This window comes from Pseudomonas sp. RA_105y_Pfl2_P56, from assembly GCF_963970845.1.
GTDB classification, from domain to species: Bacteria; Pseudomonadota; Gammaproteobacteria; order Pseudomonadales; family Pseudomonadaceae; genus Aquipseudomonas; species Aquipseudomonas baetica_A.
The window spans coordinates 1-55,899 of the sequence record NZ_CAXAPL010000003.1 but is presented as its reverse complement, the minus strand read 5'-3'; the positions used below and the strand labels follow the sequence as shown (position 1 = coordinate 55,899).

Annotated in this window: 51 protein-coding genes, 4 tRNA genes and 1 pseudogene (1 of these 56 only partly in view); 26 read left to right on the top strand and 30 right to left on the bottom strand. The window is 58.9% G+C overall.

Annotation, left to right across the window (positions count from 1 at the left end; all coding sequences use genetic code 11):
* From pgeF to AACY11_RS28295, 8 genes and pseudogenes are all read left to right on the top strand, one after another.
* A protein-coding gene (gene pgeF, locus AACY11_RS03155; RefSeq protein ID WP_339432777.1) for a peptidoglycan editing factor PgeF crosses the window boundary here: on the top strand, positions 1–650 show its 3' portion. Its footprint begins 73 nt before the window's first position; 650 of the gene's 723 nt are visible here — the last part of the coding sequence; the start codon falls outside the window, past its left edge; the stop codon is at positions 648–650.
* A gap of 130 nt (positions 651–780) precedes the next feature.
* Positions 781–3,345, top strand: a complete 2,565-nt coding sequence (gene clpB, locus AACY11_RS03150) for an ATP-dependent chaperone ClpB (RefSeq protein ID WP_339432778.1) — start codon at positions 781–783, stop codon at positions 3,343–3,345.
* Positions 3,346–3,641: 296 nt separating this feature from the next.
* A tRNA-Asn gene (locus AACY11_RS03145) sits at positions 3,642–3,717 on the top strand.
* Positions 3,718–3,726: 9 nt separating this feature from the next.
* Positions 3,727–3,803 (top strand) — tRNA-Pro (locus AACY11_RS03140).
* 5 nt (positions 3,804–3,808) lie between these two features.
* Positions 3,809–3,884: transfer RNA gene (locus tag AACY11_RS03135), tRNA-Lys, on the top strand.
* Positions 3,885–3,982: 98 nt separating this feature from the next.
* Positions 3,983–4,059 (top strand) — tRNA-Pro (locus tag AACY11_RS03130).
* A 162-nt stretch (positions 4,060–4,221) separates the two neighbouring features.
* A pseudogene (locus AACY11_RS28300) lies at positions 4,222–4,992 on the top strand (MCP four helix bundle domain-containing protein); the annotation flags it as partial.
* Positions 4,984–5,847: a methyl-accepting chemotaxis protein gene (locus AACY11_RS28295; RefSeq protein ID WP_445261972.1), complete on the top strand. Its 864-nt coding sequence runs from the start codon at positions 4,984–4,986 to the stop codon at positions 5,845–5,847. The pseudogene AACY11_RS28300 and the gene AACY11_RS28295, both read left to right, overlap by 9 nt.
* Positions 5,848–6,013: 166 nt before the next feature.
* Here AACY11_RS28295 and AACY11_RS03120 read toward each other — a convergent pair whose 3' ends face one another.
* The 4 genes from AACY11_RS03120 to AACY11_RS03105 all read right to left on the bottom strand — a co-directional run bounded on the left by AACY11_RS03120 (position 6,014) and on the right by AACY11_RS03105 (position 8,751).
* Entirely contained in the window at positions 6,014–7,312 is a 1,299-nt protein-coding gene (locus AACY11_RS03120; protein ID WP_339493850.1) for an NAD(P)/FAD-dependent oxidoreductase, read from the bottom strand.
* A 63-nt stretch (positions 7,313–7,375) separates the two neighbouring features.
* On the bottom strand, positions 7,376–7,549 hold the full coding sequence (locus tag AACY11_RS03115) for a DUF3094 domain-containing protein (RefSeq protein ID WP_007909875.1): 174 nt from the start codon (positions 7,547–7,549) through the stop codon (positions 7,376–7,378).
* Positions 7,550–7,600: 51 nt separating this feature from the next.
* On the bottom strand, positions 7,601–8,128 hold the full coding sequence (locus AACY11_RS03110) for an MOSC domain-containing protein (RefSeq protein ID WP_339493849.1): 528 nt from the start codon (positions 8,126–8,128) through the stop codon (positions 7,601–7,603).
* On the bottom strand, positions 8,125–8,751 hold the full coding sequence (locus AACY11_RS03105; RefSeq protein ID WP_003228301.1) for a DUF1780 domain-containing protein: 627 nt from the start codon (positions 8,749–8,751) through the stop codon (positions 8,125–8,127). Before AACY11_RS03105 ends, AACY11_RS03110 begins: the two co-directional genes overlap by 4 nt.
* Positions 8,752–8,881: 130 nt before the next feature.
* On the opposite strand from AACY11_RS03105, the gene AACY11_RS03100 reads away from it, so the two are divergent.
* The 3 genes from AACY11_RS03100 (at position 8,882) to AACY11_RS03090 (ending at position 10,316) form a co-directional block, all read left to right on the top strand.
* Positions 8,882–9,349, top strand: a complete 468-nt coding sequence (locus AACY11_RS03100; protein WP_339493848.1) for an FAD/FMN-containing dehydrogenase — start codon at positions 8,882–8,884, stop codon at positions 9,347–9,349.
* Positions 9,346–10,035 carry an energy-coupling factor ABC transporter permease gene (locus AACY11_RS03095; protein WP_339493847.1) on the top strand — a complete coding sequence of 230 codons (690 nt, stop codon included), beginning with the start codon at positions 9,346–9,348 and terminating at the stop codon, positions 10,033–10,035. Before AACY11_RS03100 ends, AACY11_RS03095 begins: the two co-directional genes overlap by 4 nt.
* A gap of 65 nt (positions 10,036–10,100) precedes the next feature.
* Positions 10,101–10,316: a hypothetical protein gene (locus AACY11_RS03090; protein WP_339432783.1), complete on the top strand. Its 216-nt coding sequence runs from the start codon at positions 10,101–10,103 to the stop codon at positions 10,314–10,316.
* A gap of 6 nt (positions 10,317–10,322) precedes the next feature.
* Here the strand turns inward: AACY11_RS03090 and yacG are convergent, their stop codons facing one another.
* From yacG to pilB, 5 genes are read right to left on the bottom strand one after another with little or no spacing between them, the layout of a single operon-like run.
* Positions 10,323–10,523 carry a DNA gyrase inhibitor YacG gene (yacG, locus tag AACY11_RS03085; RefSeq protein ID WP_221733559.1) on the bottom strand — a complete coding sequence of 67 codons (201 nt, stop codon included), beginning with the start codon at positions 10,521–10,523 and terminating at the stop codon, positions 10,323–10,325.
* Positions 10,520–11,143 (bottom strand): dephospho-CoA kinase, encoded by a 624-nt coding sequence (coaE, locus tag AACY11_RS03080; RefSeq protein ID WP_339493846.1) that lies wholly within the window; start codon positions 11,141–11,143, stop codon positions 10,520–10,522. Before coaE ends, yacG begins: the two co-directional genes overlap by 4 nt.
* A complete protein-coding gene (locus AACY11_RS03075) occupies positions 11,140–12,012 on the bottom strand; it encodes a prepilin peptidase (RefSeq protein ID WP_339466283.1) in 873 nt (290 codons plus the stop codon). Before AACY11_RS03075 ends, coaE begins: the two co-directional genes overlap by 4 nt.
* 1 nt (position 12,013) lies before the next feature.
* Positions 12,014–13,231, bottom strand: coding sequence for a type II secretion system F family protein (locus tag AACY11_RS03070; RefSeq protein WP_339432786.1), 1,218 nt, complete (start codon positions 13,229–13,231; stop codon positions 12,014–12,016).
* 2 nt (positions 13,232–13,233) lie between these two features.
* Positions 13,234–14,934 (bottom strand): type IV-A pilus assembly ATPase PilB, encoded by a 1,701-nt coding sequence (gene pilB, locus AACY11_RS03065; RefSeq protein ID WP_339432787.1) that lies wholly within the window; start codon positions 14,932–14,934, stop codon positions 13,234–13,236.
* Between the two features lie 226 nt (positions 14,935–15,160).
* On the opposite strand from pilB, the gene AACY11_RS03060 reads away from it, so the two are divergent.
* A complete protein-coding gene (locus AACY11_RS03060) occupies positions 15,161–15,601 on the top strand; it encodes a pilin (protein ID WP_339432788.1) in 441 nt (146 codons plus the stop codon).
* A gap of 297 nt (positions 15,602–15,898) precedes the next feature.
* Positions 15,899–16,255 carry a BON domain-containing protein gene (locus AACY11_RS03055; RefSeq protein ID WP_339493845.1) on the top strand — a complete coding sequence of 119 codons (357 nt, stop codon included), beginning with the start codon at positions 15,899–15,901 and terminating at the stop codon, positions 16,253–16,255.
* A 180-nt stretch (positions 16,256–16,435) separates the two neighbouring features.
* Here AACY11_RS03055 and AACY11_RS03050 read toward each other — a convergent pair whose 3' ends face one another.
* The 15 genes from AACY11_RS03050 to dksA all read right to left on the bottom strand — a co-directional run bounded on the left by AACY11_RS03050 (position 16,436) and on the right by dksA (position 36,820).
* Positions 16,436–16,732 (bottom strand): DUF2845 domain-containing protein, encoded by a 297-nt coding sequence (locus tag AACY11_RS03050; protein ID WP_339466290.1) that lies wholly within the window; start codon positions 16,730–16,732, stop codon positions 16,436–16,438.
* The gene (locus AACY11_RS03045) at positions 16,732–19,683 is read right to left on the bottom strand and encodes a DUF748 domain-containing protein (protein WP_339493844.1); all 2,952 of its coding nucleotides are present in this window, start codon (positions 19,681–19,683) and stop codon (positions 16,732–16,734) included. The genes AACY11_RS03050 and AACY11_RS03045 overlap by 1 nt, the downstream gene beginning before the upstream one ends.
* 94 nt (positions 19,684–19,777) lie before the next feature.
* Entirely contained in the window at positions 19,778–20,794 is a 1,017-nt protein-coding gene (locus AACY11_RS03040) for a class I SAM-dependent rRNA methyltransferase (RefSeq protein WP_339466287.1), read from the bottom strand.
* 103 nt (positions 20,795–20,897) lie between these two features.
* A complete protein-coding gene (locus AACY11_RS03035) occupies positions 20,898–21,767 on the bottom strand; it encodes an oxygenase MpaB family protein (RefSeq protein WP_339432792.1) in 870 nt (289 codons plus the stop codon).
* Between the two features lie 51 nt (positions 21,768–21,818).
* Complete coding sequence (gene acs, locus AACY11_RS03030; protein WP_339466288.1) at positions 21,819–23,756, bottom strand: acetate--CoA ligase; 1,938 nt, start codon at positions 23,754–23,756, stop codon at positions 21,819–21,821.
* A gap of 153 nt (positions 23,757–23,909) precedes the next feature.
* Positions 23,910–25,574 (bottom strand): glucose-6-phosphate isomerase, encoded by a 1,665-nt coding sequence (gene pgi, locus AACY11_RS03025; protein WP_339432794.1) that lies wholly within the window; start codon positions 25,572–25,574, stop codon positions 23,910–23,912.
* A gap of 365 nt (positions 25,575–25,939) precedes the next feature.
* Positions 25,940–26,800, bottom strand: coding sequence for a pantoate--beta-alanine ligase (gene panC / locus AACY11_RS03020; protein WP_339493842.1), 861 nt, complete (start codon positions 26,798–26,800; stop codon positions 25,940–25,942).
* The gene (gene panB, locus AACY11_RS03015) at positions 26,797–27,597 is read right to left on the bottom strand and encodes a 3-methyl-2-oxobutanoate hydroxymethyltransferase (protein ID WP_339432796.1); all 801 of its coding nucleotides are present in this window, start codon (positions 27,595–27,597) and stop codon (positions 26,797–26,799) included. The genes panC and panB overlap by 4 nt, the downstream gene beginning before the upstream one ends.
* A gap of 396 nt (positions 27,598–27,993) precedes the next feature.
* Complete coding sequence (gene folK / locus AACY11_RS03010; protein WP_339432797.1) at positions 27,994–28,479, bottom strand: 2-amino-4-hydroxy-6-hydroxymethyldihydropteridine diphosphokinase; 486 nt, start codon at positions 28,477–28,479, stop codon at positions 27,994–27,996.
* 2 nt (positions 28,480–28,481) lie between these two features.
* The gene (locus AACY11_RS03005) at positions 28,482–29,882 is read right to left on the bottom strand and encodes a polynucleotide adenylyltransferase PcnB (protein ID WP_339432798.1); all 1,401 of its coding nucleotides are present in this window, start codon (positions 29,880–29,882) and stop codon (positions 28,482–28,484) included.
* Positions 29,883–30,615: 733 nt separating this feature from the next.
* Entirely contained in the window at positions 30,616–32,052 is a 1,437-nt protein-coding gene (locus tag AACY11_RS03000) for a sigma-54-dependent transcriptional regulator (RefSeq protein ID WP_339493840.1), read from the bottom strand.
* A 22-nt stretch (positions 32,053–32,074) separates the two neighbouring features.
* The gene (locus AACY11_RS02995) at positions 32,075–35,029 is read right to left on the bottom strand and encodes a sensor histidine kinase (RefSeq protein WP_339432800.1); all 2,955 of its coding nucleotides are present in this window, start codon (positions 35,027–35,029) and stop codon (positions 32,075–32,077) included.
* Positions 35,013–35,189: a hypothetical protein gene (locus tag AACY11_RS02990; RefSeq protein ID WP_003176118.1), complete on the bottom strand. Its 177-nt coding sequence runs from the start codon at positions 35,187–35,189 to the stop codon at positions 35,013–35,015. The genes AACY11_RS02995 and AACY11_RS02990 overlap by 17 nt, the downstream gene beginning before the upstream one ends.
* 77 nt (positions 35,190–35,266) lie before the next feature.
* Positions 35,267–36,163 carry a tRNA glutamyl-Q(34) synthetase GluQRS gene (gluQRS, locus tag AACY11_RS02985; protein WP_339493839.1) on the bottom strand — a complete coding sequence of 299 codons (897 nt, stop codon included), beginning with the start codon at positions 36,161–36,163 and terminating at the stop codon, positions 35,267–35,269.
* A 213-nt stretch (positions 36,164–36,376) separates the two neighbouring features.
* Complete coding sequence (gene dksA, locus AACY11_RS02980) at positions 36,377–36,820, bottom strand: RNA polymerase-binding protein DksA (protein WP_003228250.1); 444 nt, start codon at positions 36,818–36,820, stop codon at positions 36,377–36,379.
* Positions 36,821–37,154: 334 nt separating this feature from the next.
* Here dksA and AACY11_RS02975 point away from each other — a divergent pair, with 334 nt between their 5' ends.
* Both AACY11_RS02975 and sfsA read left to right on the top strand, forming a co-directional pair.
* Positions 37,155–38,327 (top strand): pyridoxal phosphate-dependent aminotransferase, encoded by a 1,173-nt coding sequence (locus AACY11_RS02975; RefSeq protein ID WP_339493838.1) that lies wholly within the window; start codon positions 37,155–37,157, stop codon positions 38,325–38,327.
* Positions 38,327–39,040: a DNA/RNA nuclease SfsA gene (gene sfsA / locus AACY11_RS02970; protein WP_339466639.1), complete on the top strand. Its 714-nt coding sequence runs from the start codon at positions 38,327–38,329 to the stop codon at positions 39,038–39,040. The genes AACY11_RS02975 and sfsA overlap by 1 nt, the downstream gene beginning before the upstream one ends.
* Here sfsA and AACY11_RS02965 read toward each other — a convergent pair.
* Positions 39,037–39,354: a Rieske (2Fe-2S) protein gene (locus AACY11_RS02965; RefSeq protein WP_339432804.1), complete on the bottom strand. Its 318-nt coding sequence runs from the start codon at positions 39,352–39,354 to the stop codon at positions 39,037–39,039. The two genes, sfsA and AACY11_RS02965, sit on opposite strands and share 4 nt — an antisense overlap.
* Positions 39,355–39,636: 282 nt before the next feature.
* Between AACY11_RS02965 and AACY11_RS02960 the strand changes: the two genes are divergently transcribed.
* Both AACY11_RS02960 and AACY11_RS02955 read left to right on the top strand, forming a co-directional pair.
* Positions 39,637–40,620, top strand: a complete 984-nt coding sequence (locus AACY11_RS02960; RefSeq protein ID WP_339493926.1) for a FecCD family ABC transporter permease — start codon at positions 39,637–39,639, stop codon at positions 40,618–40,620.
* On the top strand, positions 40,620–41,387 hold the full coding sequence (locus AACY11_RS02955) for a heme ABC transporter ATP-binding protein (RefSeq protein ID WP_339493837.1): 768 nt from the start codon (positions 40,620–40,622) through the stop codon (positions 41,385–41,387). Before AACY11_RS02960 ends, AACY11_RS02955 begins: the two co-directional genes overlap by 1 nt.
* A 332-nt stretch (positions 41,388–41,719) precedes the next feature.
* Here AACY11_RS02955 and AACY11_RS02950 read toward each other — a convergent pair whose 3' ends face one another.
* From AACY11_RS02950 to AACY11_RS02935, 4 genes are all read right to left on the bottom strand, one after another.
* On the bottom strand, positions 41,720–42,514 hold the full coding sequence (locus tag AACY11_RS02950) for a Crp/Fnr family transcriptional regulator (protein ID WP_339466642.1): 795 nt from the start codon (positions 42,512–42,514) through the stop codon (positions 41,720–41,722).
* A gap of 16 nt (positions 42,515–42,530) precedes the next feature.
* Positions 42,531–42,803 (bottom strand): TfoX/Sxy family protein, encoded by a 273-nt coding sequence (locus tag AACY11_RS02945; RefSeq protein ID WP_003228231.1) that lies wholly within the window; start codon positions 42,801–42,803, stop codon positions 42,531–42,533.
* A 286-nt stretch (positions 42,804–43,089) separates the two neighbouring features.
* On the bottom strand, positions 43,090–43,434 hold the full coding sequence (locus AACY11_RS02940) for a pentapeptide repeat-containing protein (protein WP_221733586.1): 345 nt from the start codon (positions 43,432–43,434) through the stop codon (positions 43,090–43,092).
* A 91-nt stretch (positions 43,435–43,525) separates the two neighbouring features.
* Positions 43,526–45,082 carry a bifunctional aminoglycoside phosphotransferase/ATP-binding protein gene (locus AACY11_RS02935; RefSeq protein WP_339466644.1) on the bottom strand — a complete coding sequence of 519 codons (1,557 nt, stop codon included), beginning with the start codon at positions 45,080–45,082 and terminating at the stop codon, positions 43,526–43,528.
* Between the two features lie 118 nt (positions 45,083–45,200).
* Here AACY11_RS02935 and mrcB point away from each other — a divergent pair, with 118 nt between their 5' ends.
* From mrcB to AACY11_RS02920, 3 genes are read left to right on the top strand one after another with little or no spacing between them, the layout of a single operon-like run.
* Entirely contained in the window at positions 45,201–47,525 is a 2,325-nt protein-coding gene (gene mrcB, locus AACY11_RS02930; RefSeq protein ID WP_339466645.1) for a penicillin-binding protein 1B, read from the top strand.
* A 16-nt stretch (positions 47,526–47,541) separates the two neighbouring features.
* Complete coding sequence (locus tag AACY11_RS02925) at positions 47,542–48,291, top strand: hypothetical protein (protein ID WP_339466646.1); 750 nt, start codon at positions 47,542–47,544, stop codon at positions 48,289–48,291.
* Complete coding sequence (locus AACY11_RS02920; protein ID WP_221733590.1) at positions 48,291–48,626, top strand: YqcC family protein; 336 nt, start codon at positions 48,291–48,293, stop codon at positions 48,624–48,626. Before AACY11_RS02925 ends, AACY11_RS02920 begins: the two co-directional genes overlap by 1 nt.
* Positions 48,627–48,644: 18 nt before the next feature.
* On the opposite strand, the gene AACY11_RS02915 is transcribed toward AACY11_RS02920, so the two are convergent.
* Positions 48,645–49,061: a DUF4124 domain-containing protein gene (locus tag AACY11_RS02915; RefSeq protein WP_339493836.1), complete on the bottom strand. Its 417-nt coding sequence runs from the start codon at positions 49,059–49,061 to the stop codon at positions 48,645–48,647.
* A gap of 399 nt (positions 49,062–49,460) precedes the next feature.
* On the opposite strand from AACY11_RS02915, the gene AACY11_RS02910 reads away from it, so the two are divergent.
* The 6 genes from AACY11_RS02910 (at position 49,461) to msrQ (ending at position 55,447) form a co-directional block, all read left to right on the top strand.
* Positions 49,461–51,185, top strand: coding sequence for an acetolactate synthase 3 large subunit (locus AACY11_RS02910; RefSeq protein WP_339432811.1), 1,725 nt, complete (start codon positions 49,461–49,463; stop codon positions 51,183–51,185).
* A gap of 2 nt (positions 51,186–51,187) precedes the next feature.
* Positions 51,188–51,679, top strand: a complete 492-nt coding sequence (gene ilvN / locus AACY11_RS02905) for an acetolactate synthase small subunit (RefSeq protein WP_003205610.1) — start codon at positions 51,188–51,190, stop codon at positions 51,677–51,679.
* 48 nt (positions 51,680–51,727) lie between these two features.
* Complete coding sequence (ilvC, locus tag AACY11_RS02900; protein ID WP_277759308.1) at positions 51,728–52,744, top strand: ketol-acid reductoisomerase; 1,017 nt, start codon at positions 51,728–51,730, stop codon at positions 52,742–52,744.
* Between the two features lie 145 nt (positions 52,745–52,889).
* The gene (gene pssA / locus AACY11_RS02895) at positions 52,890–53,747 is read left to right on the top strand and encodes a CDP-diacylglycerol--serine O-phosphatidyltransferase (RefSeq protein ID WP_339432813.1); all 858 of its coding nucleotides are present in this window, start codon (positions 52,890–52,892) and stop codon (positions 53,745–53,747) included.
* A 63-nt stretch (positions 53,748–53,810) separates the two neighbouring features.
* Complete coding sequence (gene msrP / locus AACY11_RS02890) at positions 53,811–54,824, top strand: protein-methionine-sulfoxide reductase catalytic subunit MsrP (RefSeq protein ID WP_339432814.1); 1,014 nt, start codon at positions 53,811–53,813, stop codon at positions 54,822–54,824.
* Positions 54,824–55,447, top strand: coding sequence for a protein-methionine-sulfoxide reductase heme-binding subunit MsrQ (gene msrQ, locus AACY11_RS02885; RefSeq protein ID WP_339493834.1), 624 nt, complete (start codon positions 54,824–54,826; stop codon positions 55,445–55,447). The genes msrP and msrQ overlap by 1 nt, the downstream gene beginning before the upstream one ends.
* The last annotated feature ends 452 nt before the right edge of the window (positions 55,448–55,899 follow it).

Below are 55,899 nucleotides of genomic sequence, written 5' to 3'. Positions count from 1 at the left end.
TCAGCGAGGCACCGTTCGACAGCCTCAATCTGGGCGATCATGTTGATGATCGCCCGGAGGCTGTTGCCGAAAATCGTCGGCGTCTGACTGATCACTTCTCTATAAAGCCTGCCTGGTTGCAGCAAGTTCACGGCATTTGCGTGGCGCATGCTGATCCGGGCGTGGTTGCAACGGCTGATGCCAGTTGGTCGGCAACCCCCGGTATTGCCTGCACGGCAATGACGGCCGATTGTTTGCCGGCGCTTTTCTGTGATCGCGCCGGCACCCGCGTTGCAGCGGCCCATGCCGGTTGGCGTGGTCTGGCGGCCGGTGTGCTCGAAGCCACGCTGGATACGCTCGATGTCCCGGCACAAGAGGTGCTGGTCTGGCTCGGTCCGGCCATCGGCCCGCAAGCGTTTGAAGTTGGCCCGGAAGTGCGGGAGGTCTTTATCGATCAACTGCCCGAAGCGGCGACAGCCTTTGTCCCGAGCCACAATGCGGGCAAGTTCATGGCTGACATCTATAAGCTGGCCCGCCTGCGTCTTGCAGTTCGTGGTGTCACTGCGGTTTACGGCGGCGATTTCTGCACCGTGACCGATCCGCGTTTCTTTTCTTACCGCCGTGCGTCGCGCACGGGTCGCTTTGCCTCCCTGGTTTGGCTCACCCGCTAGACTTGCCTGACCTGCATCAACTCTCCGCCGCTTGAATCTCGCAGAATCGACCGCATCTACAGTGGTATCTGGCAGGTTTCTTCATTCAGGATGGTTTTCAGGTCCGGCCTGCTCAAAAGGAAGGTGACCCATGCGTATAGACCGTTTAACCAGCAAATTACAGTTGGCCTTGTCCGACGCCCAATCGTTGGCTGTCGGCCATGATCATCCGGCTATTGAGCCGGCGCACTTGATGCAAGCCATGCTTGAGCAGCAGGGCGGTTCGATCAAACCTCTGCTGATGCAGGTGGGCTTTGACATCAATAGCTTGCGTAAAGAGCTGACCAAAGAGCTCGACCAATTACCGAAAATCCAGAACCCCACCGGCGACGTCAACATGTCGCAGGACCTGGCGCGTCTGCTCAACCAGGCTGACCGTCTGGCTCAGCAGAAGGGCGACCAGTTCATCTCCAGCGAGCTGGTGCTGCTCGCCTCGATGGATGAGAACAGCAAACTCGGCAAGTTGTTGCTTGGCCAAGGCGTGAGCAAGAAAGCGCTGGAGAACGCGATCAACAACCTGCGCGGTGGCGACGCGGTCAACGACGCCAACCATGAAGAGTCGCGTCAAGCGCTGGATAAATACACTGTCGACCTGACCAAACGTGCCGAAGAAGGCAAGCTCGATCCGGTGATCGGTCGTGACGATGAAATTCGTCGCACCATTCAGGTTCTGCAACGCCGTACCAAGAACAACCCGGTGCTGATCGGTGAACCCGGTGTGGGTAAAACCGCGATTGCCGAGGGCCTGGCCCAGCGCATCATCAACGGCGAAGTGCCGGACGGCCTCAAGGGCAAGCGTCTGCTCTCGCTGGATATGGGCGCATTGATTGCCGGTGCCAAGTACCGCGGTGAGTTCGAAGAGCGCCTGAAATCGCTGCTTAACGAGCTGTCGAAGCAGGAAGGGCAGATCATTCTGTTCATCGACGAACTGCACACCATGGTCGGCGCCGGTAAAGGCGAAGGCTCAATGGATGCTGGCAACATGCTCAAGCCAGCGCTGGCTCGCGGCGAGTTGCACTGCGTCGGCGCGACCACGCTCAACGAGTACCGCCAATATATAGAGAAGGACGCAGCCCTCGAACGGCGCTTCCAGAAAGTATTGGTGGATGAGCCAAGCGAAGAAGACACCATCGCGATCCTGCGTGGCCTCAAGGAGCGTTACGAGGTTCACCACAAGGTCGCGATCACTGACGGTGCAATCATCGCAGCGGCCAAGCTGAGCCATCGCTACATCACTGATCGGCAACTGCCGGACAAGGCCATCGACCTGATCGACGAGGCCGCCAGCCGCATCCGTATGGAGATCGATTCCAAGCCGGAAGTGCTGGATCGTCTGGAGCGCCGCCTGATTCAGTTGAAGGTGGAATCGCAGGCACTGAAGAAAGAAAGCGACGAAGCCGCGATGAAACGCCTGGAAAAACTTCAGGAGGAAATTGTCCGTCTCGAGCGTGAGTATTCGGATCTGGAAGAAATCTGGAACTCGGAAAAAGCCGAGGTACAGGGTTCTGCACAGATTCAGCAGAAGATCGAACAGTCCCGTCAGGAGTTGGAAGCGGCGCGCCGTAAAGGCGACCTGAACCGCATGGCCGAGTTGCAGTACGGGGTGATCCCGGATCTGGAGCGCAGCCTGCAAATGGTCGATCAGCACGGCAAGAGCGAAAACCAGTTGCTGCGCAGCAAGGTGACTGAGGAAGAAATCGCTGAAGTCGTGTCGAAGTGGACCGGCATTCCCGTGTCGAAAATGCTCGAAGGCGAGCGCGACAAGCTGATGAAGATGGAAAGCCTGTTGCACCAGCGTGTGATCGGCCAGGACGAAGCGGTCGTGGCGGTGGCCAATGCCGTTCGGCGTTCCCGCGCCGGGTTGTCGGATCCGAATCGCCCGAGTGGCTCGTTCATGTTCCTCGGCCCGACCGGTGTCGGTAAAACCGAGCTGTGCAAGGCGCTGGCTGAATTCCTCTTTGATACCGAAGAGGCGATGGTGCGGATCGACATGTCCGAGTTCATGGAGAAACATTCCGTGGCACGATTGATCGGTGCGCCACCGGGATACGTCGGTTACGAAGAGGGCGGTTATCTGACCGAAGCGGTACGGCGCAAGCCTTACTCGGTGATCCTGTTGGACGAAGTCGAGAAAGCGCACCCGGATGTGTTCAACATCCTCCTGCAAGTGCTTGAGGATGGTCGCCTGACCGACAGCCACGGTCGTACGGTGGACTTCCGTAATACCGTGATCGTCATGACGTCGAACCTGGGGTCAGTGCAGATCCAGGAGCTGGTGGGTGATCGTGAGGCGCAACGTGCGGCGGTGATGGATGCGCTGACCAGTCACTTCCGTCCGGAGTTCATCAACCGGGTTGACGAAGTGGTGATCTTCGAGCCTTTGGCGCGGGATCAGATCGCGGGCATTACCGAGATTCAGTTGGGCCGTCTGCGCAGTCGTCTGGCCGAGCGCGAATTGAAGCTGGAGCTGAGTCCGCAAGCGATGGATAAGCTGATTGCCGTCGGTTACGACCCGGTCTACGGCGCGCGACCTTTGAAACGGGCGATCCAGCGTTGGATCGAAAACCCGCTGGCACAATTGATCCTCTCGGGGCATTTCATGCCGGGGGACACGGCAACCGGTACCGTTGCGGACGACGAAATCGTTTTCAACTGAGCCGCAGCGTCAATGAAATAAGGAAGGCCTCGCTTTGCGAGGCCTTTTTTTCGCCAGGCTGTTGAACTCAAAGGAAAAGGCTTGTAAAGTGCGCCCCGCAGTCAGTCACCCACAAGGTTTCAGCTCACTGAGCAGAAATCTGAAATAAGTTGCAAATCATTAACTTGAAAGCGATTTAGGGGGTTGACAGAGGTGATCTAGGTTGTAGAATAGCGCGCCTCAGACACACGAACGCAGCGATGCGAACAAGGGTCTAAGAGCTGTAAGTTTCACCGTTGTAAATTGAAATATGTAGTTCCGTGATAGCTCAGTCGGTAGAGCAAATGACTGTTAATCATTGGGTCCCAGGTTCGAGTCCTGGTCACGGAGCCAATTTCAAACCGGGGTATAGCGCAGTCCGGTAGCGCGCCTGCTTTGGGAGCAGGATGTCAGGAGTTCGAATCCCCTTACCCCGACCATTTTTGGGTCGTTAGCTCAGTTGGTAGAGCAGTTGGCTTTTAACCAATTGGTCGTAGGTTCGAATCCCACACGACCCACCATTTTTGAAACCAGTTAGCGCTGGGATCGAATCTTAAGATCAGAGGCCAAAAGCGCTGATCGAAGAAGGCGATCTTTGAAAGGATCGCCTTTTTTTTACCGGGGTATAGCGCAGTCCGGTAGCGCGCCTGCTTTGGGAGCAGGATGTCAGGAGTTCGAATCCCCTTACCCCGACCATATTAAAAATCCTCGTATCGAAAGATACGGGGATTTTTTTTGCCTTCACGAAAGACAAATCCCTTCAAGTCATCGTACAACTTGCCGATAGCTCGCTAACAAGAGGGGCTGCCATTGCTTTGCCCCTTGATTCTGACCACTACAAGAATAAGGGCGCTCGTCATGTTGCTTCGTCAGTTGAATATTGCTCCTCGAGCAGCATTGGGCTTTGCCCTGATCGCGGTACTGGTGGCATTGCTTGGGGTGTTTGCGCTCGGACAGATGTCGAGTATTCGCGACAGTGAGGTTGCGGTAGAAAATCAGTGGTTGCCGAGTATTCGTGGCGGGGACGAAATTCGCGAGCTGATGTTGCGTATTCGCACCATTTCTTTGCGCATGGCGCTGGATCAGGATCCGAAGAACATCGCCACTTACCGCGGCCAGATGGACATCCGTGACAAAGAGTTGAGCGAGAAAATCGCCGCCTACGACAAACTGGTCACCACCCCTGAAGGCCAGCAGATCTATGAGCAGTTCAAAAAGACCTTCGCGGCTTACCGTAACGGCATTGCACAATCCTTCACCTTTGCAGAACAGGGCAAGCGGGACGAGTTGACCAAGCTGCTGCTGGTCGATATGAAAACCGTGGTCGACGGCTCCGGCAAACAACTCAATGACCTGGCGGATCTGTTCGCCAAACAAGTTGCCGTCGAAAGCCAGAACTCTGCAGCGCACTATGAAGCGTCGCGAATGATCGTTAGCGTGTTCATCGCTCTGGCGGCACTGGCGACCGTTGCGTTGGCGATGTTGCTCACCCGCAGCATCGTGCGCCCGCTAAGTAGCGCCGTCAGCGCCGCGGAGAGTGTGGCGCAAGGGGACCTGACCCGCCCCATCGAGACCCACGGCAACGACGAAGTCAGCCGCTTGCTCAAAGCGTTGGCGACCATGCAGCAGAACCTGCGCGAAACCCTGCAAGGGATCAGCGGTTCGGCCACGCAGTTAGCGACCGCTGCCGACGAGCTCAGTGCGGTGACGCTCGACAGCACACAAGGCCTGCAACAGCAAAACAACGAAATTGAGCAGGCAGCGACGGCTGTGAATGAGATGACCACGGCCGTGGAAGAGGTTGCACGCAACGCGGTGTCGACGTCTGACGCCACCCGGCAATCCAGTGAATCGGCGCATCTGGGGCAAGAGCGGGTCAGTGAAACTGCCAGTGCCATCAATGCGCTGGTCGGCGATGTGCAACACACGGGGGATCTGGTGCTGTCATTGGCCAACCAATCGCAGGACATTGGCAAAGTGCTGGACGTGATCCGGGCGATTGCTGAGCAGACCAACCTGCTGGCGCTCAATGCGGCCATTGAGGCGGCACGGGCAGGCGAGAGCGGTAGAGGTTTTGCTGTCGTCGCCGATGAGGTGCGAGCGCTGGCTTATCGTACGCAGCAATCGACCCAAGAGATCGAGCAGATGGTGCAAGGCATGCGCAACGGTTCGAGCCTGGCGCTCGATTCGATGCAGGCCAGTGCCGCGAGAGCCACGACCACGCTGACATTGGCTGAGCGTGCGGGTGAGGCGCTACAAACCATCACGTCTTCGGTGCATGAGATCCATGAGCGCAACCTGGTGATTGCCAGTGCCGCCGAAGAACAGGCTCAGGTGGCGCGGGAGGTGGATCGCAACCTGGTGAATATTCGCGACCTTTCTGTACGTTCCGCTGCCGGAGCCGACCAGACCAGCGCTGCCAGTCATGAGTTGTCGCAACTGGCCAATGCCTTGCAGGGCATGGTGCGGCGATTCCAGTTGTAAGTTGGCCGGCGCAAAGAACGGTGGTGAGCTCAGTCAGGCACCTCATCTTTCGCTCAACACGAACCCCGTGGGAGCGTGCTTGCTCGCGAAAGCGGTCTATTAGCCAGCACATTGGCCGACTGATCCACTGCCTTCGCGAGCATGCCCGCTCCCACAGGTTTTTACATCAATGCAGTTTCAGGCGAGGCTCGGTCCCGCGGCCAATCTTGCTGCCCAGCATCAGCATCGCCGTGCGAAACGGCCCGTACAGCGCCATCTGGTGCATGCGATACAGCGACACGTAAAACATCCGCGCCAGCCAGCCTTCGAGCATCACGCTGCCGGTCAGATTGCCCATCAAGTTACCCACAGCCGAAAAACGCGACAGCGAGATCAGCGAGCCGTAGTCGGTGTATTTGTACTCCGGCAGGGTCTTGCCTTCGATGCGCAGTTTCAGCGATTTGGCCAGCAGCGACGCTTGTTGGTGCGCGGCTTGCGCGCGTGGCGGTACGTTGCGGTCGGAGCCCGGTTGCGGGCACGCGGCGCAGTCACCGAAGGCGAAGATGTTCTCGTCGCGGGTGGTCTGCAGGGTTGGCAGCACCTGCAGTTGATTGATGCGATTGGTTTCCAGGCCGTCGATGTCCTTGAGGAAGCCCGGTGCACGAATGCCGGCTGCCCAGACTTTCAGGCTGGCGTTGATCACGTTGCCGTCGGCGGTGATCAGGCTGTCCGCCGTCACTTCGCTGACTGCGGCGTTGGTCATCACATTGACCCCGAGTTTCTCCAGGGTCTTGTGCACTGGCCCGCTGATGCGTTCCGGCAGGGCCGGCAACACCCGTGGCCCAGCCTCGATCAGGGTGATGTGCATGTTTTCCGGTTTGATCCGGTCCAGCCCGTAGGCTGCCAGTTCATGGGCGGCGTTGTGCAGTTCTGCCGCCAGTTCGACGCCCGTGGCGCCAGCGCCGACGATCGCCACGCTGATCTGCTCGACCACATCGGTTTGCCCGGCATGCGCACGCAAATAGTGGTTGAGCAGTTGCTGGTGGAAACGCTCGGCTTGTTTGCGGGTGTCGAGGAACAGGCAGTGCTGCGCTGCGCCCTCAGTGCCGAAATCGTTGGTGGTGCTGCCGACGCTGATCACCAGCGTGTCGTACTGCACTTCGCGCGCCGGTACGAGTTCGATGCCGTTTTCGTCGTAGGTCGCGGCCAGCTGGATTTTCTTCTGTGTGCGATCAAGCCCGCTCATGCGGCCCAACTGGAACTCGAAGTGGTTCCATTTGGCTTGGGCGACATAGTTGAGTTCGTCTTCGGAAGAGTTCAGCGATCCGGCGGCCACTTCGTGCAACAGCGGTTTCCAGATGTGCGTCAGGTTCGCGTCGACCAGCATCACACTGGCCGTGCCGCGCTTGCCCAGCGTCTTACCCAGACGGGTAGCCAACTCCAGACCGCCGGCGCCGCCGCCGACAATAACAATACGATGGGACATGGGGATAACTCGCAAGGTTTTTAAAGGAAATCGGTGCGGTTACCCGAGCGAGCGCGATGCAGCTCATAGCGTCAGGTAACTGATAAATCGGCTCAGCAGGCCCAGACCAATGGTCACTGCCAATACCAGCACCAGGAGCATCCACGGCCGGAAAGGCCGGCGCTCGACTCGGTGTTGGGACAGTTGCAGGTACTCTTCGACATGTTTCTGGTCTTCGGGGTTCAGGCGGCTGGTCATAATGGCCTCGTCAGATAGACGTTGCTGAATGTGCAGAAGCTACAGCGGTTTTCAACCGGGGTTGAACGCAGCATAGCCGCTGTCCGGAACAGGTTCGACGGACACGCCATCGTCGAGGCGAATGATTCCGCTTTGTAACACTCGTGCGGTGATACCGCCATGCCCGCGCACCGCTTGAAAGGTGCCCGGGCCGAGGTTGGTCTGCAGGCGCGCGCAGGGCTGGCACCAGCCAGTGGTTTCGAAAATCGCCTGACCCATGCGAAAACGCCGACCCTTGAGGCTGAACAGGTTGATCCCGCTGATAACGAGATTGCGCCGAAGATCTTCAGGCTTGACCGGTTGCTCCGCCGGGCGGCCCATCAAGGCACTGATCACCGCCAGGTGCTCCCACTGGATCAACGTCACCTGCCGCGCGTTGCGGATGCCGGGGCGAGCGTGATCGCCAGTCAGTCCGGCCTCCAGTCGCGCTTCCACGACATCGAGTTCGATCATCGGCTCACGGGATTCCGGTCGCACGCCGATCCAGCGCACACGGCCGGTTTGCGGTACGTCGGCGATCAATTGTTGAAGTGGCGTCACAGGCTGATTCCTACGTCGAAAACGATGCTACGGCCCAGGTTGCTGCGCAGAAAATCCGGAGCATCGGGGTGCGCGAACAGCACGCGGGCGAATGTCGGGCCGACGAGGGACAACGAGCGCCAGCCTTGGCGCAAATATTCGGTGGGGGGCGGAAAGTGGCTGTTGAGGTCCAGAACCTCACGCTTGAGGCTGGCGAAAGCGATGATGTCCAGTTCGCCCAGATCCATGCCGCGCTCCTTGTAGTTGTGGGCTTTCTTGCGCAAGGTCGGCGCCAGTCTGAGCAGAAATTCATTGGCTGGAATTCGTCGCGGCTTGGCCTCCCGGCGCACCAGTTGGCTGAGGGAGAACGCACTGCGCCGACGCTGCAATTCATCGCGCCATTCATCGTTGAGTCGCCGGCCTTCATCCAGAACGAAGAACACCTCGAAATTGGCATCACGAAACAGCACGTCCGGTGGTTCGCCGGCCGGGGCGAACTCGTCGGCGCGGTAGGGAATGTTGAGGCCTTGCAGCAGGCGCTGGCAAACCCAACGCTCACGCTCCCATTTGCGGGCATTGGACAGGAACGCGTTGGCTTGCTCGGCCGCGATGGTCAGCAGGCGTAAATAATCTGAGTCATCCATAGGCCCAAGCTTAGCGTTCAAATGCGACAAGCAGAAAGCCTTGCGTGGCAAAGTGCGTCAGTGGGCAGTCTGGATGGGCGGTGTAGACTGACGGAAATCGTCCATTGAACGTAAACCGAGGGGATTGAACGTGAAATCACGCTGGTTACTGTTGTTCGCTCTTGTTCCGCTGTTGGCTCATGCGCTCGATACCGGCGAGCAACTCGCCCCCTGGACGTTGCTGGATCAGAACGATCAGGCATACACGCTCGACAACACAACCACGACGCTGCTGGTGGCCCGGGACATGGAGGGCGCCAAACTGATCAAGGAGGCGTTGAAGGATCAGCCCAAGGGCTATCTGGAGGCGCGTCACGCGGTATTCGTTGCCGACATCCAGCGTATGCCGACGCTGATTGCCAGGATGTTCGCTGTGCCCGCCATGCGTGACTACAGCTATCGGGTCATGCTCGATCGCGAGGGTCGGGTTGCGTCACGCTATCCCGGCGCAGAGGGTCAGGTGTTGTGGCTGCAACTCAAGGATCGCCGATTGCTTGAACAGCATGAATATGCCAACGCCGCCGGACTGCGCGAGGCACTGGAGAACGCGCGGCCATGATCGGCGCCGAGGTGCTGTCCACTGGAAGCCTGGTACTGGGCTGGCTGATTTATTTGCCGGTGCTGCTCTGGGCGATCTTTCGCGCACCTTGGGTCGAATTGTTCAGCGATCGCCGCCGTCAGCATTTGCTGTTCGGCACCGTGTTCGCGCTGTTTCTGTTGTGGCTGGTGCGCAGGGATTTTGACACGGGAGTGTCTTATCACTTCATCGGCATGACGGCAGTGACGTTGCTGTTGGACTGGCCGCTGGCGGTTGTCGGCGGGCTAGTGGCGCAAGCCGGCCTGGTGCTGCTCGGACGTCAGGACCTCGCAGCGCTTGGGGTCAACGGCGCATTGTTCATAGTGCTGCCCGTGCTGGTCACTGAGTGCGTGGCGATCCTCGTCGAGCGTGCGCAGCCGCGTAATCCATTTGTTTACATCTTCTGTTCCGGGTTTCTGGCGGCTGCGTTGTCGGCGTTGATGTGCCTGCTGTTCAGTCTGACGTTGCTCTGGTATGACGGCCTCTTTGCCATGCCAGAGTGGCTGGAGGACTTCATTGGCTACGTGTGGCTGATCATCTTTCCCGAAGCATTCATCAACGGCATGGTCATCAGTGCGCTGGTGGTGTTCTGCCCGGAATGGCTGGAGACATTCAACCGCACCCGCTACCTTTCGGCGCCGTGGAAGGACGACGATCCCAAATCTTGATCCATATCAAACCCGCCACACGCGGGAAATTTCATGCTCGTGCAAATCCCTTCAGGAGCAGCAGCATGAGTGTTTACGAGTGGGCAAGACAGGAGACCCGGCAGAGTCTGGAGATGGCGCAGGAGGTGGGGTTCGATCCGGGTTTGAGCCTGCGCGCCTTGCTCAGCGCAGTGGTGCAACAGAGCAAGACCGTGCGCAACGCCGAAGACCTGGCCGACGAGTTGCGCTTTTTGGCGCAGAACCTCGACGACGATCAGGACTACGGTTTCATGCGGCCCTGAGCGGGATCAGTGACGCGGGTCGAAGTCGCCGGAAAACAGTTCATCTTCGGCATCCGGGGCGACCGGAATCTTGTGTTCTTCGGATGCCCAGGCGCCGAGGTCGATCAGTTTGCAGCGATCGGAACAGAACGGCCGAAACGTGTTCTCAGGCGTGAATTCAACGGGCGCGCCGCAAGTTGGGCATTCTACGGTTGGGATCTGGCTCATGATTGGCCTCCACTTAAAGTCAGGTAAAAGTCATGCAGACGCTCGACCTCGCTGTGCAGCCAGACGAGGTCGCGGTCGTTGACCACCACGTCGTCGGCACGGCTCACGCGGTCTTCGCGGCTCGACTGGGCCTTGAGGATCGCCTGGACCTGCTGTTCGCTGGTCTGGTCACGCTGCAAGGTGCGTTCGATTTGCAGTTGTTGCGGGGCGTCGATCACCAGAATGCGCTGAGTCATCGCGTATTGCCCGGATTCGATCAACAACGGCGAAACCAGAATCGCGTAGGGCGATTTTGCCAGCGCTAGATGATGGGCGATTTCCTCGGCGATCAACGGATGGAGCAGGGATTCGAGCCAGCGGCGTTCTTCGGGGACTTCGAAGATCAGCTTGCGCAGGGCGGCGCGATCCAGCGTTCCATCAGCCTGCAGCACGCCTGCCCCGAAGTGCTCGGCGATCTTGGCCAGCGCCGGGCGCCCCGGTTCAACCACCCAGCGCGCTGCGTGATCGGCGTCGACCACATGGATGCCGAGGTCGATGAAGTGCTGCGCCGCGGCGCTTTTACCGCTGCCGATGCCACCGGTCAGGCCGAGAATCCAGGGTTTTTCCACAGGGGTATTCATTTCAAACCGACAAACTGCCAATAGAAGTCGGTTATTTGACCACCCCAGAGCAAGGCAATCCAGCCGGCAATTGCCAGATAGGGGCCGAAGGGGATCGGCGTCGAGGTTTTCTGCTGACGCAGACGCAGCAAAATCACGCCGATGATTGCGCCCACCAGCGATGACAGCAGAATTGTCAGCGGCAGAATCTGCCAGCCCCCCCACGCTCCGAGCAACGCCAACAGCTTGAAATCACCGTGACCGATACCGTCCTTGCCGGTGATCAGCTTGAACAGCCAGAACACCGACCACAGCGCCATATACCCGGCCACCGCGCCCCACAGTGCGTCGTGCAACGGCACGAACAGCCCGAAGCTGTTGACGATCAACCCAAGCCACAGCAGCGGAAGTACCAGCACATCGGGCAGCAATTGGTGCTCGGTGTCGATCAGACTCATCGCCAGCAAGCCCCAGGTCAGAAAGATCAACAGGCACGCCGGCCAGCCAAAACCCAGATGCCAGGCGATGAACGCCGAGAGCAGGCCGCAGGCCAGTTCGGTCAGCGGATAGCGTTTGCTGATCGGCGCGGCGCACGCAGAACAGCGTCCGCGCAGCCACAGATAGCTGAGCAGCGGAATGTTCTCCCACGGGCGAATTCGATGAGCGCAATGCGGGCACTCGGAGTGAGGCAGCATGAGGTTGTAGGCCGGCCGTGACGTTTCGCCGGGCAGGCCAAGTACATCCTGAGCCTGCTGGCGCCAATCACGCTCGAGCATTTTCGGCAGGCGCCAGATCAGCACATTGAGGAAGCTGCCGACCACCAGCCCGAGCAGCAGCGCAGTGAAAACAAAGGCCGGCGGATACAGGGCAAACAGTTCGTCGATAGGCATGTCAGATCGCTGAGCCGAGTTGGAAAATTGGCAAGTACATGGCCACCACCAGACCGCCGACGATTACCCCGAGCACCACCATGATGAACGGCTCCATGAGGCTGGTGAGGTTGTCGACCATGTTGTCCACTTCGTCCTCGTAAAACCCCGCGACCTTGGCGAGCATGTCGTCCAGTGCGCCGGACTCTTCGCCGATCGCCGTCATCTGCACCGCCATGCTTGGAAAGACGCCCGTGGCGCGCATCGAAAAATTCAGCTGCATGCCGGTAGAAACATCCTGGCGGATCCGCAGCACCGCACGCTTGAACACCACGTTGCCGGTGGCACCTGCCACCGATTCGAGGGCTTCCACCAGCGGCACACCGGCAGCGAATGTGGTTGACAGGGTTCGGGCGAAACGCGCAACGGCGGATTTGTACATCATCGTGCCGACCAAGGGCAGCTTCAGCAGCCAGGTGTCTCGACGGTCACGCAAACCCTGGGATTTTTTCAGCGCATGGCGGGTGCCGAACACCGCCGCCACCAGTGCGCCGAGTACCGCCCACCACCATTGCTGCATGAATTCCGAGAGGCTGATCACCATCAGGGTGAAGGCCGGCAGTTCGGCGCCGAAGCCTGCGAACACCGACTGAAATTGCGGTACCACCTTCACCAGCAGGATCCCGGTCACGACCCCAGCTACCAGCACCACGGCAGTCGGATAGGTCATGGCCTTCTTGATCTTGGCTTTCAGGCTTTCGCTTTTTTCTTTATAGGTCGCGACGCGTTCGAGCAAGGTGTCGAGGGCGCCGGACTGCTCGCCGGCGTCTACCAGGTTGCAATACAACTCGTCAAAATATTGCGGCTTTTTGCGCAGGGCGTTGGCGAAACTGTTGCCCGCAGCGACTTCCTGTTTCACGTCGTCGACCAGTTTGCGCATGGCCGGGTTTTCAAAGCCCTCGCCGATGATGTCGAACGACTGCAGCAGAGGGACGCCGGCCTTCATCATGGTTGCCATTTGCCGGGTGAACAGGGCGATGTCCCGGGCCTTGATGCGGTTGCCGAAACTCAGCAGGACAGCTGATTTCTTGCGCACCTTACCGGGGTTGATACCTTGCTTGCGCAATTGCGCCTTGATCAGCGCGGGATTCTGTCCACTCAATTCGCCAGTGATCTTGCTGCCTTTCCTGTCCGTGCCTTCCCAGGCGTAGACGCTGATTTTCGCTGCCTTGCCCGCCATGTTCAGTCCTTGGTGACCCGGTTGATTTCTTCAAGGCTGGTGATGCCTTGCATGGCCTTGTGCAAGCCTGAGGTGCGCAGGTCGTCGAAGCCGTCACGGCGCATCTGGCTGTCGATTTCCAGCGAGTTGCCTTCGGCCATGATCAGCCGTTGCAGTTCCGGTGTGTTTTTCACCACTTCATAAATCCCCACACGCCCCTTGTAACCGCCGTTGCAATGATCGCAACCGACCGGCTCGTAGATCGTGAAACTGCCAATGCGTTCCTCGGGGAAGCCTTCCTTGATCAGCGTTTCGCGCGGGATCTCGATGGGTTTCTTGCAGTGGCTGCACAACTTGCGCGCCAGCCGTTGCGCGATGATCAGGCTGACCGAGGTGGCGATGTTGAAACCGGGGATGCCCATGTTGTGCAGGCGGGTCAGGGTTTCGGCTGCGCTGTTGGTGTGCAGCGTGGACAACACGAGGTGGCCGGTTTGCGCTGCCTTGATCGCGATTTCGGCGGTTTCCAGATCGCGGATCTCGCCGACCATGATCACGTCCGGGTCCTGGCGCAGAAACGAACGCAATGCCTGAGCAAAGTCGAGCCCTTGTTTGGGGTTGACGTTGACCTGATTGATGCCTTCCATGTTGATCTCCACCGGGTCTTCGGCGGTGGAAATATTGATGTCGACGGTGTTGAGGATGTTCAGGCCGGTATACAGCGATACGGTTTTACCCGAGCCGGTAGGGCCGGTGACCAGAATCATCCCTTGCGGCTGTTTGAGCGCGGCCATGTACAGGTCTTTTTGCGCTGGCTCATAGCCCAGGGCATCGATCCCGATCTGCGCGCTGGACGGGTCGAGAATCCGGATCACCACTTTTTCGCCCCACAGAGTGGGCAGGGTGTTGACCCGGAAATCGATCGATTTGCTTTTCGACAGGCGCATTTTGATTCGCCCGTCCTGGGGTTTGCGACGCTCCGAGATATCGAGGCTGGCCATGACTTTCAGGCGTGCGGCGATGCGCCCGGCCAGTTGAATGGGTGGTTTGGCCACTTCGCGCAGAATGCCGTCGGTGCGTACCCGTACCCGATAGGTTTTCTCGTAGGGCTCGAAGTGCAAGTCGGAAGAGCCGCTCTTGATCGCATCGAGCAGCATTTTGTGGACGAAACGCACCACTGGCGCATCGTCGACATCGAGTCCGCCGATGGCGTCCTGATTGCTGTCGTCGATGGCTTCGACATCGAGACCGTCGAGATCGACATCGGCCATGTCTTCAAGGCCTGAGGTGTGGGTGTCGAAGAATTTTTCGATGGCGTCGGTGAGCTTGTCGTCCTCCACCAGAATGGCTTCGGTGCTCAGGCCGGTGCTGAACTGGATGTCATTGATCGCTTGATGATTGCTCGGGTCGCAAATGCCCACGAACAGTTTGTTGCCGCGACGCCACAAGGGCAGGGCGTGGTGCTGGCGCACCAGTTTTTCACTGACCAGATCTTTGGGCTGGGTTTCCAAGTCCAGGCAATTGAGATCAAGGAACGCCATGCCGAAGTGCTCCGAGGCGATCTCGGCCACCTGAGCGCTTTTCAGCAGTTTGTTCTGTACCAGATAAGTGACCAGCGACAGCCTGTCGCGCTGGGCCTGTTGCCAGGCTTGCTGGGCGCTTTTTTCCGTCAGCAGTTCGGCCTGCACCAATTGCTTGGCCAGACCGCTCAGAGCGATGTCATTCATGGGGATTCCGCGCACTTGCCGTTCATGACTTATAGCCTAGTCAAGTGACAGCGCCAAACACGGCCCATGCAGGTGACAAAAAGTGTCAGATAGTGCGGTTACAGGTTGTAGGAAACCGCGCCGCCCGCTGCTCGCGCCCAGTCAGCAGGGCTTTATGGCGATTGGCATGGGCTATGCTCGGTCCTTCTCAGATCATGAGATTTCGACTCATGCATGGAGCGTGTCTATGAAAAAACAACAAGGTTTTACGCTGATCGAACTGCTGATCGTGGTGGCGATCATCGGGATTCTGGCGACCATCGCGTTGCCGCAGTATTCGAAATATCAGGCACGGTCGAAAGTGACGGCGGGGTTGGCGGAAATCAGTGCTCTGAAAGTCCCTTTTGAAGACACCATCAATCAAGGTACTGATCCGTCACTGACGAACGTCGCCGGCAGTGCCACGGCCACCACCTCCAACTGCACGCTGGCCGCTTCGGGTACAGCGTCCACAGGCGCTGGCACCATCACCTGTACTTTGGTGAACGCGCCAGGGCCCGTGTTGGGTAAAACCATCACATTGACCCGCACTGGCGCTGCAACGGGCAGTACCTCTGGCACTTGGAGTTGTGCGTCCACGGTCAATCCCGACTACGCGCCTAAAGGTTGCCCGGGCAGCGGTGCCTGAGGCGTTCAACGGCGTCACGGAATGCCCCGCACAGCGGGGCATTTTTCATGGCGCGGCGCTTTATAAAAGCCTCAATAATTTCAGCATCTTAGGAACTTTTCCAAAAGCCGCAACTTGCATGTGCATATTGCGCAAGTCATGCAATTTGCATGAATCCGAAAATTTGCCTTAATTGTAAGCTATTGATTCATATCGTTTTTATTGCTTCATGAAAGTTGGCACAGCGTTCGCAATATCTCCAGTAACCCTGCTGACAAGACATCCAGCAGACTTTCCAGAAAAACAGGAGTTACTCGTATGAAGAAGTTCGCTATCACTGCCGCTGCTGCTACCGCGCTGACCCTGACCATGTCCTGCGGTGCATTCGCACAATCCACCCAGGCTACTCAGGCACCCATGACGCTGGCTGCCGGTGAAATGACCAAGGCTAAAGAAGTTACTTCCGATACCTGGATCACTACCAAAGTGAAAAGCGATCTGGTGACCGAAAAAGGCATCCCAGGCACCGACATCAAAGTTGAAACCAACAAAGGCGTCGTTTCCCTGTCCTCCACTGTTGCAGTGACCGATGCTCAAAAAGAAATGGCTGTGAGCATCACCAAGAAAATCACAGGCGTCAAAGCGGTGTCCGCTGACGGCCTGAAAGCCGAGTAAGGCAAAGGCTTCTCGCCTGGACCGGGAGAAGGCGCGACAGACGGGCCGAGCCATACGTCTGTCGCCACTTTAGAGTTCATGCGACTGGTCACATGGATGTGACCATTACAGGCCCCGACACTTGTGTCGGGGCCTGTTCTATTTCGCGGTGCCACAAAAAACAACTGCGGGGGGCTGGGGTTAATGCCCGCGTTCGCTGTTGATCTGGCGCAGGCGGTTGCCCTCAAAGTGCAGGTATTGGTACATGCCGTTGTTCGGGCCGTAAGTCCATTCCTCGACCTGAAACTCTTCGCGGCGATTGGCGCTGCGCTTGTAGCCCAACAGGTCACGATTGACCGGCTCACCGCACTTGTGAAGTACTTCGCTTGCGCGGTCACCGATGCTGACCAGTTGGCTGCCGCAGCGCAGCGTATCGGACGCCCAAGTGTTTCCGGCAATGAGTGTCAGGGCCATCGCGGCCAGCCATTGTCGCTTCATCATTCGGCATCCAGGTGCATTTGCGTGACCACTCGACCGTCGCTTTGTGCCTCGCCAAGGTTGGCGTCGATGAAGTACACGCGGTCGTCCGCCAACTGGCCCTTGTCCACCAGATAATCCTTGATGCTGCTGGCGCGATCCTGGCCCAACTGGCGCAGCAACACATCGCTGCCGCTCCAGAACTTGATCACGCCTTCGCGCATTTTCGCGGTGCGCTCTTCCTTGCCCAGATCCTTCCATTGAGCCGGTGGCTGGGTTTTCAGGCGGGTGCGGTAGATGCCTTCAAGCAGCGGGCCTTTCTCGCCATCGGGGACGTTGATCAAGGACGCTTGGGCCGGGACTTTGTCGCCACGACGCTGGAGCATCTTGTAGTAGTTGTACTGGTATTCACGCTCCAGACGCTGTTCGGCAAGCAATGGGCCGTCGCTGCTTTTCGCGGCGGTGCCTTCGATTTCCAGGCGCAGGGCCGGACGCTCCTTCAGCGCTTGTGACAGCTTGATCAGCGCCGCTTCAGCGTCCTTGTTCAGTTCGCTGGAGCCGGGGGCAAAGGACACGGTGCCGAGGTCTTGCGAACCACCGCCGCTGACCAGCCCGCCGATCAGTTTGAACGGCGCAGCGGCGGCTTTGACGATCAGGTTGCGCAGGGTCTGCCAGACAATCGGCATCACGCTGAACTGCGGGTTGTTCAAGTCGCCCGTTACCGGCAATTCAATGGAGATCTTGCCGTCGACGTCCTTGAGCAAGGCAATCGCCAGTTTCAGCGGCAGGCTCACGGCGTCGGGACTGTCGACTTTCTCGCCTAGCTGCAACTGTTCGACCACCACTTTGTTCTCGGCTTTCAACTGGCCTTTGGTGATCAGGTAATGCAGGTCGAGATTGAGGCGGCCCTTGCGGATGCGGTAACCGGCGAACTTGCCGGAGTAGGGCGTCAGCGTGGTCAGTTCAACCCGTTGGAAACGGGTGGCGATGTCGAGGCTGGCCATCGGGTCGAATGGGTTGACCGCGCCCTTGATGGTCACTGGCGCATAGCGGTCGACCTTGCCCTTGATGTCGACGCTGGCTGGTTTCGCCTCGCGACTGTCGATGGTGCCGATCTGGCCGTTGAGTTGCTGGACGGCGGTGGCGAAGTTCGGGGTCAGGCTGAAGTCGGCGAAGTTGGCCGAGCCGTCATTGATGGCGATGGCGCCGATGTGAATGCCCAGCGGTTTGTCTTTGCTGACCGGTTTGGCTGCTGCGGTTTTGGCGCCACTGTCGGCAGGCTGCGGGATCAGCAAGTCATCGATGTTGGTGGTGCGGTCATCGTTGATCATGAACCGCACATACGGTTGGAACAGATTGACCTTGTCGATCGACAGGCTGTCGCCGTGCTGATAGTTCAGGCCCTCGACGACCACTTGCTGCCACTTGAGGAAATCGCGGGTTTTCAGGGTGTCCAGGGTGTGCAGTTGATCGATCTGGGCGCGCCCCGTGACGCTGAGTGCCAAAGGCTCGGTGCTCTTGAGGTTGACCTTCAAGTCACTGCCGAGCATGCCGCTACGCAGTTCCAGGCGAATGAACGGGTTGATGTAGGACTGCGCGACACGCAGGTCGATGTCCCGGGTTTTCACGTTGAGCTGGGCAGTGACCGGGGCGAGGTTGACCACGCCGTCGGCCATGATCTTGCCTTGCTTGCCCAGTCCGGTGTCGAGTTTGACCTTGAAAGGCGAGCCGTTGAGGCTGTCGAAATCCTGCAGGTCCGCGTTCAGCGGGCCGACGTCCAGCGCCACCGGTGGATTGGCCGAGCGGTCGGCCAGATGCACTTGGTAGTTGCGCAATTGCACGTCTTTGAGCAGCACTTGCCACGGCTTGCTCGGTGCGCTGGGTTCGGGTTTCGGCGAGTCGGCGGCGGCCGGGGTAGCCTTGGGTTCGGCGGCAGCTTGGGCGGCAGGTTTCGACGGTTGACTGGCAAACAGTTTCTGCCAGTCCAGTTGGCCGTCGGCTTCAAGGGCGGCCCAGGTTTCGAGTTTCTGGCTGCGGATCTTGCCGACCACCACCTGCTGTTTGGCCAGATCGACCGTGGTTTCGCTGACATCGAGGCGTTCGAGTTTCGCCAGCGGGCGTCCGTCCGGCGCTTTGATCGCGAATGGCGCAATGCTCACCGCGACATTGTTGAGCAGCAATTCGGTTTCTTTCGACAGATTGAGTTTGTAGTCGGTACTGAGGCTGACCACGCCGTTTTCCAATACCAACGGCACCGCGTCCCGCACATAGGGCCAGAAGGATTTCATCTGGCCATCGGTGACTTTCAATGTGCCTTGGGAGGTGAATGGAATCAGGCTGAGGTTGCCTTTCCAGTCGATTTGCCCACCGGCCGGGCCAGCGGCCACCAGTGTCATGTCGGCGTTGTCTTCGGGCAGGGTGCTGAGGTTTTTCAGTTCGAAGTCGAGTTTGTCGTAGAGAAATTCGATGGGCTCGCTGGGCCGCGCGTCTTCAAAGTGGACATAGCCGTCGGCCAGCTTGATTCGTTCTATGCGCAGTGGAAACGGCTTGGCATCTGGATCTGCCGGAGTCGGTTCGCTGGCGGGAATGTTGAATAACCCAAGCAGATTGAGCGTGCCGTCCTTGGCGAAGAGGATTTCGGTCTTGGGCTTGTCGAGTTCGATGTCGGACAGGTGCAGCGCTTTTGTCCACAGGCTGTCGAGTTGCAGGTTGGCATACAGGCGCTCGAAGCCGACCTGTTCCTTGCCCGGTTCGCCGATGCCCAACCCCCACAGGGTGACCTCAAGGCTGAACGGATTGAGTTCGATGCGCTGAATATGCGCAGGCACCGTCGCGTAGTTGGCCAGTTGCTGATTGGCCACGCGCAGGGCGATGCCCGGCAAAATCAGAAACCCCAGCAGGCTGTAGAGGGCCAGGGCGGTCAACAAGGCGCCAATCGCGCGAATCAATCCTTTGTGCATGTGCGGCTTCATCTGTCTGAATCGGAGTGCCTTGGAGTATGGCACGCGATTCTGGTTCCGAAGTGCTCACGCCTTGCAGTAAGTGTCTGAAAGTTGTGAGTGAGGCTCAGAATTGCAGGATCAGCGTTTTCAATGGCGGCTGTTGATCCTGCGACGGAAAGTCCCGGCCCGGGGTCATTGCGCTCCATTCACGCACCGGGCGCCCGGCCTTTTCGGCGCAGCGCAAAACCTGTTCGCGCCAGTCGTCCATGCTGACTTTTGCCAGGTTGTTGCAGCAGATCAGCACGCCGTTGTCGGCGGTGGTCAGCAGGGCCGGTTTGAGCAGGCTTTGGTAGTCGCGCAGCAGGTCGACGGTGCCGAACGCGCTCTTGGCCCAGGCCGGTGGATCGAGCAGCACCAGATCGTATTGGCGCTGTTCGAGGCGCTGATAGCTGGGCAGTTTCTGCCCTCGGCGCTGACTGATCGGCAGGCCGGCGAGTTGACGGATCGCCGGGAAGTAATCGGACTGGATGAATTGCATCGTCGGCAATGTCGGGTTGAGCAGGCCGTTTTCGCGACCGACCGCCAGATTGCCTTCGGCGAAGTCCAGATTGCACACCTCACTCGCGCCACCGGCAGCGGCACTGAGGCCAACGCCACAGGTGTAGGCAAACAGGTTGAGGACGGATTTGCCTTTGGCGTGATCCTTGACCCAGCCACGGGTGTTGCGCAGGTCGAGGAACAGCAGCGGATCCTGCCCGGCGTGACGTCCGCGGACGCGATAGTTCAGGCCCCATTCATGACCGACCAGATCGATCAGCGCGGCGTCGTCAGCGCGGTAGACAGGGTCTTGGCGGTCGATACGCGAGTTGCCACGGGAGCGGTCGTTGTAGACCAGCAGCGTCTCAAGGCCCAGGGTTTGATTGACCATGGCGTGCAGTTGCAGCAGATCGTCACGCTCCAGCGTCTGGTGGAAGCTTTGCACCAGCAATTGCGGGCCGTAGCGGTCGATGGTCAGGCCGCCGGCGCCTTCCTGGCTGCCGTGGAACAGCCGATAGCAATCGGTGCCCTGGCTGTGCAACTCAGCGAGCAGGTCCTGGCGTTGATCGAGGGCGGCGCGCAGCGCCTGATTCAAGGAAGACATGCGGGCGCCTTGCTGGAGGGAATTGGGGCGCGGGAGTTTAGCAGTTACTGGGGGGGAAGCTACGAGCTACGAGCTATGAGCTTGCAGCTTATCGCTCTGAGCGTCAGCTGAGCCCCATCCGTCGTTTGGCCCGCTGCACCGAACCATTGCGCATCGCCCAGCGCAGCATCGGCGCGCTGCGCTTGACGCTGGCGCGGATCAGTTGCCGTTGCAGCGGATTCTGCCGGACATTGAGCATGTCGCTGGCCCAGTCCGGCAGCAGGTCGATACCGGCCTTCATCATCAGATCGCCAAACGGGCGGGCCAGAGCGCTCGGCGCTGGCGCGTCGAGCAGCAGGCGCAGGACTTCACGGCTGCGTTCATCACACAACAACTGCGGGCGCATGCGTTGCAGGTAGTGCGCCACAGCTTCTCGCGATTTCGGCACATCCCGGGCGCCAAGGCGCTCAGCAATCACCGCGATTTCGGCGTAATAACGATCCTGATCCGCCAGCGACAATTGCGGATTGCGGTAACGCACATGCGCGGCAAGGAAGTTGCTGACTTCTGCCACATGCACCCACGTCAGCAGATCGGGATCGCTGGCCGCGTAAGGCCGGCCATCGGGCGCGGTGCCGACCACTTGCAGGTGAATGGTGCGCACTTTCTCGATCAGCCAGTCGGCGTCCCGGCGCGAACCGAAGGTCGTGCCGGAAACGAATTGACTGGTGCGGCGCAAGCGCCCGAGCATGTCTTCTCGAAAGTTCGAGTGATCCCACACCCCGGCCAGGGCCAGCGGATGCAGTGCTTGCAGCAACAACGCGCTGATGCCGCCGATCAGCATGCTGCTGAAGTCGCCGTGCACCTGCCAACTGATTGAGTCGGGACCGAACAGGCCGGGATCGCCCTTGGGGTTTTCCAGATCGAGCTGACCGAGAGACAGACCGGTCAGGCTCATGAGTTGGTTTTCGATACGGCGGCGGATGAATTCCATGACCACTCATTGATAAAGGGCGGGCGCGCTCGGGTGACCGCGCCCGGGATGTTACTGGTTGAGGCGCTTGTCGATCAGGCCTTGCACCACGCTCGGGTCGGCCAGGGTCGAGGTGTCACCGAGGCTGTCGAGTTCGTTGCAAGCGATCTTGCGCAGGATGCGCCGCATGATCTTGCCTGAGCGGGTTTTCGGCAAGGCCGGCGCCCACTGGATCAGGTCCGGTTTGGCGAAACTGCCGATTTCCTTGCTGACGTGGGCCAGCAGTTCTTTCTTCAGGTCATCGGTCGGCTCGGTGCCGTTAATGGGCGTGACGAAGGCGTAGATGCCCTGACCTTTGACGTCGTGGGGATAACCGACCACCGCGGCTTCGGCGATGCTGTCGTGCAACACCAGCGCACTTTCCACTTCGGCGGTGCCGATGCGGTGGCCGGAAACGTTGATCACATCGTCGATACGCCCGGTGATCCAGTAATCGCCGTCCTCGTCGCGACGGGCGCCGTCGCCGGTGAAGTAGTAGCCGGGGTAGGGTTTGAAATAAGTGTCGACCATCCGTTGCGGGTCGCCGTAGACGCTGCGGATCTGCGCCGGCCAGCTCGATTTGATGGCAAGCACGCCGCTGCCGGCGCCTTTGATTTCCTTGCCGTGCTCATCAAGCAGCACCGGTTGTACGCCGAACATGGGTTGCGAGGCGCAGCCGGGTTTGATCCGTTGTGCGCTGACCAACGGGCTGAGCATGATGCCGCCGGTTTCGGTCTGCCACCAGGTGTCGACGATGGGGCAGCGCTGTTCGCCGACCACGTTGAAATACCATTCCCACGCTTGCGGGTTGATTGGCTCACCGACGCTGCCGAGTAATCTGAGGCTCTGGCGAGAAGTGTCCTTCAACGGCTCGGCACCTTCGCGCATCAATGCACGCAGGGCGGTGGGGGCGGTGTAGAAGATGTTGACCTTGTGCTTATCGATCACCTGCCAGAAGCGCGAACTGTTCGGATAGCTCGGCACGCCCTCGAACATCAACGTCGTCGCGCCATTGGCCAGCGGACCGTAGACGATGTAGCTGTGACCGGTCACCCAGCCGACATCGGCGGTGCACCAGAACACTTCGCCGTCGCGGTAATCGAGCACGTACTTGAAGGTCATCGCCGCTTGCAGCAGGTAGCCGCCAGTGGTGTGCAGCACGCCTTTGGGTTTGCCGGTGCTGCCGGAGGTGTAGAGGATGAACAGCGGATCTTCGGCGTCCATCGCCTGCGGCGGACAATCGTCGCTGACCTCGCGCACGGCCTGGTGATACCAGAGATCGCGGCCTTCGACCCAATCGACTTTGCCCTGAGTGCGCTCGACCACGAGGACGGTGCTGACGTCGGGGCAACTTTGCAGGGCTTTGTCGACGTTGTTTTTCAGTGGCACGAATTTACCGCCGCGCACGCCTTCATCGGCGGTGATCACCGTGCGGCAATCAGCATCGAGGATGCGGTCACGCAGGGAGTCCGGGGAGAAGCCGCCAAACACTACCGAATGAATGGCGCCGATCCGCGCGCAGGCGAGCATGGCGTACGCGGCTTCGGGGATCATCGGCATGTAAATGCACACGCGGTCGCCTTTCTTGACGCCACGGCTTTTCAACACGTTGGCCAGTCGGCAGACATGGTGATGGAGCTTTTTATAGGTGATTTGCACTGATTCGGCGGGGTCATCGCCTTCCCAGAGCAGGGCGGTCTGATCGCCGCGTTGTTCGAGATGGCGGTCGATGCAGTTGTAACTGACGTTCAGTTGGCCGCCGGTAAACCAGGAGGCTTCGCCTGTTTTCAGGTCATAACGCTGAACGGTCTGCCACGGCGTGCTCCAGTCGAGGAACCGCGTGGCCTGTTCGGCCCAGAAGGCGCTGGGGTGTTCAATGGATTCGCGATACAGGCGTCGGTAGTCGTCTTGACTCAACTGCGCAGCCCGGCGGACGGCATCGGCTTTGGGGAACGTGCTGATATCGAACATGACGGTTCCTTATTCTTGTGGTGCGACAAGGATAAAGATGCGCCGAGCGGTCAACAGGTTCAAGCCAGATTCGGAATCTGATTTTGAATGCACCGGAAACAACTGTGGGAGGGGGCTTGCTCCCTCCCACAGGGTTACAGCGGTGCGTTCAAATCAACCGCGGTGACGACCGCGGAAGTAGTTGATCAGGCCTTGGGTCGATGGATCGTCAGCGGTGGTTTCATCGCTGCCGACCAGACGGTTGTAAACGCCTTTGCCCAGCTCCTTGCCCAATTCCACACCCCACTGGTCGAAGGCGTTGATGCCCCAGACCACGCTTTGCACGAACACTTTGTGTTCATACATCGCCACCAGCGCGCCGAGGCGACGAGGGCTGATGCGTTCCACCACAAGCGTGTTGCTTGGACGGTTACCCGGGATCACCTTGTGCGGTGCGAGTTTGTGCACCTCTTGCTCGCTCATGCCTTTGTCGCGCAGTTCAGCTTCGGCTTCCGGCAAGGTTTTGCCGAGCATCAGCGCCTGACTCTGCGACAGGCAGTTGGCGTACAGCCACTGATGGTGGTCGGCGACCGGGTTGAAGCTGACGATCGGCACGATGAAATCGGCCGGGATCAGTTGGGTGCCTTGGTGCAGCAACTGGTGGTAAGCGTGCTGACCGTTGCAGCCGACGCCGCCCCAGATCACCGGGCCCGTGTCAGTCGACACCGGGGTGCCGTCCTGACGAACGCTCTTGCCGTTGGATTCCATGTCCAACTGCTGCAGGTGCTTGGTGATGTTACGCAGGTAGTGATCGTACGGCAGGATCGCGTGGCTTTGCGCGCCCCAGAAGTTGCCGTACCACACGCCGAGCAACGCCAGCAGTACCGGCATGTTCTGTTCGAACGGTGCGGTCTGGAAGTGCTGGTCCATGGTGTAGGCCCCGGACAGCAGCTCCTTGAAGTTGGACATGCCGATGGCCAGGGCGATCGGCAAACCGATGGCCGACCACAGCGAGTAACGGCCGCCGACCCAGTCCCACATCGGGAAGATGTTTTCTTCACGGATACCGAACGCCACGGCTGCCGCATTGTTGCTCGATACGGCAATGAAGTGACGATACAGCTCGGCTTCCGAACCCCCCTGAGCCAGATACCAGGCGCGTGCAGCCTGAGCGTTCTTGAGGGTTTCGAGGGTGTTGAACGATTTCGACGAAACGATGAACAGCGTGGTTTCGGCGCGCAGCTTTTGCGTCAGTTCGTGGAACTCACTGCCGTCGATGTTCGCCAGATAGTGGCAACGCACGCCTTTCTGCGCGTATGACAGCAAGGCTTCGGAGACCAGCTCGGGGCCGAGGAACGAGCCGCCGATGCCGATGTTCACCACGTCGGTGATCGGCTTCTCGGTGTAACCGCGCCACAGACCGTCGTGGATGCGGCCGACCAGATCGGTGATCTGGTTGAGTACCTTGTGAACTTCGGGCATCACGTTGACGCCATTGACCGACAACTTGTCGCCCACCGGGCGGCGCAGGGCTGTGTGCAGCGCCGGGCGGCCTTCGGACGAGTTGACCATTTCGCCGTCGAACAGCGCTTTGATCGCGCCCTTCAGATCGACTTCATTGGCCAGACCCACCAACAGATCGCGGGTCTGGGCGTTGATCAAATTCTTTGAATAGTCGAGAAACAGTCCGCAGCTGCTGAGGGTGAACTGATTGAAGCGCTGCGGATCGGCGTTGAAGGCTTCGCGCATGCTGAAATCCTGCATGGCTTGGCGGTGATCTTTCAACGCTTGCCAGGCAGGCAGAGCGGTAACGTCGTGAGGAGTGCGGTAGTACGCCATCGCTGCGGTTTTCCTTTTTACTTGAACGGCCTTTTGAACACTGAACAGGCCAGCACGCCTTGGTTGGGCGCAGGCCAACTGCGTCGACACGGTTTTTGGACACAGGGCGAATACAGTAAACCTCGCGCTGCGTTCTGTCTTGACTTTGTCTGACCCATTCCCTGTACTTTTTTAACATTGATGCCGGCAATGGGCCGACAAACGGAAGAGCACAGGCGACTTAATGGCGCACATGAGTGTTTTTTCGGGTTGGAAGCGAACGGCGGGCAGTGTGCCCCAAGGCTTTGAGGCCGGCAATGCAGGCCGCGAGGGGGCCTGAAACAACTGTGGGAGCAGGCTTGCTCCCACAGGGGTATCGCGGTGTTTCAGGTCGGCGTATCGAGGTTCAGGTGCAGGTTGTCGATCAACCGTGTGGTGCCAAGGAACGCCGCCACCAGAATGACCAGATCGCGGTCTTCAGCCGTCGCCGGACGCAGTGTCAGCGCATGGCGAATGTCCAGGTAATCAGGACGCAGGCCAGCGGCTTCCAATTGTTGCAATTGGGCAGTGATCAGCGCCGGGAAGTCGCGATTACCTTGTTTGATCGACTCGGCAATCGTGCTCAGGGTGCGATAGACCACGGGGGCGATGGCACGTTGTTCTTCGCTGAGGAAACCGTTGCGCGAGGACAGCGCCAAGCCGTCAGTGGCACGCACAGTCGGCTCGCCGATGATCTGGATCGGCATGTTCAAGTCATGCACCAGGGCACGTATCACCGCCAGTTGCTGGTAGTCCTTCTGGCCAAAAATCGCCAGATCCGGCTGGACCATGTTGAACAACTTGCTGACCACCGTGGCCACGCCTTCGAAGTGCCCCGGACGGCTGGCGCCGCACAAGCCTTCAGAGAGTTGCGGCACGCTGACCCGGGTCTGCCCGGCCATGCCGTCGGGGTACATTTCTTCGACGGTCGGAGCGAAAAGCAGATCGCAACCGGCTTCCAGCAGTTGTTCCTGATCCGCAGCGAGGGTGCGCGGGTACTTGTCGAGGTCTTCGCCAGCGCCGAACTGCAGCGGGTTGACGAAAATGCTCGCGACCACGAAATCCACCCGTTGCGTGGCTTTGGTGATCAGTGCGATGTGGCCGCTGTGCAGGTTGCCCATGGTCGGCACGAAGCCGATGCGCTTGCCTTCACTGCGGGCGCGGGCTACGGCGGCGCGCAGTTCGCGTACGGTTTTTACGGTGTTCATGCAGAGAATCCGTGTTCGATACCAGGGAACGTGGTGGCTTTGACTTCGCTGACGTAAGCCTTCAAGGCCGACTGAATGCTGTCCTGACCGTCCATGAAGTTCTTGACGAATTTCGGCACGCGGCCGGTGATCGACAGGCCGAGCATGTCGTGCAGCACCAGGACCTGACCGTCGGTGGCGTTACCGGCGCCGATACCAATGACCGGAATCTTCACGGCCTGGCTGATTTCAGCGGCCAGTTCACTCGGCACGCATTCAAGCAGCAACATCGCCGCACCCGCCTGTTCCAGCGAGATCGCGTCGGCACGCATCTGCCGTGCCTGGTTCTCGTTGCGGCCCTGCACTTTATAGCCACCGAGAATGTTCACGGCTTGCGGGGTCAGGCCCATGTGCGCGCAGACCGGCACACCGCGTTCGGCCAGCAGGCGGATCGACTCCGCCAGCCACAGCGCCCCTTCAACCTTGACCATGTGCGCACCGGCCTGCATCAGCAGGGCGCTGTTGGTCATGGTTTGTTCGAGAGTCGCGTTGGCCATGAAGGGCAAGTCGGCCAGGATCAGGGCATCGGTGTTGCCGCGTTTGACGCAGGCGGTGTGGTAGGCCATTTCCGCAGTGGTCACTGGCAATGTGCTGTCGTGACCTTGCAGGACCATGCCGAGGGAGTCGCCCACCAGCAGCACTTCGACACCGGCCTCGTTGCAGGCGTGGGCGAAGGTCGCGTCATAGCAGGTCAGCATGGTGATCTTTTCACCTTTTTGCTTGAGGCTCTGGAGCGTGGTCAGGGTGATGGCTGGCATGTAAAAAATCCTCGTTCAGGCGCTATGGAAACTACTGCGAGTAACGCGCGTGATTCTTCATTTACTCAGGCGCACGGTCTTTTGTCGTGCTTATAAGGCCTGGATGGCGCCCGTATGTGCCGGGTTGGCGGCAGCGGGACGCCTATAGTCGTGATGAGCCAACAGGAAGTCAATTGCGTGTGTTACCGCGTTGTTACGAGGGGAGTGTTACCGGCGTTACTGATCCGATTCAGCGGCGCGGCGGGGCTGATTCGAGGCTTTCTTGTCCGACAACATCTAATGGGGAATCGTCAATGTGTGCGGGGTTGCTCGCCAAGGTGTCGTGTCCATCGGTATCTGAATCAACGGATACTGCGCTTTGGCGAGCAAGCCCGTGCCCACAAGGGGGAACTGATTTTAAGTTTTGGAGAGGCGTTCCAGGCCGACGAACGGGCACGCGGCCAGTAGGTCGGGGAGGCTGCGGCCATCGGCCAGGCGCAGATCCTCGGGAGCCAGTTCGGCCAGTGGATACAGGACGAACGCCCTTTCCTGAATCTGGTAATGAGGGACTTTCAGCCGTGGTTCGTCGATCAACCGATCACCGAACAGCAGAATATCCAGATCCAGCGTGCGTGGGCCCCAGCGTTCCAGGCGTTCGCGGCCCTGATCGTTTTCGATCGCTTGCAGCGCATCGAGCAGATCCAGCGGCGCAAGATCGCTGTCGAGCGCCGCCACGGCGTTGGTGTAGCGCGGTTGGCCCGGCAGCAATGAGTCGCTTTGATAGAAGGCGGAAACACCGGCGACCATGGTTTGCGGCAATTGCCCCAGCGCCTCGACGGCGCTGCGCAATTGTTCGGCCGGGTCAGCGAGGTTGCTGCCCATGCCGATATAGATCCGTTCCATGCCTATTCGCCCGTTGCGCTCGGTGCACCGGCACGTTTGCGCTTGGAACCGCCGCTGCGACGACGTTTGCGCGGCGCACCGCTGGCGTCGTCACCTTTGCCGCTGAGATCGCGGATCATGTCACGACGCTCGCTGTCGTTGGCGTCCTGATAGTCCGTCCACCATTCACCCAGGCCATCCGTTTGCTCGCCCGCGCTTTCACGCAGCAGCAGGAAGTCGTAACCAGCGCGGAAACGTGGATTGTCCAGCAACAGATCGGCACGTTTGCCGCTGCGCCGTGGCAGGCGCTCCTGCATGTCCCAGATCTCGCGGATCGGCATGGTGAAGCGTTTCGGAATCGCGATGCGCTGGCACTGCTCGGCAATCAACTCGTGTGCGGCTTCCTGCATCGCCGGGATCGGCGGCATGCCACGTTCCTGCAAACGCAGCACGCGGGCCGGCAGGGCTGGCCACAACAGGGCGGCAAACAGGAACGCCGGCGTGACCGGTTTGTTCTGCTTGATGCGCAAGTCGGTGTTGGTCAGCGCTTCGCTGATCAGCGTGTGGGTATATTCCGGGTTGTGCTCCAGCGCGTCGGCACTGCCCGGGAACAGCGGGGCAAACAGTTGCAGGTCGACCAGCATCTCGAAGGTGATCGCGCCGTGTCCGGAGAGGAACAGCTTGAGCACCTCTTCAAACAGGCGTGCCGACGGGATCTCGCGCAACATCGGCGCCAGTTCGCGGATTGGCTGAACCGTGTGTTTCTCGATGCCGAAATTGAGCTTGGCGGCGAAACGCACGGCCCGCAGCATGCGCACCGGGTCTTCCTGATAGCGCTGCTTTGGATCGCCGATCAGGCGGATCAGGTGATTGCGGATGTCGTGCACGCCGTTGGCGTAGTCGAGGATGCGCTCGCTGACCGGATCGTAATACAGGGCGTTGATGGTGAAGTCGCGGCGTTGCGCGTCTTCTTCCAGGGTGCCGTAGACGTTGTCGCGCAAAATTCGCCCGCTTTCGTTACGCGAAGACTGATTGCTGTCTTCGTCGTCCTCGTTTATCGGGTGATTGGCGCGGAAGGTCGCGACTTCGATGATTTCGCGACCGAAATGAATATGCACCAGTTTGAAGCGACGGCCGATGATCCGCGCATTGCGGAATTCGGCGCGCACTTGTTCGGGCGTGGCGCTGGTGGCGACGTCGAAATCCTTGGGCGTAATGCCCAACAGCATGTCACGCACGCAGCCACCGACCAGATAGGCCTGGTAACCGGCGCCCTGCAAGCGTTCGACGATATTGACCGCATAGCGGCTGAATTGCGTTTTCTGCAGCGAATGTTGGCCGCTGTTAAGCACTTCAGGGGTGCTGCGGATGTGTTGCGTACGACGCACGGGAGTTCGGAATGACTGGAACAGCTTCTTCAGCATGGGATGCACTGTTTGAAGGAATGTTCGGCCATACCAAAGAATGACCGCATGATGGGCGCAGATTCTAGCATTTAGTCGGGGGATGGTGTAGGACACGGCAGATTTCAGCTGTAAGCCGCAAGCTGCAAGGGTCGAGGAGGGCAAAACAGCAGGATTTCCCGGATGGGAGAAACTACAAGGGGAGCCGGAGCTCCCCAAGAAGTAGTTGCGTGCTCTTTTTATTATTGATTCGGGCTTCTTGTTTTTGTTGAGTGCCCTCGTCACGAAGCTTTTGCTTCGTGACCCTCCCAATCGGGAGCCAAGAGCAAACGGATTGCTTTGGTCGCTGAATTGCAGTGATCTCTCGATCCAACCAGTACAGGCTCTGTCTTAGGACAGTTTTTGTTGTTCTCGGCCTGGTCGTGGGGCAAGCCCCAAATACAACGCCTCTCCAAAAGAATCAGTTAGCTGCGCCTCTCGCCGTCTTGTTTTTATTGTGCGTGAGTCGATTCGTCTTATTTTTATTGTCTTGTGCATTGCTTGTTATTGTTCTTGTACCAAACATATAGCAGGTGCCGTGCCAACTTTTGCGAACCCCAATAAAACAAGGGGTTAGGTCGATCGGGCCCTTTTGTCAGGGCCAAAAAAAGCCGGGGTTTCGTTACCGATAACCCCGGCTTCTGTTACGTGGAAAGACTGAGGTAACAGTTTTTTCACATCTTCAAGCGTTACCCGCACACTCGACAGGTAACGTTCAGCTCTCGCTGGCGACCCCGGTCTTGCGTCGTGGAATGCCCAGGCGCTGACGCCGTTCCCACAGGCATTTACGGCTGACGCCCAGTTTGCGCGCCAGTTCGGTCTCGGTCATGTGGTCCTGATGCTCGAGGACGAAATGCTGGAAGTAGTCTTCCAGCGACAAGTCTTCGGTCGGTTCGTGGCTGCTGTTGCTGGCGTTACCTGAGGTTTGCGGCGGCAGACCAATGAATTCATCGTCGTCCAGATCGCTCAGCTCAATGTCGATACCCAGCAGTTCAGCGGAGATTTCCGGGCTCTCGCTGAGGATCACCGCGCGCTCGACCGCGTTTTCAAGTTCACGAACGTTACCCGGCCAGGAATAGTGACGGATGGCCTGTTCGGCATCCGCTGCAAATTTCAGGTCGGTACGGTTGATCCGCGCGCTCTGGCGAGCGAGGAAGGCATTGGCGATCTCGTTGACGTCGGCACCGCGCTCGCGCAGGGCTGGCAGTTTCAACGCGATCACATGCAGGCGGTAATAAAGGTCTTCCCGGAACTGGCCGACTTTCGCCAGGCTCTTGAGGTCTCGGTGAGTCGCCGCGATCAGACGGACATCGACCTTCTGCGATTGCACCGAGCCCACACGGCGAATTTCACCTTCCTGCAACACGCGCAGCAGGCGGGCCTGGGCTTCCAGCGGCAGCTCGCCGATTTCATCAAGGAACAGCGTACCGCCGTCCGCCGCTTCCACCAGGCCGGCACGACCGGCGCTGGCGCCGGTGAATGCGCCTTTTTCGTGGCCGAACAGTTCGGACTCGATCAGGCTTTCCGGAATGGCGGCGCAGTTCACCGAGATCATCGGTGCCTTGGCGCGTTTCGACAGGTTGTGCAGGGCACGGGCCACCAACTCTTTACCGGTGCCGGACTCGCCCTGAATCAGCACATTGGAATCGGTCGGCGCGACTTTGCGGATCTTGCTGTACAGATCCTGCATCGGTGGGCAGGAGCCGATGATGCCGATTTCGCCGTTGCTGTTGTCGGTGGCGGTTCTGCCGCTGCCATTGGCAGATTTGCTGGCAACGGCTTCGCCCGCTGCCGGCGCCGATTGGCGATCACGCAGGATCCGCGCAACGGCCTGAAGCATTTCATCGTGGTCGAAAGGCTTGGCGATGTAATCCACCGCGCCCATCTTCATCGAGTCGACCGCCGAGCGCAGGCTGGCATAACTGGTCATGATCAGCACCGGCGTGCCCTGGCCGAGCTTGATCAGCTCGGTACCCGGAGCGCCCGGCAGACGCAGATCGCTCACGATCAGATCGAACGTAGGAATGGTGAAGCGTTCTTGTGCTTCCTGCACTGAACCGGCTTCGCTGACCTGGTACTGGTTGCGTTCCAGCAGGCGGCGCAAGGCGGAGCGGATAATGGTTTCGTCTTCGACGATCAAAATGTGCGGCATTGATTCGATACTCTCGACGGTCTCAGTTCACAGCGGACGTCGCTTCGACATGACGCGGTAAGGTCACCCGGATACGGGTGCCGCGCTGGCTTTGTACATCAGCCGGGCTGTCGATGGTGATTTGTCCATAATGCTCTTCAACGATGGAATAGACCAGTGCAAGGCCCAGACCGGTACCTTCACCAGGATCCTTGGTGGTGAAGAAAGGTTCGAACAATCGGTCCATGATGTTCTTCGGAATACCGCTGCCTTCGTCCTCAACGATCAGGTCGACCGTGTGTTCGCCGGCCTCGCTCTTGACCCTCACGGCGCTGCCGGCAGGCGAGGCGTCACGAGCGTTGGAGAGCAGATTGATCAGCACTTGGGCAAGGCGTTGTGGGTCACCTTCGACCCAGTGATCCGGGTCGCACAGGTTGTAGAACTGCACTTCGAAATTGCGCCGGTTCAGCGCCAATAGCCCGATGGCATCCTGGGCCACTTCGGCCAGACAAACGGGCTCGTCGTTATGCTGATGACCGCCGGCATGGGCAAAACTCATCAGCGACTGAACGATGCGTGACACGCGTTTGGTCTGTTCGAGAATCTGTCCGCTGATCTCGGTCAGCTCGTCGTCTTCTTCGCGTTCTTCGCGCAGGTTCTGCGCCAGACAAGCGATGCCGGTGATCGGGTTGCCGATTTCGTGGGCGACACCCGCGGCGAGACGACCGATGCTGGCCAGACGCTCGGAGTGGACCAGTTTGTCTTCAAGCATCTGGGTTTCGGTCAAATCTTCTACCAGCAACACCAAACCGCTGTTACCCGGTGCCAACGGCTCATCGATTGCCGCTTTGTGCAGGTTCAGCCAGCGGGTCTGTCCGTCGAGTGCCAGATGCTGTTTGTGCAAGTGTTCGTCCGGCAGGTTGATAAAGCCCTGGAGCAATTCTTTCCATGGATTGCCAATGGTGCTCAAGCGCGAGCCGACCACGCGCTGCGCGGCGATCCCGGTCAGCTCTTCCATAGCCTTGTTCCACATCAGGATCTCTTGGTCCTTGGCCAGCGAGCAGACGCCCATTGGCAGTTCCTGCAGGGTCTGGCGGTGGTAGCGGCGCAGTGCGTCGAGTTCGGCGGCCAGGCCCGTGAGGCGCGAGTGGTAATCCTCAAGGCGGCTTTCGATGAAGTGGATGTCTTCGGTGACGTAATTTTCGCCGCCGGCCTTGTACGGCAGGAAGGTTTCGACCATGTCCTGCGCCACACTCGGCCCCATCAGCCCGGAGAGGTTGGCTTCAATACGGTCGCGTAATCGGCGCAAGGCGTAAGGCCGACGCTCATCGAAGGGCAGGTAAAGGTCGCGCAAGGCCTGTTCGACTTCTTTCTGCGCCGCTTTGGCGCCGAGCGGTTTGGCCAGTTGTGTGGCGAATTCCTGCGGCGAGGCGGCGTGCAGCTCGCGGCGTTGCGGACGGCGTACGTTATCCACCGCGCAGGCTTCGGCGGCGCTGGCCTCTTCGGGGCTGGCATTGGTGAACAGCGAAATCAGGGTGAACATCAGCACGTTGGCGGCCAGCGACGCGATGGCCGCCATGTGCCAACTGGTGTCGTCCAGCACGTAAATCATGTTCAGCAGCGGAATGTAGAAACCCTGCAGATTGCCGACCAGCGGCAGCAGCATGGTGACGACCCAGACCAGAATCCCGGCCAGCAGCCCGGCGATAAAGCCGCGCCGGTTAGCGGTCGGCCAGTACAGCACGGACAACACGCCGGGCAGGAATTGCAGGGTCGCGACAAACGCGACGATGCCGAGGTTGGCCAGATCCTGTTCGGCACCAAGCATCAGGTAAAAACCGAAACCGGCCATGATGATCGCGACGATCAGTGCGCGACGGGTCCATTTCAGCCAGCGGTAGATATTGCCTTCGGCGGGCGGCTGATAGAGCGGCAGCACCAAATGGTTCAACGCCATGCCTGACAACGCCAGGGTGGTGACGATGATCAGTCCGCTGGCGGCCGACAGCCCGCCGACATAAGCAAGCAAGGCCAAGGGTTTGCTGTTGGCGGCAATGCCGATGCCGAGAGTGAAGTATTCCGGATCGGTGGTGGCGCCGAGCTTGAGACCGGCCCACAGGATCAGCGGCACCGCCAGACTCATCAGCAGCAGGAACAGCGGCAGGCCCCAACTGGCACTGACGAGGGAGCGCGGGTTGAGGTTCTCGGTAAAGGTCATGTGATACATGTGCGGCATCACGATGGCCGAGGCGAAGAACACCAGCAGCAGCGTACGCCACGGGCCTTCCTGCAGCGGCGTGTGCAGAGCGGCGAGGGCGGTCTGGTTTTGCAACAGCCACAGTTCAAGCTGTTGCGGGCCGTCGAACACGCCGTACAGCGCATACAGGCCAACGCCGCCGAGAGCGATCAGTTTGATCACCGACTCGAAGGCAATCGCGAACACCAGCCCTTCGTGCTTCTCGCGGGTGGCGATGTGGCGTGAACCAAAGAAAATCGTGAACAAAATGATCAGCGCGCAAAACGCCAGGGCCACGCGGCTCTGAATCGGCTCGCCGGTCAGAATGCCGATGGAGTCGGCCACCGCTTGAATCTGCAACGCCAGCAACGGCAGCACGCCGATCAGCATGAAAATCGTGGTCAGCGCACCGGCCCAGGTGCTGCGAAAGCGGAAGGCGAACAGGTCGGCCAGCGACGACAGTTGATAGGTGCGGGTGATTTTCAGGATCGGATACAGCAACACCGGCGCCAGCAAAAACGCGCCAGAGACCCCGAGATAACTGGAAAGAAAGCCGTAGCCGTACTGATAGGCCAGGCCCACCGTGCCGTAGAACGCCCACGCACTGGCGTAAACCCCCAGCGAAAGGGTGTAGGTCAACGGATGGCGAATGATCGCCCGCGGGATCATGCCCCGTTCGCTGATCCAGGCAACACCGAACAGCACCGCCAGGTACGCGGCGCTGATCAGGATCATCTGGGTCAGGCTAAAGCTCATCGGCATCTTTTTGGCTCTGCAGGATGAAGGTCACGACAATCAGGATCAGCCAGAGCAGATAGGGGCGATACCAGGCGCCCGTAGCGTCGATCCACCAATCCATGATGGCGGGAGAAAACAGATAGATCCCCACGACCAAAAGCAGGACCAAGCGATAGATGTACATCCCGGCCTCTCTTTTTTATGCGCGTGCCCGAAAACGTGCGGCGATGGTAACGGATGGCGGCGCGACTGCAAGTGTCGTCATCGCAGTTGTGCTTCGGGCAGGGTCAGTGTGCGCGGGATCTTCGTGGCGTCCCAGTGGGTGCTGCCCCAGTTGAGCAGTTCCTGCGGCGTCGCATATTCGAGTTCGGCGCCGGGGTTTTGCCCCAGTGCGCGCAGGGCCCTTAGCAGCAACGGCGTGGCTTGATCAGCTTGCAGTGGCGGCGAGCGGTAGGACTTGCCCAGTTTGTTGCCGTCCGGCTGGGTGATCAGCGGCAGGTGCAGATAACGCGGCTGACGCAGGCCCAGCAACTCCTGCAGGTAGAGCTGGCGCGGGGTGGAGTCGAGCAGATCGGCGCCGCGCACGATGTCAGTAATGCCCTGCCAGGCATCGTCAAGCACCACGGCCAGTTGATAGGCATAGAGGCCGTCGCGACGGCGGATGACGAAATCGCCGACATCGCGGCCCAGATGCTGGCGGTATTCGCCTTGCACGCGGTCGATGAAATGGTATTCGAGCTCCGGCACACGCAGGCGGATAGCGGCATCCTGCTGGTCGTGCCCGGCATTGCGGCAAAACCCGGGATAAATCCCGTGATACGGCTCCAGTTGTTTGCGCGAGCAAGTGCAGGCGTAGGCCAGACCATGGTTGAACAGGCTGTTGAGGACTTCGGCATAGGCATCGTGCCGATCACTCTGGCGCACCATCTCGCCGTCCCATTCAAACCCATAGCTTTGCAGCGCCTTGAGAATCGCGCTCTGCGCGCCGGGCTCTTCACGGGGTGGATCGAGATCTTCCATGCGCACCAGCCAGCGACCACCCACAGAGCGGGCGTCGAGATAGGAGGCGAGCGCTGCGACCAGCGAACCGAAATGCAGGTGGCCACTGGGGGTTGGGGCGAAGCGGCCGATGTAGGCAGGGGAGGTTTTGGCAGTCATGGGAGCCATATAACTTTTCAGGTTTCGCGCGCATTACCGTTGTGGGAGGGGGCTTGCTCCCGAATGCGGTTTATGAGTCAACATCTCTGTTTATGACACACCGTATTCGGGAGCAAGTCCCCTCCCGCAATGGCAGAGAAAACAGAGAAGGCAGGCAAAAGGCAGAAACAAAAACGGAGCGTTCGCACGCTCCGTTTTTTGTTCAGGTCGAAATTACTTGCCGACCTGCTTTTCCTTGATTTCCGCCAGGGTCTTGCAGTCGATGCACAGATCCGCGGTAGGACGGGCTTCGAGGCGCTTGACGCCGATCTCGATGCCGCAGGACTCGCACCAGCCGTATTCTTCGTCCTGAATCAGCTCAAGCGTCTTGTCGATCTTTTTGATCAACTTGCGTTCGCGATCACGGGCGCGCAGTTCGAGGGCGAATTCTTCTTCCTGGCTGGCACGATCGGCCGGGTCAGGGAAGTTGGCCGCTTCGTCTTTCATGTGATCAACAGTACGGTCGACTTCCTGCATCAAGTCCTGTTTCCACTTGTTCAGGATCTTGGTGAAGTGCGCTCGCATCGGGGCGCCCATGTACTCTTCGCCAGCCTTCGGAACATAAGGTTCGAAGCCGCTGATCGTCGCTTGTTGCTGTTGCTTTGCTTGGGTGGGCATGAAATGGACCGCCTCTACTCTTGTAATCCATTGCGCAGGATTGCTCCATCACCGACACCTGCCGGCCCTGCGGCTGCAAGCGGGCGAACTTACCAGATCAATTCGGCCTGCGCTACTCCCGGATGTCGAGGCCCCGGCGGGTGGCGCTTGCAAATGTTTGGCAAGCCGTGTCTGGTGGTGTGGAAGACCTGTTCAATCACTGATTTTAGTCAATCCTGGAGCGTACGCTTGTGTCATTACAATCCAGAGTTCTTGAGGCTGTGACCTCTGCGGGTTCTCGCTCGTTCCGGCAGATGGGTAGAATCGTTTCTTTTCCCTCGTCGAAGGAAGGCCAATGGCTCAGCCCTACAGTGCGCGCAGTCGTGCGATCGAACCGTTCCATGTGATGGCGCTGCTGGCGCGGGCCAATGAATTGCAGGCCGAGGGGCACGATGTCATTCACCTGGAGATTGGCGAACCGGACTTCACGACCGCAGAGCCAATCATCCGTGCCGGCCAAGCCGCGCTGACGGCGGGCAAAACCCGTTACACCGCTGCCCGTGGCATTCCCGAGTTGCGCGAAGCAATTTCCGGCTTCTACCAATCGCGTTATGGCTTGAGCATCGATCCGCGACGCATTCTGATCACCCCGGGCGGCTCCGGCGCACTGTTGCTGGCCAGCGCCTTGCTGGTCGACCCCGGCAAGCACTGGCTCCTGGCGGACCCCGGATACCCGTGTAATCGCCACTTCCTGCGGTTGGTCGAAGGCGCTGCGCAGCTAGTGCCCGTCGGGCCGGACGTGCGTTATCAACTGACTCCGGATCTGGTCGAGCGCTATTGGGACCACGACAGTGTTGGCGCGCTGGTTGCTTCGCCAGCCAACCCGACGGGGACCATTCTGACGCGCGATGAATTGGCCGGCTTATCCGCCGCCATCAAGGCCCGGCACGGCCATCTGGTGGTAGACGAGATCTATCACGGCCTGACGTATGGCCCCGATGCGGCGAGCGTGCTGGAAGTCGATGACAGTGCATTCGTTCTCAACAGTTTCTCGAAATATTTCGGCATGACCGGTTGGCGCCTCGGTTGGCTGGTGGCGCCGGATGCGGCGGTCAGCGAGTTGGAGAAGCTCGCACAGAACCTCTACATCAGCGCACCGAGCATGGCGCAATACGCGGCGCTGGCCTGTTTCGAACCTGACACGATCGCGATTCTGGAGCAGCGCCGCGCCGAATTCGGCCGTCGCCGCGATTTCCTCCTGCCGGCGTTGCGCGAACTGGGTTTCAACATTGCCGTGGAACCCGAAGGTGCATTCTATCTTTATGCAAATATCAGCCAGTTCGGCGGCGATGCCTTCGCGTTCTGCCAACATTTCCTCGAAACCGAGCACGTTGCGTTTACCCCGGGTCTGGATTTCGGACGCTATCAGGCCAGCCACCATGTGCGTTTTGCCTACACGCAAAACCTCCCTCGCTTACAGGAAGCGGTGGAGCGGATCGCGCGTGGCTTGAAGAGCTGGCAAGGCTGATGCGTTTTCATCCTCCTCTGGAAGAGGCGCGGCTAATCCGTCGTTACAAGCGTTTTCTCACCGATATCGAAACCGTTGGCGGCGAGTTGCTGACGATTCACTGCCCAAACACCGGCTCGATGCTCAATTGTCAGGTCCAGGGCGGGCAAGTCTGGTTCAGTCGCTCCAACGACCCGAAACGCAAATTGCCCGGCACTTGGGAAATTGGCGAAACCCCGCAGGGCCGTTTGTTTTGTGTCAATACCGCGCGCGCCAACGGGCTGGTCGAAGAAGCCTTGCAGGCTGGCGTCATCACCGAGTTGAACGGGTTTACCGCGTTGAAGCGCGAAGTGGCTTACGGACAGGAAAAAAGCCGCATCGACTTTCGCCTCGAATACCCGAGCGGCCCGGCGTATGTGGAAGTGAAAAGCGTCACCCTGGGCTTTGATGGCACGAATGTGGCGGCGTTTCCCGATGCCGTGACCCAGCGTGGCGCCAAGCATTTGCGTGAACTGGCGCATCTGGCGCGGGACGGGATTCGTGCGGTGCAGTTGTACTGCGTGAGTCTCACCGGGATTGAGGCGGTGCGTCCGGCTGTGGAAATCGACCCGGCCTATGCCGAGGCGCTGCGTGAAGCGGTTGCCAGTGGCGTTGAAGTACTGGCGTACGGTGTGCGGTTGAACCATGAGGAAATGGTCATTGATCGTCGGTTGGAGGTACTGCTCAGCGGTTAAAGGGTGATCCACACACCTTGTACGTCTTCCCGGCAGGGGATGCGGGTCAACGATTGCCCGGCGCAGGGCCCTGCGACGCATTCACCGTCCTCGATCAGAAACAGTGCGCCGTGGGTGGCGCACTGGATCAGGCTGTTGCTCGGGTCGAGAAACTGATCCGCCTGCCATTCCAGGCCAACGCCTCGATGCGGGCAACGATTGAGGTAGACATAGACCTGGCCGTTGCGGCGCACGGCAAACAGTTTTTTTCCGTCGACATCAAAACCGCGACTGCCGGCCTCGGCCAGATCGGCACCCGCGCAGAGAAACTTCATGACTATCCTCTAATGTTGGCTCGTGTTCGGATATGTTCGAGCTTGACGTTTAAATGCAAGCAATTATCAAATGGCGGCCTTCGCCCACCGGCGTTTGCCTGATGCCGAGGATACTTGGCCTGCCACCCAGACGCCCGGGAAACCTTGTTAAAGGAAGCTGTGTATGCGCCTGAGTCTGCGCGTTGTGAAAACCCTGTCTGACGCTTTCTACCCGGCCAAGAGCAACCCATGACCACACGGGTCAAACCCCGAGGCTTGTTCATTGGCCTGACGCTCCTGTGTGTGCTGGCGATCTGGCTGTCATTGGCGCTCGGCCCGGTCAGTCTGCCGCTGTTCGATACGTTACGCGCGGCTTTGCGCCTGATCGGTGTGCCGCTGGCACCGGAGGGGCTGGAGCAGGCCGAACTGATTCTCGGGCAGATTCGCCTGCCGCGAACGTTACTCGGGCTAGCGGTCGGCGGTGTACTGGCATTGTCTGGCGTGACGATGCAGGGGTTGTTTCGTAATCCGCTGGCGGACCCAGGGCTGGTCGGTGTTTCCAGTGGCGCGGCGTTAGGGGCGGCGATAGCGATTGTCGGCGGCTCTTTTTTTGGCGGTTTGCCTGAATCGTTCGGGCCTTATCTGTTATCGGTGTGTGCGTTTCTCGGCGGGCTCGGGGTGACGGCGCTGGTCTGCCGACTCGGCCGGCGCAATGGGCAAACCAACGTTGCAACCCTGTTGCTGGCGGGGATCGCGCTGACGGCGCTGGCCGGTTCGGCGGTCGGACTGTTCACCTATCTCGCGGACGACGCAACCCTGCGCACGCTGACGTTCTGGAACCTGGGCAGCCTCAACGGCGCCAGTTATGCGCGGTTGTGGCCGTTGTTGATCATCAGCGCCGGCGTTGCGCTGTGGCTGCCGCGTCGGGCGAAAGCGTTGAATGCCTTGCTGCTCGGTGAATCCGAGGCGGGGCATTTGGGCATTGATGTCGAGCGGCTCAAGCGCCAATTGGTGTTCTGCACGGCGCTGGGTGTCGGCGCGGCAGTGGCAGCGGCGGGGATGATCGGTTTTGTCGGGTTGGTGGTGCCGCATCTGGTGCGGCTGTTGGCAGGTCCCGATCATCGAGTGTTGCTGCCAGCCTCCGTGCTGGCCGGGGCGAGTCTGTTGTTACTGGCGGATCTGCTGGCGCGTCTGGCGCTGGCGCCGGCGGAGTTGCCAATCGGTATTGTCACGGCGTTTATCGGTGCGCCGTTCTTTCTTTATCTGTTGTTGCGAGGGCGTGCCTGATGTTGCGTGCGCACAACGTGCATATCCTTCGCGGTCGCAAGACTGTCCTTGGCGGGGTCAGCGTGGAACTCAAACCGGGCGAAGTGCTCGGCGTGCTGGGCCCCAATGGCGCCGGTAAAAGTACCTTGCTCGGTGCTTTGTGCGGCGAATTGACGGCCAGTGAGGGCGAAGTTTCCCTCGACTGCGAAGCCTTGAGCCATTGGAGCGGTACGCAACGCGCTCAGCGCTTGGCGGTGTTGCCGCAGGTGTCGACGCTGGATTTTGCCTTTCGCGTTGAAGAAGTGGTCGGCATGGGCCGTTTGCCTTATCAAAGTGGTCGGGTACGTGATGACGAGATTGTTGCTGCGGCGCTGGCAGCGGCTGACGCTGCGCATCTGGGCGGTCGCAGTTATCTGGCGCTGTCGGGCGGGGAGCGCCAGCGTGTGCATCTGGCGCGGGTGCTGGCGCAACTCTGGCCGGGGCAGGCTGGGCAAACGTTGCTGCTGGACGAGCCGACGTCAATGCTTGACCCATTGCATCAGCACACAACCTTGCAGGCTGTGCGCGAGTTTGCCGATCGCGGCGCTGCCGTGCTGGTGATCCTGCATGATCTGAATCTGGCGGCACGTTATTGTGATCGCGTGTTGCTGCTCGAAGGTGGGCGTCCGGTTGCACTGGATACGCCGCAGCAAGTGTTGCGTCCGGATATGCTCAAAGCCGTGTTCGGTCTTGAAGTATTGGTGCAGCCGCACCCGGAGCGTGGGCATCCGCTGATCATCGCCCGCTGATGTTTTCATCGAGGTGATTGCATGCGTGGGATGTGGCCGTTGGCAGTGTTGTTGCTCGCGGGGTCTCAGCAGGTCGCCGCGCCGCGAGTTCGGCAAATGATTTTTCCACAGACAAAAAAAGACCCGGTAAAAACCGGGTCAAATAACCGTGATTAGCCTGATGAGGAGATAATCTGAGAGTCCGAACCAAGGGCTTTTCAGAATATCGACCGATCTCGCGATCAGTTGTGATAATCATAGCGATTCTCATTACCGAGTCAACCACTGTTTTTCCATTCCCCTGATTTCATCTCGTCAATGGGCGCCCGGCCCAGAGAAAAGTGGGCTTGGCGTTAATTTCGGTTCGAGCTCAATTGGCTGATCTGCTTGTTCAGTTGATCGATGCGCCGCGCCATGCTTTCGATCAGGCTGTGGGCGATCTTCGGATTGGTGCGGGTCAGGCTCAAAAACTGATCACCGGGAATCAACATCACCGTACTCGGTTCGCAGGCGATGACCGTGGCATTGCGTGGCTCGCCGGTGAACACCGCCATGGCACCGAAAATCTCGTCCTTGGGCACCTCGCCGACCTTGTGCCCATCGACGTAGGCTTCGGCGTGCCCGTCGATGATCACAAATACGTGATCGGCGGCATCGCCTTGCTGAATCAGGGTTTCTCCAGCGTCGACCCGTTTAAAACCATTGGTGCTGCGAAACTCCCGAGGTTTCAATTCAGCCACCGCGTGAGCCAGGATTGCCATTTGCCCCAGCAAATACTCGAGAAACTGATCCGCCCGGCCCGGTTCGGCATACAAATGCTGGAACACATCGCTGCGCCGATAGGGCAGCAAACGCACTGGTCCATCGTTGCGCAAACGGCAATCAGCCCAATCGTCACCGCGCTGCAGGCCGATCAAGTCACCTTCCTGCCAGTAAAACAGCGCCCGGGTGCCTATGCAGCCGTTGATCACGCCATCGGTCAGCAGAAACATCTGATCGCCGGGTAATTGCGCCATCAGGTCATCCGTGGCGCCCAACTCCAGGGTTTCTGCGCACGGCGCCAGACCTTCCAGCCATTGCGCCGGCAAGTTCTGCAAACGATTGATCAGTGCGTCGGCAAGCGCCGATTGTTCCCCTAGCAGGTACATAACGGTCAGCGCCTGTTCAATTCTTGTGACGCGAGGAAATGGCTTCGAGTTGCTTGTTCAGGGCGTCCTTGCGCTCGGCTGGGATGTCATTCCAATGCACATCCATGAGCGCACCCTCAATCGCATACAACAACACCTTCGATGCGCGAAACCCGCGGGTACGCACGGCCCGGTAGGCGTCCACCGCGCCCAGGCGCCGCAAGTCCGAGGCGCTGTGGATGCCCACGGCATGCAGCCATTGCGCTGACGTCTTGCCAAGATTCTTCAGGTGTTGCAGTTCATCATTCATCAAGCCTCCTTGCGACGGCCGAATGGTGCGTGGGCGAGCTTCTCAGGAGTGTAGCCATCAGTAGGAAAAGCGTGGTTGTTTGGTTGCAATCAACGCAAACGCTTCTAAGAAACGACAACCGGGCGGGGTGAAAGGCCTGCGAACGCAGAAAGATGGGTGCAAACAAATATCAAATGTGGGGGCGAGCCTGCTCGCGAAAGCGGTCTGACTTTCACGATCAGGGTAACTGACACTCCGTCTTCGCGAGCAGGCTCGCCCTCGCAGGGTGGGCGTCGTGTCAGAGCTATCAGCGGGTGCGATAACGCAGGCGCGTCCCGAAATTCATCGACATCAGAATCTCGTCAGCGCTGAGCTCCGGCGGGAAGTACGCACCGGAAATCTGTGCGTGGGCCAGGCTTGCACCTTCCAGCGAGGCATGACGGAAATCGATGCCACGCAGATCGGCGGAGCGGAAATACGCGTCCCGGAAGTCCACGCCATCGGCGTTCAGTTCGCGCAGGTCGAGACCGCGGAAGTCACCGCCGACCATGTCGATCGGCCCGTCTTTCGGGCGCTCTTTGTTAAAACCCGTGATGTCATCTTTGTGCAGCAAGGCATACAGCGGAGTGTCGAGAAGTTTGGGTTGGCTCATGTCACATCACCTGTTGGTTTTATGACGCCAGTATAGTGCCACTATTTGACGGCCGTGAAGCGAGCGAGGGCTTCACGGCCGAAATAGTTTCTTACAGGCCTGGCAGGCGTTGGCGGATCTGCGCCACCACGGTGTCCAGCGTGCCGGATTCATTGGTCTGCACACGTTTGCTGCGCAGGATTTCTTCCGGCGTCAGCGCTTCGCGACTGGCTTGTTGAGCTTCGATCACGGCCAGCGTGGCGTCGGATGGATCCTGCTTGTCTGCTTGACGAATGGCCAGCCAGCTCTCGATCACCGCTTGCGGCGCATTGCAGTCGAGGATCAGGAACGGCGTACCAGTGGCTTCGGCGATTTGCGCCGCGTTGTCACGTTGCTCGCGCTTGAGGTAAGTGGCATCGATCACCACTGGATAACCGGCGTGCAGGATCACTTCAGCGATTTCATGCAGGCGTGCGTAGGTCGCGGTGCTGGCATCGGCACTATAAATGCCGGCCTGCACATCATTGGCGACGGTTTGCTCACCGAACAGACGCTTGCGCTCAACATCGGAGCGCAGACGAATTGCCCCCAGTGCTTCGACCAGACGCATGGCCACGTGGCTTTTGCCAACGGCGGAAACACCGTGGGTGATCGCCATGAACCGCGAAGGAATGGTGCTGTAGCTTTCCGCCAGGTTGGCGTAGTTGCGGTACTGACGCAGGGTGGTGGCGCGCTGCACCGGGGTTGCGTCTGCCGGCATGCTGAACAGTGCCACTTTTGCGCGAACCAGCGCGCGGTAGGCTTTGTAGAAGTTCAGCACTTCCATGCCTTGATAGTCGCCGGTCAGTTCCAGGTACTGGCTGATGAAGCGGCGAGCCAACGATTTCAGACCACGGTCTTCGAGGTCCATCGCCAGGAAGCCGGTGTCAGCCCAGACGTCGGTGAAACGGAACGGTTCGTTGAACTCGATGCAGTCGAAGATCACCACGTTGCCGTCGATGACGGTGGCATTGCCCAAGTGGATATCGCCGTGGCACTCGCGAGTGAAGCCTTCGGCCTTGCGCTGGGCGAACAGTGGCTTGAGGCGGGCGAAGCTGCTTTCGGCCCAGGCTTTAAGTGCCTCGAGTTGCAGCAGATCGTTTTTGTCGCTGAGGAACGGCAGAATCTGTTCGAAGTTTTGCGATACCGGCGCCATCACGCTGTCCGGGGTGCCCGCGTCATGCTCGGCCGGGACTTTCGGGGCGCTGAGGTGGAATTTGGCGATCTGCTCGGCCATTTCATCGATGTGCCGGGTGGTCAGCTCGCCGTTGGCTTGCAGGGTGCTGAGCAAACCGGTTTGCGGAAACTGGCGCATTTTCAGCACGTATTCGATAGCCGGGCCATCGCCGCCCAGTTGTGGCGCTTCGACGCTGCCGGTGACGGGCAGCACTTCCAGGTACAAATCGTCGGTCAGACGCTGGTTCAGGCGTAGCTCTTCGCCGCAGAAATGCTCACGCGCCTGGAGGTTGGTGAAGTCGAGGAAGCCGAAATTCACCGGTTTCTTCACTTTATAAGCAAAGGGGCCGGTGAGGATCACCCACGAGATATGGGTTTCGATGACCTGGAACCCTTCGACGGGGTGCGGGTAGAGGGCCGGGTTTTGCAGGGCGGCGATCAATGACTGGCTCACGGGCGATCCTTCAGAGACTGGGGGAAATTCGAGGTCGCCATTATGGCCGCTCGCCAGCCCGACGCAAACCTCGGAGCGCTTCTGTCGAGTCTGAATAAAGTGCGTATAATCCGCCGCCATGACTCGAACTCGATCTCCCCGTACCAAGAAAAAACCACCTTCCAAGGGCCTGCGCCCATGGCTGGGCTGGGCCATTAAACTCAGTCTGGTCGGCCTTGTGGTGCTGGCCGGATTCGCCGTTTACCTCGATGCCGTGGTGCAGGAGAAGTTCTCCGGCAAGCGCTGGACCATCCCGGCCAAGGTGTACGCGCGTCCGCTTGAGCTGTTCGTCGGACAAAAGCTCAGCAAAGACGATTTCCTCACCGAACTCGATGCCCTGGGCTATCGCCGCGAAGCCGTGAGCAATGGGCCGGGCTCCGCAGCGGTCAACGGCAATACCGTCGATCTGAATACCCGTGGCTTCCAGTTTTATGAAGGTATGGAGAAACCGCAGCCGGTGCATGTGCGCTTCTCCGGTGACTACGTTGCTGAGCTTTCGGCAATCAACGGTTCGAAATTGTCCGTGGTTCGCCTGGAACCGCTGCTGATCGGCGGGATTTACCCGAAAAACCTGGAAGACCGCATTCTGATCAAGATCGATCAGGTGCCGCCGTATCTGCTGGACACCCTCGTTGCTGTAGAAGATCGCGATTTCTACAGTCACTGGGGTGTATCGCCGAAGTCGATTGCCCGCGCCATCTGGGTCAATACCTCCGGCGGCAAGATGACTCAGGGCGGCAGTACGCTGACCCAGCAGTTGGTCAAGAACTTCTACCTGACCAATGAACGCAGCCTGACCCGCAAGCTCACCGAAGCAATGATGGCGATGTTGCTGGAGTTGCATTACGACAAGAAAGACATCCTTGAGGCGTACCTCAACGAAGTCTTCGTCGGTCAGGATGGCCAGCGCGCGGTGCATGGTTTCGGTCTGGCGAGCCAGTTTTTCTTCGGTCAACCCTTGTCCGAGCTGAAACTGCATCAAATAGCGTTGCTGGTCGGCATGGTCAAAGGCCCGTCCTATTACAACCCGCGTCGCAACCCCGAGCGTGCGCTTGAGCGTCGCAACCTGGTGCTCGACGTGCTTGAGCAACAAGGCGTGGCAACGGCAGAGCAGGTCGAAGCTGCGAAGAAAATGCCATTGGGTGTGACCACTCGCGGCAAATTGGCGGACAGCTCGTTTCCAGGCTTTATGGATCTGGTCAAACGCCAGTTGCGCGAAGACTATCGCGACGAAGACTTGACCGAAGAAGGCCTGCGGATCTTCACCAGTTTCGACCCGATTCTGCAGATGAAGGCCGAGTCCTCGGTCAATGACACCTTTAAACGTCTGTCAGGGCGCAAAGGCTCCGATGATGTGGAAGCGGCCATGGTCGTGACCAACCCGGAAACCGGTGAAGTACAGGCGATGATCGGTAGCCGGCAGGCAAGTTTTGCCGGATTCAACCGGGCACTCGATGCCGTGCGTCCGGTGGGTTCGTTGATCAAGCCAGCGGTTTATCTGACCGCGCTGGAGAAACCAAGTCAGTACACACTGACCAGTTGGTTGTCTGACGAACCGCTAGCGGTCAAAGGTGCCGACGGTCAGGTGTGGAAACCGCAGAACTATGATCGCCGCTCCCATGGCACCGTGTTCCTTTATCAGGGCCTGGCGCATTCCTACAATCTGTCGACCTCGCGTCTCGGTCTGGAAGTGGGTGTGCCCAATGTACTCAAGACCTTGGCGCGCCTGGGTGTTACGCGTGAGTTTCCGGCATACCCGTCGATGTTGCTGGGCGCCGGCGGCATGACCCCGATCGAAGTGGCGACCATGTACCAGACGCTGGCCAACGGCGGTTTCAACACGCCAATGCGCGGGATCCGCAGCGTACTGACCGCCGAAGGCGAGCCGCTCAAGCGTTATCCGTTCCAGATTCAGCAGCGTTTTGATCCGGCGTCCATCTATCTGATCCAGAACGCCATGCAGCGCGTGATGCGTGAAGGTACCGGCAGATCGGTTTACAACGTGCTGCCGAAAACCCTGACCCTGGCCGGCAAGACCGGCACCAGTAACGATTCTCGCGACAGTTGGTTCGCAGGTTTCAGTCAGGACGTGCTGGCGGTGGTGTGGCTGGGGCGTGATGACAACGGCAAGACGCCGTTCACCGGCGCCACCGGTGCGTTGCAGGTCTGGACCAGTTTCATGCGCAAGGCCGATCCCCTGCCGCTGGACATGCCGCAACCGGACAACATCGTACAGGCGTGGGTTGACTCTCATACCGGGCAAGGCTCCGATGCCAACTGCCCGGGTGCGGTGCAGATGCCGTATATTCGCGGCAGCGAACCGCCACCCGGCGCCTCGTGTGCGGGCGAAACGCCTGCTACAGGCGAGTCGGTGATGGATTGGGTCAAGGGCTGGATGAATTAAGCAAAGAGGGTTTCAAGTGAACAAGTGGTTGATTCCAGCGGTGACCGCCGTAGCTTTGCTCAGCGGCTGCTCTACCGTACAGCGTGGTTCGATCCCGGTGGTTGATTCCGGTACGGCCGTGTCCAACAGCGAACGAATTTCGGCCAATGGCGGCTTCCGTCAAACCACGGTCAAGCGTCCTGTTCAGGGCCAGACTCAGGCCATTCCACAAGGTGACTCTGGCGTAGTTGTGATGGTGCCAGGTGGCGGCGCGACCACCTCGACGCCGATCAGCACTTCGCCGATCGTGCCGGGTCCGGCGTCCGGTGGCATCACGCCGGGGCCGTACAACCCTTCGTCAGTGGAAGCGGCGCCGATCAACTCCGGCAGCTACAGCATGCCATCGACGCCAAGTGGCATTCCTTCGGCCAACAGTGGCGGTGGCTTGTCAGCGGATGAGCAACTGGACGGTCCGGTTCTCGCCTTGCTGACCACCGCTCAACAGCAACAGGCCGGTGGCGACCTCAACGGCGCGTCTTCCAGCCTGGAGCGCGCGCAACGTGTAGCCCCGCGTGAGCCGCAAGTGCTTTATCGCCTGGCGCAGGTGCGCATGGCTCAAGGCGATGCGCCGCAGGCCGAACAGTTCGCCCGTCGTGCCTTGACCCTGGCCAACGGTCGTCCGGATTTACAGGCCAGTCTGTGGGAACTGATCGCGCAGGCCCGTGAGAAGCAGGGGGACTCCGCTGGTGCCGCTCTGGCCCGTCAAAAGGCCAAGGTTTCGCTGTGATGGACAGTCGTTTTCCGAAAATCGCCGATCAGCTTTTGTTGATCGAGCGTGAACTGCGTACGCAGGGCATGTGGGATGAAGTCTCGCCGTCCGCCGAAGCCTTGAGCAGTGTCGAGCCGTTTTCGGTCGACACGCTCGATTTCGAGCAGTGGTTGCAATGGATATTCCTGCCACGCATGAAGATGATCCTCGAACAGGATCTGCCGTTACCTAATGCCTCGGGTATTCAGGAAATGGCTGAAATGGTCTTCGCCCAGCGCAATCTGCAGGGCAAGGATCGGCAGCTTCAGGTATTGCTCAAAGAGTTCGACCTGCTCATTACTGCTTCGCGCTGAACCGGAAGCTGCCAGTCATTACTGGCAGTTTTCCGCTATCTGCTTCTGCGTTTCGCCGATGCGCTCTTGACGCTGCGCATCATCAAGCCGCCGCAATTGTCCCTCTACTTCCTCCCGCAAGCGCGGATTGTTCTGCAATTGCGCAAGGTTGGTGCGTGCCTGTTCACAAAATGCTTTGAGCTGCGCTTGCTGGTCGGCGACCTGTTTCTGGACCTTGGCGTCGATGGCTTTCTGATCGCCGAGTGCGCCGCTACCGGGCATTGCCGCAGGTTTCGGCGCGGGCGAGGAGGGTGTCTGCACAGAGGTGGACGGCTGGCCTTGGGGAGGTTGTGCATCGAAATGCGTGACACCTTGGGCGTCGACCCATTTGTAGATCTGAGCGGCCGAGCACCAGGGGCTGAGGCCGATCAGCAGTGTGAGGAGGAGCGTTCGCATGCTGATTCCTTGGCAAAATTGCGCAATTGACGCTAACAGAGTAGCGGTTTTCAGGTTTTTTCTTGCGTTCTCATGTGCTTACCCACAATTAAGCACACAGACGACTTGACTTGGAGAGGGCGAAACAGAAGAATCCGAAGTCCGCTGTAGAGGGACTGCCAGAAGCAGACCCTCTCGGTAGATCATGAGGCGCACATCCGCGCCGACCTGTTACACCCGCAACGCGTTACCTCGCGCTGGGTGGGAAAGGCCCGCAACACTTGGGACGATCCCAATACTTGCTCAGTCAGTGCTGACGTAGTCGGCGACCACCGTCGCTCATGCTCTGCCGAGAAGTAAACCTATTAAGACCCGCCCCTATTTTGTGGACGGTATTCTGGCGTTTTAGAGGTGAACAACGTGGAGCTTTTATCTGGCGGTGAGATGCTCGTCCGCTTCTTGCGTGACGAAGGCGTCAAATATATTTACGGGTACCCGGGTGGTGCTCTCCTGCATGTTTACGATGCCCTGTTCAAAGAACCGGAAGTGACCCACATCCTGGTTCGTCACGAACAAGCGGCTACCCATATGGCTGACGGCTATGCCCGTGCCACCGGTAAAGCCGGCGTGGTATTGGTGACTTCCGGTCCAGGCGCCACAAACGCCATCACCGGTATCGCCACGGCCTATATGGATTCGATTCCAATGGTGATCATTTCCGGTCAGGTGCCAAGCACCATGGTCGGCACCGACGCGTTCCAGGAAACCGACATGATCGGTATCTCCCGGCCGATCGTGAAGCACAGCTTCATGATCAAGCACGCCTCGGAAATCCCGGAAGTCATGAAGAAAGCCTTCTACCTGGCACAATCCGGTCGTCCGGGCCCGGTCGTGGTCGATATCCCGAAAGACATGACCAACCCGGCCGAGAAGTTCGAATACGTCTTCCCCAAGAAAGCCAAGCTGCGCTCCTACAGTCCGGCCGTTCGCGGTCACTCCGGGCAAATCCGCAAGGCAGCAGAAATGCTCCTGGCGGCCAAGCGTCCAGTGCTGTACTCCGGCGGCGGCGTGATTCTGGGCAACGGTTCCGCACCGCTGACCGAACTGGCAAAAATGCTCAACCTGCCAGTGACCAACACACTGATGGGCCTGGGCGGGTTCCCTGGCACCGATCGTCAGTTCATCGGCATGCTCGGCATGCACGGCAGCTACACCGCTAACCTGGCGATGCACCATGCTGACGTGATCCTGGCTGTCGGCGCGCGGTTCGACGATCGCGTGATCAACGGCGCGGCGAAGTTCTGCCCGAATGCCAAGATCATTCACATCGATATCGACCCGGCTTCGATTTCCAAGACCATCAAGGCCGACGTGCCGATTGTGGGGCCGGTAGAGAGCGTCCTGACCGAAATGGTCGCGATTCTCAAGGACATCGGCGAGACCCCGAACAAGGAGTCCGTGGCCAGTTGGTGGAAGCAGGTTGATGAATGGCGCGGTGATCGCGGCCTGTTCCCTTACGACAAGGGCGACGGCAGCAAGATCAAGCCACAGACCGTGATCCAAACCCTGTGCGAAGTGACCAAGGGCGATGCCTTTATCACCTCCGACGTGGGTCAGCACCAGATGTTCGCTGCGCAGTACTACACGTTCAACAAGCCGAACCGCTGGATCAACTCCGGTGGCCTGGGCACCATGGGCTTCGGTTTTCCGGCGGCCATGGGTATCAAGTTGAGCTTCCCGGATGAGGACGTTGCCTGCGTGACGGGCGAAGGCAGCATCCAGATGAACATCCAGGAACTGTCGACCTGTCTGCAATATGGCTTGCCGGTGAAGATCGTCATTCTGAACAACGGTGTTCTGGGGATGGTTCGTCAGTGGCAGGACATGAGCTACGGTAGCCGTCACTCGCACTCCTACATGGAATCGCTGCCTGACTTCGTCAAATTGGCTGAAGCTTATGGTCACGTTGGCGTGCGCATTACCGATTCGAAAGATTTGAAGTCGAAGATGGAAGAAGCGTTCGCCATGAAAGATCGCCTGGTGATCATCGATATTTCGGTCGACACCAGTGAGCACGTCTACCCGATGCAGATCAAAGACGGCTCCATGCGCGATATGTGGCTGAGCAAGACGGAGCGTACCTAATCATGCGGCACATTATTTCCTTGCTTCTGGAAAACGAACCCGGTGCTTTGTCTCGCGTAGTCGGCCTGTTCTCGCAGCGCAACTACAACATCGAAAGCCTGACCGTGGCCCCAACCGAAGACCCGACACTGTCGCGTCTGACGCTGACCACGGTTGGCCACGATGAAATCATCGAGCAGATCACCAAAAACCTGAACAAGCTGATCGAAGTGGTCAAGCTGGTGGACCTGTCGGAAAGTGCTCACATCGAGCGCGAACTGATGCTGGTCAAGGTCAAGGCCACTGGCGCTCAGCGCGCCGAGATCAAACGCACTACCGATATCTACCGTGGACAGATCGTCGATGTCAGCGCGAGCGTGTATACCGTTCAATTGACCGGTACCAGCGACAAGCTCGACAGCTTCATTCAGTCCATCGGCACCGCATCGATTCTGGAAACCGTCCGTAGCGGCGTGACCGGCATCGCTCGCGGCGACAAAGTACTCAGCATTTAAACCAAATTAGCGAATGGCCTGAACGGCCTGGATATATAGGGGAAATTCATGAAAGTTTTCTACGATAAAGACTGTGACCTGTCGATCATCCAGGGCAAGAAAGTTGCCATCATCGGTTACGGTTCCCAGGGCCACGCCCAAGCGTGCAACCTGAAAGACTCCGGTGTCGACGTTACCGTTGGTCTGCGTAAAGGTTCGGCTACCGTTGCCAAAGCCGAAGCCCACGGCCTGAAAGTGACCGACGTTGCTTCCGCTGTGGCTTCTGCCGATCTGGTCATGATCCTGACCCCGGACGAGTTCCAGTCCTCCCTGTACAAAAACGAAATCGAACCGAACATCAAGAAAGGCGCCACTCTGGCCTTCTCTCACGGTTTCGCGATCCACTACAACCAGGTTGTTCCGCGTGCCGACCTCGACGTGATCATGATCGCGCCGAAAGCTCCAGGCCACACCGTACGTTCCGAATTCGTGAAAGGCGGTGGTATCCCTGACCTGATCGCGATCTACCAGGACGCTTCGGGCAACGCCAAAAACGTAGCGCTGTCCTACGCGGCTGGTGTGGGTGGCGGTCGTACCGGCATCATCGAAACCACCTTCAAGGACGAGACTGAAACCGACCTGTTCGGCGAACAAGCCGTTCTGTGCGGCGGTACCGTTGAGCTGGTGAAAGCCGGTTTCGAAACGCTGGTTGAAGCTGGCTATGCGCCGGAAATGGCTTACTTCGAGTGCCTGCACGAACTGAAACTGATCGTTGACCTCATGTACGAAGGCGGTATCGCCAACATGAACTACTCGATCTCCAACAACGCTGAGTACGGCGAGTACGTGACGGGTCCTGAAGTGATCAACGCCGAATCCCGTCAGGCCATGCGCAACGCCCTGAAACGTATTCAGGACGGCGAATACGCCAAAATGTTCATCAGCGAAGGTGCAACCGGCTACCCTTCGATGACCGCCAAGCGTCGTAACAACGCCGCTCACGGTATCGAAATCATCGGCGAGCAACTGCGCTCCATGATGCCGTGGATCGGTGCCAACAAGATCGTCGACAAAGCCAAAAACTAAGTCCTCGTCTCTTGTACGAAAAACGCGGCCTCGGCCGCGTTTTTTCGTTTGAGGCGGTGGTTCTGGTATAAAGCTGCATCGTTTGTGGCCGAACCGTCGTCACAGACACAGTCGATTTTTTCCAAACCGTTGCAAGGTAATGTCCATGAGCGAACGTCCCGAAGAGCCGAACAAGGCTTCTGACGCCGAAAGCATGCTGCCCATCGATGAGCACATCGAAGAAGGGCACGACGCAGAAGGTCGTAAAGTCCGGCATCGTGGTATCTATCTGCTGCCGAACCTGTTCACCACTGCAAACCTGTTCGCAGGTTTTTATTCCATCATCAATTCGATGAGCGCCCAGGCTGCGTTGAGCGCCGGCGACTCAGTGAACGCGAGCAAGTATTTCGCCTTTGCAGCGATCGCCATTTTCGTCGCCATGGTGCTCGACGGCCTGGACGGTCGCGTCGCGCGCATGACCAATACGCAAAGTGCGTTCGGTGCCGAGTACGACTCGCTGTCGGACATGGTCGCGTTCGGGGTTGCGCCGGCCTTGCTGGCGTTCGGTTGGGCGCTGGGCGACATGGGCAAAGTCGGCTGGATGGTCGCCTTCATCTATGTGGCGGGTGCGGCCTTGCGTTTGGCGCGCTTCAACACCCAGGTCGGTACTGCGGATAAACGCTATTTCATCGGTCTGGCCAGCCCGGCAGCCGCTGGCGTGGTGGCGGGCATTGTCTGGGCGTTCAGTGATTACGGCATTCAGGGCTCGAAAATGTCGTTTCTGGTCGCGTTGATGGTGGCGGCTGCTGGCATGCTGATGGTCAGCAATATCAAGTACAACAGCTTCAAGGAGCTGGACTTGAAAGGGCGCGTGCCTTTCGTGGCGATTCTCGCGGTGGTGCTGGTGTTTGCCGTGGTCTTCAGCGATCCACCGCGCATTCTGCTGCTGGTTTTCCTCGCTTATGCGGCGTCCGGCCCTGTGCAATACCTGTTGCATCTCCGTCGGCACAAAAAGGCCGAGTGATGTAATTTTCCGCATACTCCGCAGTCTATGGGTGCATCTGTCCTCCAAAGCTGCGGAGTTGCCATGCTGATCAAAGTCCCTCAAACGTCTGACTGCCATGAGTCGGATGTCACGCCTGAATCCATTTACCTCTCTCGCCGCCAATTGCTTGGTGCCACTGCTGCCGTTATCGCCGTCAGTAGCCTGCCGCGCTGGGCGAGTGCCGACGATGCCGCTCGCTATGCGGATGTCGAGGCGGGTAAAGCGCCTGCCTGGTTTGCCGAAAAGCTTCCTTCTACTAAATGGGGAGCGGTCAACGTCAAGGGTGAGGCGATTACGCCTTATAAAGACGCGACCCATTACAACAACTTCTATGAGTTTGGTACCGACAAGGGGGATCCGGCTGCAAATGCCGGCTCGCTGAAAACCGAGCCGTGGAGTGTGGTCGTTGACGGGGAGGTAGGTAAGCCCGGACGTTACGCGCTCGAAGACTTCATGAAGCCGTATCAGTTGGAGGAGCGCATTTATCGTCTGCGCTGTGTTGAGGCCTGGTCGATGGTCATTCCATGGATCGGTTTCCCTGTTTCGGCGTTGCTCAAACAGGTCGAGCCGACCTCCAATGCCAAGTACATCCGCTTTGAGACTCTACAGGATCCCAAGAGCATGCCCGGACAGCGCTCTGGTTTTGCCCTGATCGACTGGCCTTATGTAGAAGGCTTGCGTCTGGATGAGGCGATGAATCCTTTGGCTATTCTGGCGGTTGGTATGTATGGCCGTGAGTTGCCCAATCAAAACGGTGCTCCACTGCGCTTGGTAGTGCCATGGAAGTATGGGTTCAAGAGTGTTAAATCCATCGTGCGTATTAGTCTGGTCAGTGAGCAGCCGAAGACGACCTGGCAAAGTATTGCCGCCGATGAGTACGGATTTTATGCGAACGTGAACCCGACGGTTGATCACCCGCGTTGGACGCAAGCTCGGGAGCGGCGCTTGCCCAATAGCCTGTTCAAGCCGAACGTGCGCGATACGCAGATGTTCAACGGCTACGCGGATGAAGTCGCTTCTTTATATACAGGGCTCGATTTGCGGAAGAACTACTGATGCGATTCCCGTTTTGGCGTATAGGCGTTTTCATGGCGGCGGCGGTTTTGCCCTTGCTTTGGTTCTATCAGGCTTTTGCGGATTTGCTTGGTCCCGATCCCGGCAAGGTGCTGGTTGATCGGTTAGGGCTTGGTACGTTGGTGTTGTTGCTGATCACCTTGAGCATGACGCCTTTGCAGAAGCTGACCGGATGGGCGGGGTGGATCGCAGTTCGTCGGCAGTTGGGGCTTTGGTGTTTTTCCTATGTGGTTCTACATCTATGCAGTTACATGGCATTTATTCTGGGTTTCGATTGGTCCCAGCTAGGGGTAGAACTGCGTAAACGTCCGTACATTATTGTCGGGACACTGGGGTTCCTCGGATTGTTGGCTTTGGCGGTGACTTCCAATCGCTACAGTCAACGCCTTTTGGGTGTTCGATGGAAGAAGTTACATCGACTGGTATACGTGATACTTGGGCTTGGATTGCTGCATATGCTGTGGATCGTACGGGCTGATCTCAAGGAGTGGGCTGTCTATGCTTTTATAGGTGCTCTGCTTCTGTTGCTGCGCGTTCCTCCTGTTGCTCGTCGAGTCCCGCGTTTATTGGCTAGAAAGCAGATTCTGAAAGAAAAGCGAAATTAACGGTTGACGGCAGATTCTGGAAGCCTATAATTCGCCCCACTTCCGGCGCAGTCGAAACGGAAAACTCCTTGAGATTCAATGAGTTATGAGGTTTTCGGCAGCAAGTTGCTTCAGTTCATCGAAGTCAGAAAGAAGTTGAAAAAAAGAGGTGTTGACAGCAGCGTGTAACGCTGTAGAATTCGCCTCCCGCTGACGAGAGATCGAAGGCGCAAGTGGTTGAAGTTGTTGAAGAATTCTTCGAAAGCTTCTGAAAATAATCACTTGACAGCAAATGAGGCTGCTGTAGAATGCGCGCCTCGGTTGAGACGAAAGATCTTAACCAATCGCTCTTTAACAACTGAATCAAGCAATTCGTGTGGGTGCTTGTGGAGTCAGACTGATAGTCAACAAGATTATCAGCATCACAAGTTACTCCGCGAGAAATCAAAGATGTAACCAACGATTGCTGAGCC

What these genes read in the sequence shown, in the direction of transcription:
- AACY11_RS03005 (WP_339432798.1), bottom strand. Translation starts at nt 29,882, where the DNA reads ATGCTGAAGAAGCTGTTCCAGTCATTCCGAACTCCCGTGCGTCGTACG.
- AACY11_RS03040 (WP_339466287.1), bottom strand. Translation starts at nt 20,794, where the DNA reads ATGTCTTCCTTGAATCAGGCGCTGCGCGCCGCCCTCGATCAACGCCAG.
- pilB (WP_339432787.1), bottom strand. Translation starts at nt 14,934, where the DNA reads ATGAATGACATCGCTCTGAGCGGTCTGGCCAAGCAATTGGTGCAGGCC.
- AACY11_RS02990 (WP_003176118.1), bottom strand. Translation starts at nt 35,189, where the DNA reads ATGTACATCTATCGCTTGGTCCTGCTTTTGGTCGTGGGGATCTATCTG.
- mrcB (WP_339466645.1), top strand. Translation starts at nt 45,201, where the DNA reads ATGACTCGAACTCGATCTCCCCGTACCAAGAAAAAACCACCTTCCAAG.
- sfsA (WP_339466639.1), top strand. Translation starts at nt 38,327, where the DNA reads ATGCGTTTTCATCCTCCTCTGGAAGAGGCGCGGCTAATCCGTCGTTAC.
- dksA (WP_003228250.1), bottom strand. Translation starts at nt 36,820, where the DNA reads ATGCCCACCCAAGCAAAGCAACAGCAACAAGCGACGATCAGCGGCTTC.
- AACY11_RS03050 (WP_339466290.1), bottom strand. Translation starts at nt 16,732, where the DNA reads ATGAAGCGACAATGGCTGGCCGCGATGGCCCTGACACTCATTGCCGGA.
- panB (WP_339432796.1), bottom strand. Translation starts at nt 27,597, where the DNA reads ATGCCAGCCATCACCCTGACCACGCTCCAGAGCCTCAAGCAAAAAGGT.
- AACY11_RS02965 (WP_339432804.1), bottom strand. Translation starts at nt 39,354, where the DNA reads ATGAAGTTTCTCTGCGCGGGTGCCGATCTGGCCGAGGCCGGCAGTCGC.
- AACY11_RS03035 (WP_339432792.1), bottom strand. Translation starts at nt 21,767, where the DNA reads ATGGAATTCATCCGCCGCCGTATCGAAAACCAACTCATGAGCCTGACC.
- AACY11_RS03060 (WP_339432788.1), top strand. Translation starts at nt 15,161, where the DNA reads ATGAAAAAACAACAAGGTTTTACGCTGATCGAACTGCTGATCGTGGTG.
- AACY11_RS03055 (WP_339493845.1), top strand. Translation starts at nt 15,899, where the DNA reads ATGAAGAAGTTCGCTATCACTGCCGCTGCTGCTACCGCGCTGACCCTG.
- pssA (WP_339432813.1), top strand. Translation starts at nt 52,890, where the DNA reads ATGAGCGAACGTCCCGAAGAGCCGAACAAGGCTTCTGACGCCGAAAGC.
- msrQ (WP_339493834.1), top strand. Translation starts at nt 54,824, where the DNA reads ATGCGATTCCCGTTTTGGCGTATAGGCGTTTTCATGGCGGCGGCGGTT.
- clpB (WP_339432778.1), top strand. Translation starts at nt 781, where the DNA reads ATGCGTATAGACCGTTTAACCAGCAAATTACAGTTGGCCTTGTCCGAC.
- AACY11_RS03095 (WP_339493847.1), top strand. Translation starts at nt 9,346, where the DNA reads ATGATCGGCGCCGAGGTGCTGTCCACTGGAAGCCTGGTACTGGGCTGG.
- AACY11_RS28295 (WP_445261972.1), top strand. Translation starts at nt 4,984, where the DNA reads ATGCAGCAGAACCTGCGCGAAACCCTGCAAGGGATCAGCGGTTCGGCC.
- coaE (WP_339493846.1), bottom strand. Translation starts at nt 11,143, where the DNA reads ATGAATACCCCTGTGGAAAAACCCTGGATTCTCGGCCTGACCGGTGGC.
- AACY11_RS03120 (WP_339493850.1), bottom strand. Translation starts at nt 7,312, where the DNA reads ATGTCCCATCGTATTGTTATTGTCGGCGGCGGCGCCGGCGGTCTGGAG.
- AACY11_RS03070 (WP_339432786.1), bottom strand. Translation starts at nt 13,231, where the DNA reads ATGGCGGGCAAGGCAGCGAAAATCAGCGTCTACGCCTGGGAAGGCACG.
- AACY11_RS02945 (WP_003228231.1), bottom strand. Translation starts at nt 42,803, where the DNA reads ATGAATGATGAACTGCAACACCTGAAGAATCTTGGCAAGACGTCAGCG.
- AACY11_RS03075 (WP_339466283.1), bottom strand. Translation starts at nt 12,012, where the DNA reads ATGCCTATCGACGAACTGTTTGCCCTGTATCCGCCGGCCTTTGTTTTC.
- AACY11_RS02915 (WP_339493836.1), bottom strand. Translation starts at nt 49,061, where the DNA reads ATGCGAACGCTCCTCCTCACACTGCTGATCGGCCTCAGCCCCTGGTGC.
- AACY11_RS02950 (WP_339466642.1), bottom strand. Translation starts at nt 42,514, where the DNA reads ATGTACCTGCTAGGGGAACAATCGGCGCTTGCCGACGCACTGATCAAT.
- acs (WP_339466288.1), bottom strand. Translation starts at nt 23,756, where the DNA reads ATGTTCGATATCAGCACGTTCCCCAAAGCCGATGCCGTCCGCCGGGCT.
- AACY11_RS03045 (WP_339493844.1), bottom strand. Translation starts at nt 19,683, where the DNA reads ATGAAGCCGCACATGCACAAAGGATTGATTCGCGCGATTGGCGCCTTG.
- AACY11_RS03115 (WP_007909875.1), bottom strand. Translation starts at nt 7,549, where the DNA reads ATGACCAGCCGCCTGAACCCCGAAGACCAGAAACATGTCGAAGAGTAC.
- folK (WP_339432797.1), bottom strand. Translation starts at nt 28,479, where the DNA reads ATGGAACGGATCTATATCGGCATGGGCAGCAACCTCGCTGACCCGGCC.
- AACY11_RS03105 (WP_003228301.1), bottom strand. Translation starts at nt 8,751, where the DNA reads ATGGATGACTCAGATTATTTACGCCTGCTGACCATCGCGGCCGAGCAA.
- pgi (WP_339432794.1), bottom strand. Translation starts at nt 25,574, where the DNA reads ATGGCGTACTACCGCACTCCTCACGACGTTACCGCTCTGCCTGCCTGG.
- AACY11_RS03090 (WP_339432783.1), top strand. Translation starts at nt 10,101, where the DNA reads ATGAGTGTTTACGAGTGGGCAAGACAGGAGACCCGGCAGAGTCTGGAG.
- AACY11_RS02920 (WP_221733590.1), top strand. Translation starts at nt 48,291, where the DNA reads ATGGACAGTCGTTTTCCGAAAATCGCCGATCAGCTTTTGTTGATCGAG.
- panC (WP_339493842.1), bottom strand. Translation starts at nt 26,800, where the DNA reads ATGAACACCGTAAAAACCGTACGCGAACTGCGCGCCGCCGTAGCCCGC.
- AACY11_RS02955 (WP_339493837.1), top strand. Translation starts at nt 40,620, where the DNA reads ATGTTGCGTGCGCACAACGTGCATATCCTTCGCGGTCGCAAGACTGTC.
- gluQRS (WP_339493839.1), bottom strand. Translation starts at nt 36,163, where the DNA reads ATGACTGCCAAAACCTCCCCTGCCTACATCGGCCGCTTCGCCCCAACC.
- ilvN (WP_003205610.1), top strand. Translation starts at nt 51,188, where the DNA reads ATGCGGCACATTATTTCCTTGCTTCTGGAAAACGAACCCGGTGCTTTG.
- AACY11_RS02975 (WP_339493838.1), top strand. Translation starts at nt 37,155, where the DNA reads ATGGCTCAGCCCTACAGTGCGCGCAGTCGTGCGATCGAACCGTTCCAT.
- AACY11_RS02995 (WP_339432800.1), bottom strand. Translation starts at nt 35,029, where the DNA reads ATGCCGATGAGCTTTAGCCTGACCCAGATGATCCTGATCAGCGCCGCG.
- ilvC (WP_277759308.1), top strand. Translation starts at nt 51,728, where the DNA reads ATGAAAGTTTTCTACGATAAAGACTGTGACCTGTCGATCATCCAGGGC.
- AACY11_RS03000 (WP_339493840.1), bottom strand. Translation starts at nt 32,052, where the DNA reads ATGCCGCACATTTTGATCGTCGAAGACGAAACCATTATCCGCTCCGCC.
- msrP (WP_339432814.1), top strand. Translation starts at nt 53,811, where the DNA reads ATGCTGATCAAAGTCCCTCAAACGTCTGACTGCCATGAGTCGGATGTC.
- AACY11_RS02940 (WP_221733586.1), bottom strand. Translation starts at nt 43,434, where the DNA reads ATGAGCCAACCCAAACTTCTCGACACTCCGCTGTATGCCTTGCTGCAC.
- yacG (WP_221733559.1), bottom strand. Translation starts at nt 10,523, where the DNA reads ATGAGCCAGATCCCAACCGTAGAATGCCCAACTTGCGGCGCGCCCGTT.